Genomic DNA, 56,097 nt, shown 5'->3' with positions numbered 1-56,097 from the left:
ACCGCACCCGGGTGACGCGACGGCCGTCGGCCCTGCCCTGAGGCCTGAGCGGGCCGCGTCCCGCCCCGCTCCGGCGCCGACGCGGGCGTAGGGTCCGATGCCATGCAGCCCCCACCCCACCCGCCGTCATGACCGGCCGCCGCAGCGCCGGACTGCTCCTCTACCGCCGCCCGGGCCCGGCGCCCGAGGTGCTCGTCGGCCACATGGGCGGACCGTTCTGGGCGCGCCGCGACCAGGCGGCCTGGTCGATCCCGAAAGGTGAGTACGGCGACGACGAGGAGCCGTTGGCCGCGGCGGTGCGCGAGTTCGAGGAGGAGCTGGGACTGCCCGCCCCCGCCGGGCCCTACCTGCCGCTCGGTGAGGTGCGGCAGGCGGGCGGCAAGACCGTGACCGTCTGGGCCGTCGAGGCCGACCTCGATCCGGAGGCGGTGGTCCCGGGCACGTTCCGGACGGAGTGGCCGCGCGGGTCGGGCCGCGTCCAGGAGTTCCCGGAGCTGGACCGGGTGGCGTGGCTGCCGCTGGAGCGGGCCGGGGAGAAGCTCGTGGCGGGGCAGCGGGTGTTCCTGGAGAGGCTGGCCGCGCAGTGGTGACGGACGGCCTGGCTCAGGCGGGGTGTCGGACAGGCCCCGGCCTAGGCGGGGTCGCGGGTGTCCCCGGCGTGGGCGAGGGCGCTGGGCGTGAGGCGGCCGACGATCGCCGGGGCCTCCTGGACGAGGGCGTCGTCGGTGAGCGCCTCGACCATGAACAGGGCGAAGTCCACCCGGCGGGTCAGATCGCTGGCCAGTACCGGGTCGCCGACGTGCCGGCTCCACACGGGCAGACCCTGGCTCCCGCCCTCCTCGAGGGAGCTGCCGCGCACCACGGTCCACCGGGTGTCGCTGGCGAACACCCGGCGGCACGCCTCCACTTGGTCGTCGATCTCGACGGCGCGCACGAGCTTGCCGAGGAAAGCGGCGACCCGGACGCCCAGCGTGAACTTCCGTGAGTACCGGTCCTTGCCGTCGCGCGTGATGTGCCAGCCGCAGGAGAAGACCAGGCGCGCACCCGGCCGCGCGTGGTCGAGGACCGCCTGCGCCGTCCCCGACGCGTACTGCCGCACACCCCAGGGCACGAGGACCGTCAGGACCCCGTCGCATCCGGCGACCGCACGCCGGATCACCTCCGGGTCGTTCGTGGGCCCGGGGACGACGGTGATGCGGTCCTCCAGCGCGGCCAGCTTCGGCACGCTGCGCTCCCGGCACACGCCGACCACCTCGTAGCCGCGCTCCAGCGCGTGCCGGACCATGTACTGGCCGAGCTTTCCCGAAGCCCCGATGACGCAGACCTTCTTCACGTGATCCGTACCCATGGCCCAGCCCCTCGCCGGAATGCGTACCTTATGTTGTAAGGCAAGCTAGCCTTATGCTGTAAGGCGGTCAAGGGGAGCGATCGGGAGGTACGCATGCCTCAGCCGGGCAAGGGGCGGCGCGGGACTCGGGCGCGCACGCCGCTGAGCCGTGAGCGGGTGATCCGTGCGGCGGTGGCGATCGCCGACGAGAAGGGCTCGGCGGCGCTCACCATGCGGGCCGTCGCCGCACCGCTGGGCGTCGAGGCGATGTCGCTCTACCACCACGTCGCGGGGCGGGAGGACGTCCTCGACGGCATGGTGGACGTGGTGTTCGGCGAGATCGACCTGCCGCCGGACGGCATGGACTGGAAGAGCGCCATGCGCCACCGCGCGGAGTCCGCCCGCGCCGCGCTCCGGCGCCACCCCTGGGCCGTCGCCCTGATGGACTCCCGGTCCCGGCCCGGCCCCGCGACCCTGCGCCACCACGACGCCGTCATCGGCGCGTTGCGCGCCGGAGGGTTCTCCGTCGCCATGACGGCGCACGCCTTCTCCCTGATCGACAGCTACCTGTACGGCTTCGTGATCCAGGAGTTGAGCCTGCCGTTCAACGGCTCGGCGGAACTGGGCGAGGTCGCGGGCGCCATCCTCGACGAGATGCCCGCGGACGCCTACCCCCACCTCACCGAGCTGGCCACCGAGCACGCCCTCAAGCCCGGATACGACTACGCCGACGAGTTCACCTTCGGCCTCACCCTCATCCTGGACGCCTTGCACCCGGACGAGAGCGCGAGGGCCTAGTCTCTCGGGGATCATCCCGTCGGCCGGCTCTGACCGGCTCTGACCGGCTCCGGTCGGGGCGGCGGGCGGCGATAGTCTGCTTGGCATGATCAACTCATATGTGGATTCAGCGGGTTCTGCGGATGTCGACGTCGCGACAGCCGGGGCGAGCGCCGGTGCGGACGTGGTGCGCACCCTGTACGGCCGGCGGCTCTCCCGGATCGACAAGGGTGAGGGGGACTTCGCGACCGCCGCCGACGTGCAGGCGGAGCAGGCGATCCTCGACGTCATCCGCGCCGCGCGGCCCGACGACGCGGTGCTCGGCGAGGAGAGCGGGCGGCACGGCGCCGACGACACCGCGCGCCGATGGCTGGTCGACCCCCTGTGCGGCACATTGAACTACGCCGTCGGCAACATGCTCGTCGCCGTCAACGTGGCGCTGCGCGACGGGGCGGCAGCGGTGGCCGACCCGTTCAGCGCCGAGGTGTTCCGCACCGACGGCACGTCCGCCTGGGTGCGGCAGGACGGCGTCGACACCCCGCTGGCGCCGACGCCCGCCACGCGGTTGGTGGACGTCAACCTGGACCCGCCGTTCCCGAGCGCCCCCGGTTTCCGGGCCGTCGACCTGCTGGCCCACCCCGACTTCGGCGGGCGGTTCCGGCCGCGGGTCGTGTCCACGACGCTGGCGCTGGCGTGGGTCGCGGCGGGCAGGCGGGCCGCGTACGTCACCGACGGCGGCGACCTGTCGGGGAGCGTGCACTTCGCGGCCGGGATCGCCCTGTGCCGGGCCGCGGGCTGCGTCGTCACCGGGGTCGACGGCGGCCCGGTCGGACGGGGTGGCCGCGGCCTCGTGGCGGCGGCGGACGCCGAGACCCATGGGCTGCTGATGTCGATGATCCGCGGCTGAGGCGGACGCCGGACGCCTCAGCGCCGCCCGGCGATCGTCGCCTCGATGCCGGTGAGCGCGGCGAGCTGCTCCCGGGACAGCAGCGCGGCGAAGTGCCGGTGCACGGACGCCAGGTAGGCGGGGGTCGCCTCGTCGAGAGCCGCCTGCCCGGCGGAGGTCAACAGGACGTCGTCGCCGCGGCCGTCGCGCTCGCACGGTTCACGGGCGACGAGGCCGCGGCGCTCCATGCGGCCGAGGTGCCGTGACAGGCGGCTGTGCGCCCAGTGCAGATGGGCGGCGAGGAGGCTGACGCGGATGCAGGTGTCGGCGGACGCGAGCGCCGTCACGGCGGCCAGGACGTCGTAGTCGGCCATGGACAGGCCCGTGTCCTGCTCCAGGTCGCGGGCGACCTCCGCGTCGATGAGCAGGGGCAGCGCCCGGTAGGCGTGCCAGGCGGCGAGGGCGTCGGGTGCGGGCCGGTGACTCGGGGGCATGGGGCCAGTCTAACGAAGTTCGTGACATGTAACGGAGGCGTCCGCTAGCATCTCCGTTACACGTAACGAACATGACGGGAAGGCGGCACCCCATGCGCGGCACCGAACACCTCATCCGGACCAACGGCGTCGAACTGTGCGCGGAGACCTTCGGCGACCCCGCCGACGTGCCGCTCCTGCTCATCCACGGCGCGGGCCACTCGATGCAGGCCTGGGACGAGGAGTTCGTCCTGCGCCTCGTCGCCGGTGGCAGACATGTGATCCGCTACGACAGCCGCGACGCGGGCCGCTCCACCGGCTACCCCGCGGGCAAGCCGCCGTACGACCTGCGGGCCCTGGTCGCCGACGCCGCCGGGCTGCTCGACGGGTTCCGTCTGCCGTCGGCCGAGATCGTGGGCATGTCCCAGGGCGCCGCTGTCGCGCAGCTGCTCGCCCTCGACCACCCGGACCGGGTCGCCGCCCTCGCCCTCGCGTCCTCGACGCCCGGCGGGCCGGGGCACGACCAGTCCGACCTGCCGCCCATCTCCGAGGCGCTCCTCGCGGTCTTCGCCGAGGAGGCGGCGGAGCCGGACTGGGACGACCGGGCCGCCGTCGTCGAGTATCTCGTCGAGGGCGAGCGGCCCTTCGCGGCCCGGTCGCGCCCCTTCGACACCGACGCCGTGCGCGCCCAGGCGGAGCGGCTCGTCGACCACGCGCGCGACATCGCGGCGCAGGTCACGAACCCCTACCTGCTCGACGCCGGAGAGCCGTGGCGGGACCGCCTGGGCGCGATCACGGCGCCGACGCTCGTCCTGCACGGCACCGAGGACCCGCTGTTCCCGCTGGAGCACGGGCGTGCCCTTGCCGCCGAGATCCCGGGTGCCAGGTTCCTCGCCATGGAGCAGACCGGCCACGAGGTGTTCCCGCGCGCGGTGTGGGACGAGGTCGTTCCGGCGCTGCTCGCGAACGGGCGCTGACGCGATCGGGGTGGTCGTGCGGCTGCCGCGACCCGCGTGCCGCTCGTCGAGGAGGGCCCGGGCCTGTCCTCGACGAGCGGCACGCGGGCCGATCCCAGCTACCGTCCGCTGCCGCTCGGGCGGCCCGGCATCACTTCAGATGCCGGTTGAAGAACTGGCCCGCGGCGTCCCCCGCGAACTGCGGGACGCCGGTGTGCCCGCCCATGTTGGCGTTCAGGGTCTTCTCCCGGGAGCCGAAGGCGTCGAACAGGTCCAGTGCCGCCTGCCGGTCGTTGCCTTCGTCGTCCCACTGCAGCAGGACGTGCAGCGGAATGGTGACCCGGCGGGCCTCCTCGAACATGGCGCGGGGGATGAAACTCCCCGCGAACAGAACGGCGGCCGAGATGCGCGGCTCGACCACCGCGAGGCGGGTCCCGATGGAGATCACTCCGCCCGAGTACCCGACCGGGCCGCCGATCTCGGGCAGCGAGAGGAGGGCGTCGAGGGCGGCCTGCCATTCGGGGACCGCACGCTCGACCAGGGGGAGGATGAGCGCGTCGATGATCTCGTCACCGACCGGCTCGCCGGCCCCCATCGCCCGGCGCAGGTCGGCGACGGCCTGTTCGGCGGCGGGCCAACGGGGGCGGTCGCCGCTTCCGGGCAGCTCGATGGTGGCCGTGGCGTAGCCGTGGGCCGCGGAGTGCAGGGCCCGGGCCGCCAGCCGGGGGTACATCTTGCGCAGCCCGAGCGGAGGAGGGCTGAGCAGGATCAGCGGCGCCGGTGCGGATGCGGGTCCGGGTGTCCACAGGATGCCGGGGATCTCGCCGAGGGTGAATTCGCGTTCGAGGACGCCGTCGTCGAGGCGCTGCTCGGAGGTGAAGTGCACGGTCGTGCCTTTCGGGAGGCTCAGGAACGGCGCTCCCGGACGACCTGTCGCCCGACCGTGACCCCGGAGGGGAGCACCCATGTCGATTCTGCGTTCACGGGTACCACCTCCTCGTTCTCTCGCACGGCCTCCCGGAAGGTAGCAGCGGTCGCCGTGGCCCGCCAACGGGTTTTCGGCGGCGGCTGCGTGGCGAGCCAGGGCCCGCGACGCCCGGCGACAGCCCGATGCGCGACCGGCTGGATCAGAGCGGTCCGATACGGAGGTGCGCGTCGTAGGCTCGTGCGCCATGGGTGAACCCTCGTGCGTCCTGGGGAAGAGTCCGCGCGTCCTGGGCGGGCACCGCACGCACCGCCTGGGCCTGATGGCCCTGGTCGTGTTGATCGTCGGCGCGCTGCTGGGCGCGGGCATGGCACCGGAAGCCCCGCACAGGGCTGATGGGCGCGACGATTCAACTCGCGCGATGGACAAGGGAGATGGAGCCGCAGTCCGGAGAGTCGGCGACATTCCCCGCCTCACCGACGACCGCGGCCGCACCCTCACCCTGCGCGGCTGGAACGTCGAGGACAAGCAGCACACCGGCGAGGACGCCCTCAGCGCCATCACCGAACGGCACTTCGCCGATCTGCGCGCACGCGGCTTCAACTTCGCCCGCCTCCTTGTCTTCTGGGACGACCTGGAGCCGCGGCGCGGCCGGTACAGCGAGTCGTACCTGCGCAAGATCCGCCGGATCCTCGACTGGGCGCACCGGTACGGGATCCACGTCGTCATCGACGCCCACCAGGACGTGTTCGGGCCCGCGTTCGGCCACCGCGGCATCCCGGAGTGGGCGACCCGCACCGACGGCCTGCCCTTCACGCCGCACCCCGACGACTGGTTCTCCGAGTACTTCGAGCCCGCCGTCCAGCGCGCCTTCACCCACCTCTACGAGGACGCGGACCTGCGGCGCGCCCAGGAACGCATGTGGCGCCTCCTGGCCGACCGCTTCGGCACGCACCCAGCGGTCCTCGGCTACGACTTGATCAACGAGCCGATGGGGGAGCTGCGCGCAGGCGAGGACCTGGCGGGAGCCGCCCGCCGCATCGAGGCCACACACCTCACCCCCATGTACAACCGCCTCGCCGACGCGATCCGCACCCGGGACCGCTCGAACTGGCTGTTCGTCGAGCCGACCCCGATCGTCGGCGAAGGCGTGCCCACCGGCCTCGGCCGCGTCCACGACCAACGGGTCGTGTACGCCCCGCACTTCTACAACACCGCCATGGAGGCGGGCGCCGACTACGACCCCGCCGCGGGCTGGATCACGGCGTACGAGAACGCCGTCACCGCCTACCCGCGCGAACAGTCCATCCCGGTCGTCGTGGGGGAGTGGGGCCCGCTGAACAGCGGCCTGCCGAACATGCGCCGCTTCCACGACGAAGCGCTCGCCTCCTTCACCCGCTACTCGTCGGGGTGGGCGGCCTACGTCTGGTGCCGCGGCGGCGGCTACTGCGCCCTCGACCGCGAAGGACGCTTCCGTACGAACAAGGAGCGCACCGCCACGCCGTACGCCCCCGCGGTCGCGGGCGCCGTGCGGGCCGAGGGCCACGACGCGGAACGCGGCACGTACCGCCTCGCCTACCGGGCGGCCGAGCGGCCCGGCGTCAGCGTGCTGTCCCTGCCGCCGAGCACCACCGGCTGGCGGATCACCGTGTCGGGCCGCGCGGCGTGGGTCAGCGCGCGGAGCGTGCCGCCCGGGCGGGTGCGGCAGGTGTGGGTGGGGGCGCCCGGCGGTACCGACGTGGTCGTGACGGTACGGCCGGGCTGAGGCGTCACCGCCGGGAGCGGGCTCCCGGCGGTGACGCCTTCCCCTGCGCGGTGGCGCCCGCGCTCAGTGGCGGTGGTGGTCGCGCCGGACGTGGATCGACCCCGGCAGGTTCAACGACGACGAACGCCGTCCGTCGGAGTTGATGGTGTGGTGCCCGCGCCTCCCGCCCACCGTGATCGACCACTTGCGGCCGTTGATGTGCACGCGGACGCCCGGCAGCACCCGGAACGACTTGCGGAACGTGATGGACATGGTCGACTCCTCGAACTCCCCTGACCGGCCGGGGACTTGGCCCCGGGCCGGTGCATACCCCGTCCCGAACACCCTCGCGCACGCCCCCCGGACTGACGGGTTCCCTCCGGATCCCGTAGCCAGTCCGTGACAATCAGTACTGTCCGTCGACGGGGATCCAGCCGGACCAGGTCTCGGGCTGGTAGAACTTGCCGTTGCCGCCGTCGTAGCGCATGACGCGCAGGCGCACTTTCCCGTTCTCGCTGTAGTCCTTGTTGCAGGTCGCCCAGGTGTCCGCGCCGAGCTTGTTGATGCAGACCGCGGCGGGTCGGCCGTAGTCGGTGTAGACCCCGACGGCCGCGGACATGCCGTCCTTCTCCGTGTCGCGGGCCCAGACGATGTCACCGTTGTGCTGGAAGCAGCCCCGGGCGCCGTAGGCGGACGTCGTTCCGAGGCACGTGTCGGACGCGGCGGCGGCCTTCGGTCCTCCACCCGTGAACGGAACCGCGGCTTCGGGCGCCGGGGCGACCCCGTCGAGGATCTCCACGTTCGCCGGCATCTGCACTTCCTGGAGGCCGCCCGGCGGCTCCTCGGCCAGTGCCGGCGCCGCGGTGACGACCGAGGCGGCAAGCGCCGACGCACCTGCGAGAACGCTCAACCTCACACGCCAGTTCGCACCCATGATCCACTACCCCCGACCCCTGACCCCGGATGCGGGGTCACTGCTTCAATTGTGAACGAGCTGTGAGATTAATGGATCTTCGTGGGCGGGGGAAGGGGATTCTGATGTGCGAGAAGCCGCGCACGCGCGGGCGGGCGGTCAGGGCCGCGAGGTGACCTGCCGCCCCGCACTCACCGCATGACGGGCTCCCCGGCGGCCGGCTCGCCCTCGGTGCTCTCGGAGAACGACACGTCGAGGGCGCACTTCTCCGGGATCTCGGCCGCGGAGACCGCGCACTCCGTGACGTCCCGCCCCTCGATCCTCGGCCCGCCCGCCTGGGCCTTGCCCGTCTCGACGCGGCCCTTGAAGTCGTCCGCGGCGGCGGGCTTCCCAGGGGTGGAGGAACCGGTGCGCCGACCGGAGTCCGCGGCGTCCGACGAGGACGAACAGGCCGCCGCGCCGGCCGTGGCGCACAGGACGAGTGCGGCAGAGGCCGCGACGGTACGAACACGCATCAAGATCCCCCTACGCGGACGCTCAGGCATCCGGATCGTCAGTTGATCCACCATGCCACACCTGTGCGCAATCCCGGCCTGTGGGACAGGTGTTGAGGCATGGCCGTCGTGAGCCCGGCGTGCTCTCTGTGGCGGAGCGCACCAGAGCGGTAATACCTGAAAGGCCAGTGCGCCCTTATACTTCTCGGATGGGATCGACGATCATCAGACGCGCCGCCGGGCAGGACGCGGAGCGCCTCACAGCACTGGTCCAGGGGGCCGACGCCTACCGGGGGGCGTACGCCTCGATCATCTCCGACTACCACGTCACCCCCGACTACATCGCCCGGCACCAGGTCTTCGTGGCTGCCGACACGGACGGGCGGGTACTCGGCTTCTACGCCCTGGTCCTCGACCCCGCGGAGCTGGACTTGATCTTCGTGGCGGACGCGGCCCAGGGGAGGGGGATCGGCCGCCTCCTGGTGGCCCACATGACCGAGCAGGCGGCGAACGCCGGACTGAGCGACGTGCGTGTGGTCTCGCACCCGCCGGCCGAGAAGTTCTACCGACGCCTGGGCGCCGAGCGGGTGGGCACGGTGGCCCCGTCGCCGCCGAAGGTCGCCTGGGAGCGCCCGGAGCTGCGGTTCGTCATCGGTCGATGAGGGGCGGCTGTGGCTCCCGTGACCGCTTCGGCCGGGTGAACGTGCTGGTCGGGCGAGTTGTTAGGGTCCCGGCATGAAGCGGCTGAAGATCGAGATATCCGTCCCCGAGAGCCACGCGGAGGCCGTGATCGAGGCTCTCCACGCGGCCGGTGCGGGCCGCGTCGGCGAGTACGCGCGCTGTTCCAGCGTGTGGAAGGTGACCGGCAACTGGCAGGCGCTGCCCGGCTCGCGGCCGTACGACGGCGACGTGGGCGTCGTCCAGCACAGCGAGGAGTGCCGGATCGAATCGGTCTGCGAGCCGGACCGGGCCGCCGCCGTCCAGCAGGCGGTCCGCGAGGCCCATCCGTACGAGGAAGCGGTCATCCACTTCCTGCCCCTGTACGAGCCGTAGGCCGCCCTAGTCGGCGATCCGTGCCAGGAGCGCCGGCAGCGCCGTCCCGATCGGTTCGCGGACGACCTCGTCGGCCTGGTCGTCGTACGGAGTCGGCTCGGCGTTGACGATGATCAGGCGGGCGCCGTGCTCGGCGGCGCGGCCCGCGAGGGCTGCCGCGGGCTGCACCTGGAGGGTGGTGCCGACCGCGATGAACACGTCGCAGGCCTCGGCGATGGCCACGGCCTGGCCGAGGACCGCCGGGTCCAGACGCTCGCCGAACATCACCGTCGCGGACTTGAGGATCCCGCCGCACTCCAGACACGGCGGGTCGCTCTCGCCCGCCTCCACGCGGGCCAGCGCGTCCGTCATCGGGCCGCGCGCCCCGCACGCCGTGCACATCACCGTGCGGGCGGTGCCGTGCAGCTCCAGGACCTTGCGGTCGGGCATCCCCGCGAGCTGGTGCAGCCCGTCCACGTTCTGCGTGATGACGCGCACCGGCACCCCGGAGCGCTCCAGGGCGGTCACCGCGTGGTGCGCCACGTTGGGCTCCGCCTGGAGGGTCCGGTTGGCGCGCCGCATCTGCCATGAACGGCGCCTGATCTCCGGGTCGCCCATGTAGTACTCGTACGTCACGAGCTTCTCGGCCTCGGGGTCGCGCCGCCACAGGCCCTGAGGGCCGCGGTAGTCCGGGATGCCGGAGTCCGTGGAGATGCCGGCTCCGCTGAGAAGGGCGATGAGGGGCTTGCTCATGGCGTCGAGCCTAGGCCGGGGATCCCGGTCCGGGCCACGGGATTTGCGGGGGCGAGGGCGCGCCCCGGCGCACCGGGGCGATGTCCTCATCTGTGGGATACCTGGCGGGACCGCCATGGCGCCGCCCGTCGGCCGACGTGATCCTTGAGGTACCGAGAGGGACACAGTGGTCGCAGGAGAGGCGGGCGGAGACGTGGACGTGGACATGAGGGCGAGTGCCGTGGGGGCGGGCGTGGACGTGGTGGTTCCCGACACGCGGGTGGCTCGGGAGGCCACCGAGCTGATCCGTGACACCACCGGAGAGTTGATCTACCACCACTCGCGCCGGGTGTACTTCTTCGGCGCCCTGCAGGGCCGCAACCGCGGCCTGAGCTTCGACCCCGAGCTGCTGTACGTCGCCGCGATGTTCCACGACGTGGGCCTCGGCGAGGGCGCGCGCCACAGCGGCCGGCGGTTCGAGGTGGACGGCGCGGAGGAGGCGAAGCGGTTCCTGCGGGGGCACGGGCTGCCCGAGGACAGCGTCCGGCGGGTGTGGACGGCCATCGCCCTGCACACCACGCCCGGCATCCCCGAGTTCATGGAACCGGAGGTCGCCCTCGTCACGGCGGGCGTGGAGTACGACGTGCTCGGCATCGGGTACGACGACATCCCCGCCGCCGACCGCGCCGCGATCGTGGCCCTGCACCCCCGCCCGGACTTCAAACGGCGGATCCTGGACGCGTTCACCGAAGGCATCCGCACCAAGCCGGAGACGACGTTCGGCAACGTGAAGGCGGACGTCCTCGCGGCCCACGTCCCCGGGTTCGAGCGGGGCGACTTCGTGCGGACCATCCTGGACTCGCCATGGGCGGAGTAGCCCGCGAGGGGAGGCCCGGCAGTGTCGGGAGGGCGGGGAGCGCCAGGAAGCGCCGCCACGTCGTCGTCCTCATCGCCTTCGACGGCGTGCAGCTCCTCGACGTGAGCGGCCCCGCCGAGGTCCTCACCACGGCCAACTCCTACGGCGCCCGCTACGACCTGCACGTCGTCTCCCCGACCGGACACGACGTCCGTACCTCGTCGGGGGTGCGCGTCGGCGTCGACGGCTCCCCGGCCCAACTGCCGCGCCGCGTCGACACCTTGGTCGTCCCCGGCCGCCGCGACTGGCGGCGGGCGGTCGCCGACACCGACCTCGTCCACCTGACCGCCGCGCTCGCCGCCCGCGCCCCCCGGGTCACCTCCGTGTGCGCGGGGGCGTTCGTCCTGGCCGAGGCCGGACTCCTGGACGGCCGCCGCGCGGCCACGCACTGGGAGCTGGCCCGGGAGCTGGCCGCCGCCTACCCGCGGGTGCGGGTCGCGGCGGACCCGCTGTTCGTCAGGGACGGGCCCGTCGTGACCTCGGCCGGTGTGACGGCGGGCATCGACCTGGCCCTCGCCCTGGTCGAGGACGACCACGGCGCGCACCTCGCCCGCGACGTCGCCCGTCAACTCGTCGTCTTCATGGCCAGGCCCGGCGGCCAGTCGCAGTTCAGCAAGCGCCTGGCACCGGAGCCCTCCGAGAAGACGGTCGTGCGCCGCGTCATGGACACCGTCACCGCCGACCCCACGGACGACCACAGCCTCGACTCGCTGGCCCGGCAGGCGGGAGTGAGCGCCCGGCACCTGGGCCGTCTCTTCCGCGCCGAGACCGGCATGACGCCCGGGCAGTACGTCGAAGCCGTACGCCTCGAAGCAGCCCGGGCATTGCTGGAGGCGGGGCCCGACACCGTCGAAGAGGTCGCCCGGCGCGCCGGGTTCGGCTCGTCGGAGTCGCTGCGCCGGGTGTTCCAGCAGCACTTGGGGGTCGCGCCGACCGCGTACCGGGCCCGGTTCCGCACGACCGGGGGCGAGACGCGAACAGAAGTTCGCCCGGAACGGGGTGCGACAGCGTGATCCGGGGGTATGCGTGGATCATGCTCGTCGCTGTTCGCGGTGGCGGGCACCTGTCTCGGCGGCCCCACAACAGGAGGCGACCCATGAACGAGCACTACGCTCTCCACCAGCTTCTGCACCTCGTCGACCGCAGCGAGCAGCACGCCATACGTCCTGACGAGGCCGCCGAACTCCGCGCCGCGATACGCGCGCTCTACGCCCGCCCCGCCGCCGATCGCGACATCGTCCTGCACCGGCGCATGACCAAGGCGGTGGAGGCGGCCGTCGACGACTACCGCGAGCTGACCTGTCAGTGGACCGAGGCGGACGGCAGCACCCAGGAGATCGCCCGCAGGGCCACGGCTGCCGCGTTCGGCGCGGTCCGGGCCGTGGTGCCGATCGACGAAGAGCCCCGTAAGGCCGTTCCCGGCGGGCTGGGGGTCGTGGTGGCGGACGGCGTGGGCAAGAAGGTGCAGCGGGTGCCCGCTTAGAGGTCCTGACAGGGCAGTTGATCGTGGCGGCTGGCGGCTGGCGGCTGGCGGGCGGTGGATGTCGGCTCGTCCGCTCGCTTGTCGCCAGCCGTCACGATCGTTCGATCCGTCCGGCCACGGGTGCGGCGGCTGACCGGCCGTCCTGCTTCAGGCGTCGGCCCGTCGGGTCGTGGTCTCCCTGGCGACGAGGCGATGGCTGAGCACGGTCGTCGCCGGGGCGTCCGTGGCGCCGGTGCCCCCGTCGTGTGCCGCACCGGCGCGCGCGGCGGTGTCGATGATGTGCCGGGCGGCCAGGGAACCCATCTCGTACAGCGGCAGACTCACCGTGGTCAGGCCCACGAACTCCGCGACCCGCAGATCGTCCATGCCCGCCACGGAGATCTCCCGCGGCACGTCGATGCCCGCCTGGCGCAGGGCGCTCAGCGCGCCGACGGCGACCTCGTCGTTGGCCGCGAGGATGGCGTCGGGGAGGGGGCGGCGGGCGATGATCCGCAGGGTGGCGGCGTGCCCGGCCTGGTGGTTGAAGCCGCCGGGGTGGCAGTGCGCGCTCCCGGTGAGGCCGGCGTCGGCCATGCGGGACAGGAAGCCCTCGCGACGGTGCTCGCTGACCGTCATGCCGGGTGGCCCCTCGATGAACGCGATGTGCCGGTGCCCCAGTGAGACGAGGTGGTCGGTGATGTCGTGCGCCACGGCGCGGTTGTCCACGACCACGGACGGACAGCCCAGGTCGCGCACGGCCAGGGAGACCGCGTGCAGGCCTTCCTCCTGGGCGCGGCGCACGGCCTTGACCAGGTTCGGCGCCTGCGGGTCGTCGACGTGCCCGCTGCCCGCGAAGACGACGCCCGCGGCGCGGTAGTCCCGCATGGCCCGCAGTCGGCTGATCTCCGTGGTGGTGCGCCGGTCCACGTTGGACAGCATCGTCACGTAACCGGCGCGGGTCGCCATGTCGTCCACGCCGCGGGCGATGACGGAGAAGTACGGGTTGTCGATGTCGCTCACCAGGACGCCCACGAGGCGGCTGTGCGGCGAGACCATGGCGCGGGCGAGGGCGCTGGGCGAGTACTCCAGGCGCTCCGCGGCCTCCATGACCTTGGCGCGGGTCTTGGCCGAGATGGGATGGTTCGCCCCGCTGAGCACGCGCGACGCCGTGGAGACGGCCACGCCCGCCGCTCGGGCGACTTCCACCAGTGAACTCACACACCACCGTCCAGAGTTGTGCCGAGGCATTCGGGAAACGTTTGCCCTTCAGGATTCCAACATGGCACATGAGCTGGCGTGTTGGCAATCCGCAGGCCCAACGCCTCGCTTTTCACCGGGTGTTGTCTCTTGACGGACTGGAGGGGCGGGTGTCTAGCATCCCGGGGCAAGGCATACGTTTGCCTAACCGATGACCTCGGGGAACCGAGGCGGCACCAAGGGGGATGGTCATGCGCACCTGGACCCGGACCACGGCCTGGGCGGCCTGGACGCGTACGAAACGATGCACCGCCACCGCGGTCTTATGTGTCGCGGCCATGGCGGCGACCGCCTGCGGCAGCGGCACGGGCACCGAGACCCGCGCGGACGGGACGCTGTCGTTCACCGTGGCGGTCGTCGAGCCGGACATCACGATCGTGCCGTTCCTGGCGGCCGTGGACGCCGTCCGGCGCCAGGGGCACGACGTCGACGTAGTGGAGCTCGCGGCGCCCGAACTGGCCATCGAGGGACTCGCGTTGGGGGACTACGCGATCTCGGCCGAGGCGACGGGACCGGCGCTGAGCGCCATCGAGCAGGACGCCCCCATCAAGATCATCGCCGATGTCGTCGGCAACCAGTGGGCGCTCTACGGCCGCCCCGGCGTCACGTCCTGCGACGACCTCGACCAGCGCCCCTTCGGGATCTTCAGCGCGGGAGCGGTCGCGACCGCCATGGCCAAGGACTGGGTGCGCACGCACTGCGGCGCGGACCGGCGCCCCCGCTATCTGACGCTCGGCGGCTCGGACGTGCGCGCGCAGGCCCTCGCCGCGGGGGAGATCGACGCGACGCCGCTGGAGGTCGCCGACGCCGTCGCTCTGGGGTCCTCCCCGGAACCGGGCGCCGCCGGCCTCACCAAGCTCGCCGACTTCGCCAGGACCCTGCCCGACCTGCACCCGCAGACCGTCTACGCCAACGCGGACTTCCTCGCCGACCACCGCGAGGTGTCCCAGGCGTTCGTCACGGCCCTGGTGCGCGAGCACGCCCGGATCAACGCCCGCCCGGGGCACCTGGAACGGCTGGTGCGCCGCTACCTCCCCCAGGAGGACGAGGCCGACGTGGCCCGCGTCGCCGAGCGGTACCGCGCGGCGCGGCTCTTCGACGCCGGGGCCCTCACCCCGCGCAACGTGCAGGGAACCATCGACTTCTTCGCCCGCGCCGGTGTGATCGGGCGTGGCATGTCCGCACGCGACGCGGCCGACCTCAGCTTCCTCAGGGCCGCGTCATGACGGCCACGACCACGAAGGCGACCCCCCGCACGGGGCGCGGACGCGTCAGGACGCAGGCGGGCCCCCGCACCACGCGGCGGCCGGGACCGCTGCGGCGGTGCCTGGAGCGGAAACTGCCCTACCAGCTCCTGACGTTCGCGCTCTTCGCCACGGCCTGGGAGCTCTACGCCCGCGCCCGGGGCGGCCTGCTGCTCCCCGGCTTCACCGAGACGCTCCGCGCCACCGTCGCACTGCTCGGCGACGCGGAGCTGTGGCGCGCCCTGTACGTCAGCAACCAGGCCCTGGTGCTCGGCTTCGGCCTCGCCGTCGTCGTCGGTGTCCCGGTCGGCACCGCGCTCGGCCGGTTCCGGCTCCTGGAGCGGTACGCGGACGTCTACCTGAACATCCTGCTGGTGACCCCGGTGGCCGCGGTCATCCCGCTCCTGGTGATGTCGTTCGGCGTCGGCCTCGCCTCCCGGGTCGCGCTCGTCGCGGCCTTCGCGGTCGTCATGGTGATCGTGAACAGCCGTGCGGGCGTACGGCAGGTGGACCCGGCGCTGATCGAGATGGCCCGCTCGTTCGGTGCCGGCGAACGCTGGATCTGGCGGTGGGTGCTGCTGCCCGGCGCCCTGCCCGCGATCATGACGGGCCTGCGCCTCGGTCTCGGCCGCGCCGTCACCGGCATGGTCCTGGTCGAACTCCTCATGGTCTCCGACGGGTTGGGCGGGCTGATCCTCACCTACCGCGGCCTGCTCAAGGCGCCGCCGCTCTACGGCACCATCGCGATCATCCTCGCCGAGGCGCTGCTCCTGGTGACCGCGGCGCACTGGGCCGAACGCAGGCTGACCCGCTGGGCCCGCACCCCCAAGTCCCCTCCGTACCCGGCAAGGAGCACCCGATGATCACCGTCGACGGACTGACCAAGAGCTTCACCGTGCGGGACGGCACCTCTGTGCGGGCCCTGAGCGACGTGGGCCTCGACGTGGCCGAGAACGAGTTCCTGACCGTCCTCGGCCCCAGCGGCTGCGGCAAGACCACCCTGCTCAGGGCCATCGCCGGGCTCGTGCCCTGGGACGAGGGCGACATCCTCGTCGACGGCGTCCCGGTGCGCGGGCCCGGACCCGACCGGAGCATGGTCTTCCAGAACTTCGCGCTGCTGCCGTGGGCGACCGTCCTGGACAACGTCGCCTTCGGCCTGCGCGTGCGCGGCGTCGGCCGGGCCGAGCGCACCGAACGCGCCCGCGCGCTGCTCGCCACGGTGGGACTCGCGGACTGCGCGGCCAAGCTGCCCGGCGAGCTGTCCGGCGGCATGCAGCAGCGCGTCGGCATCGCCCGTGCTCTCGCCGTACGCCCCCGTGTGCTCCTCATGGACGAGCCGTTCGGGGCGGTGGACGAACAGACGCGGCGGCTCCTGCAGGAGGAACTCCTGTCCCTGTGGGAGGAGCAGCGGCTGACCGTCGTGTTCATCACCCACAGCATGGAGGAGGCCGTCCTCCTCGGTGACCGCGTCGCGCTGATGAGCGCCCGCCCGGGACGGATCGCCGAGATCGTGCCGGTGCGGCTGCCCCGGCCGCGGGCGCGCGACGTCGGAGGCGTGGCGCGCTCCGGGGAGTACGGCGAGCTCACGGGCTATCTGTGGGAGCGGCTGCGCGCGATGCACGCCGAGCACCGGCCGGAGAGGGCGGCCTCATGAACGCCCGGTCCGCATGGCGGCGCGTGCCCGCGGCGCCCGTCAGCCTCGGGGTCGGCGCCGTGGTCTGGGAGGTGGCCGGGCGGACGGCACAGGCGTCGTCGCTGCCGCCCCTGAGCCGGGTGCTCGACCGGCTCGTCGCACTGTGCCGTGAGGGCCTGATCTTCAGCAGCCTGGCCGACAGCCTGCTCAGTCTCGCCCTGGGCCTGGCCGTCTCCCTCACCGCCGGGCTCGTCGTCGGCACCGCCATGGGCTGCTCGCGCCGAGTCGACGCGGCCCTCGGCAGCTACGTCCACGCCCTGCTGAGTGCCCCCTCCCTCGTCTTCGCGCCGGTGTTCTTCTCGCTGCTCGGGGCGGGGCGGGCCTCGGTCGTGGCGGTGGTGGTGATGTACGCCGTCTTCATCGTCATCGTCACCACGGAGGCCGCCGTGCGGTCCGTGCCCGCGCATCTGGTGGAGATGGCGCGGTCGTACGGCGCGAGTGAACGCCAGGTGCTGCTGCGCGTGGCGCTGCCCGCCGCCGCACCCATGATCATGACCGGGGTGCGGCTCGGCGTCGGCCGCGCCGTCACCGGCATGATCAACGGCGAGATGTTCATCGCCGTGGTCGGCCTCGGCCACCTCGTGACCGAGGCGGGCGGCCGCTTCGACAGCGCGAGCGTGCTGGCCGTGCTCCTGGTCGTCGTCGCCGTCGCCCTGGGGGCCCTGGCCCTGGTCCAGGCCGTCGACCGCAAGATCACCCACTGGGTTCCCCGGACCGCGAGGAGCGAACGATGAAACTCGACGCCTACAGCCACATCCTGCCCCGGCGCTACTTCGCGCGGATGCGCGAACTCGCCGTCGACACCGCCGCCCTCAAACGCTGGCTGGAGCTTGACGCGCTGCACGACCTCGACGCACGCCTGCGGATGATGGACGAGTTCGGCGACGGCTACCAGCAGGTCCTCACGCTGTCGTCACCGCCGATCGAACGCCTCGCCGCCCCGCACGAGTCCCCGGCGCTCGCCCGCCTGGCCAACGAGTCACTGCACGAGCTGTGCGCACGGCACCCCGACCGCTTCCCGGCCTTCGTCGCGTCGCTGCCGCTCAACAACCCGGACGCGGCACTCGCCGAACTCGCCCACGCTCTCGACGACCTCGGTGCCCGGGGCGTGCAGCTCTTCACCAATGTCGGCGGCAAGCCGCTGGACGCCCCCGAGTTCCGGGGAATCCTCGCCGAGATGGCCCGGCGGGACCTGCCCGTCTGGCTGCACCCCGCCCGCGGCGCCGCCTTCGCCGACTACGCCACCGAGGACACCTCGCGGTACGAGATCTGGTGGGCGCTCGGCTGGCCGTACGAGACGAGTGCCGCCATGGCCCGGCTCGTCTTCTCCGGCCTGCTCGAACAGCACCCGACCATCAAGATCATCACCCATCATCTGGGCGCCATGATCCCCTTCCTCGAAGGGCGGATCGGACTCGGCTGGGGCGACCAGCTCGGCAGCCGCACCGCGGGCGGGGACCTCGCGCACCTGCGCGAAACGGCGCTGCCGCACCCGCCACTGGAGTACTTCCGCCGCTTCTACGCCGACACGGCCCTGTCGGGCTCCGCCAGCGGCATCCGGTGCGGCCTCGACTTCTTCGGGGCCGACCACGTCCTGTTCGGCACGGACTGCCCCTTCGACCCCGAGGGCGGCCCCGGCTTCATCCGCGGGACGATCCGCGCCCTGGACACGCTCGACCTCACGGACGCCGACCGCGCACGGATCTACCACGGCAACATCCTGCGCCTGATGCGGCTGCCCGATCCGGTGACCACGCGGCCCGGGCGGGTCAGGTCGTGAGCGCGGCCCGTGCCACTGCGACGGCCTGCTCGGCGTAGCCCCGGCCGAACAGCACGGCGTGCACCAGGAGAGGGAAGAGCTGGTGCACGCCGACGCGTTCGCGCCAGCCGTCGGCGAGCGGTGCCGCCTGCTGGTAGCCGTCCCGTACGTCGTCGAGGTGCGGGCAGCCGAACAGGTCGAGCATGGCGAGGTCGGTCTCCCGGTGGCCGCCGTGCGCGGCCGGGTCGATCAGCCAGGCCTGCCCGTCGGCGGACCACAGGACGTTGCCGTGCCACAGGTCGCCGTGCAGCCGGGCGGGCGGCTCGGCGGGCCCGGCGAGTTCGGGCAGCCGTGCGCAGACCCGCTCGACCAGGTCCGCCTCGGCCGGGCGCACGGTCCCGTCGTCGACGGCGCGCCGCAGGTAGGGGAGCACGCGGTGCTCGGCGTACCAGCGCGGCCAGTCGTCGCCGGTGACGTTCCGCAGGGGGGCGAGTCCGATGTACGCGTCCTCGGGGCCGTCGGGTGGCGGCGCGCCGAACGCGGGGGCGCCGCAGGCGTGCAGGGCCGCGAGGTCGCGGCCGAGGCGGACGGCCGCCCGGGCGGAGGGCGTGCCCGGCGGGACGCGGTCGGTCACCAGCCAGCGCCGGTCGTGCCCGCGCACGGCCGGGATCCGCACCGTGCCGGACGCGGCGAGCCAGCGCAGCCCGGCCGCCTCGGCCCGCACCGCGCCCGGCGCGTCGGCGCGCTTGACGACGACCGACTGCCCGCCGTCGAGGGCGACTTCGGTGAGCGCGCCGGAGAGCGGATGCTGTCCGGTCGCGGCGCGTCCGGTGAGGCGGGCGGCCGCGGCCGCCGGGCTCTCGGCCGGGTGGTCGGGCTCTGCCTGGGGTGTCACCTCGTCGAGTCCCTTTCGGTGCGGGCGAGTCGGGGCGGAGCGGGCCGGGGGCGGTGGCCGGGCCGTGGTTCCGTCGGCGTCCGGCCGCCGCGCCCTACGCGGCCGGGTGAGGCGCCGTCAGCGGGTCCAGCACGGTTTCCGGAGTGGCTGTCGAGCGGGTGCGACGGGCCGCCCAGACGGTGCGCTCGGTGCGTACGGCGAGGTCGTCGCGCCGCAGGATGCTGTACGGGCTCGCGGTGTCGAGCAGTTCGTCGAGTGCTGCGAGGTCCTCGGGGTCGAGCGCCGGTGCCGCGGCGCCGCGGACGCGCCGCAGACTGCCGTGGGCGTAGCGGCCGATGGCTGCGCTGCGGTCGCCCGGGACGTCGACGGTGAGGGTGCGCCGGTCCTCGACGGTGAACCCGGCGGCGGTGAGCATCGGTCCCCAGTCGGCGCCGCGGTGCGGGACGTGCTCGGCGTGGAAGCTGTCGGTCGCCCTGTGGCAGCGTTCCTCGAGACCGGGGCGGTGCTCGGGGGTGTCGGCGGGCAGGAAGCGGGGGAAGCCGTCCAGCTCAACGACGGCGAACAGGCCACCCGGGGCGAGCAGGTCATGAACACTGGCCAGGGCCCGGTCGGGGCGGGCCATGTGGTGCATCGAGGCCGAGGCCCACACCAGGTCCGGCGTTCCGAGGTCGGGCCAGTCGGCGGCGTCGAGGTCGGCCTGCACGGTGCGCACGCGCTCCTCCACCCCACGGGCGCAGGCCTTCTCGCGCAGGTGCTGCAGATGCCCGGCCGAGGTGTCGACGGCGGTGACGTGCGCCTCCGGGAAGCGCTCCAGGAGTGCGAAGGTGCCCGCCCCCGTGCCGCAGCCCAGATCCACGATCCGGCGCGGCGCGGTCCGCAGCGGCAGCCAGGCCGTGATGAACGCGATGTGTTCGGCGAGCACCTCGGCGTCCAGGTCGAGGATCTCCGCCTGGCCGTCGTCGTGCGCCTGGTGGTGGCCGCCTTCGCCGTGAGGGGCGTGCTGGTGGGTCTGGGTCATGGCGACACCGTAGGACGCTCATGCGTCCACGGCACGGCTTCTTGCCGTCTGCGCAAGGAAGTCGCCGCTCCTGCTGCCCGGCACGCAAGAACCCGCGTGTGCTCCGGCGCCGTCACTCGTCGGAGGTCCGAGCGGCGCCGTCGGCCTCGGCGGTGTCGCGCTGGTGGCCGCGGCGGGCGTCGCGGTCGAAGATGCCCATGATCTCGCACGGCCCGCCCTCGGCGCCGATCGCGTGCGGCATCATCGTGGGGAACTCGGCCGCCTGGTTGGTCTCGATGCGGAACCGGCGATTGCCGAGCAGGAGGACGGCGGTGCCGGACAGGACCACGAGCCATTCGCGGCCGGGGTGGGCGCGCATACGGGCGGGGTTGTCCGGCGGAGGGTCGGTCATCCGCTGACGCATCACGCTCATGCCGGGGTCGCCCTTGATGGGCCAGCGCATCAGACCGTGGGCGGCGTCGATCATCGGGCTGACGACGACGTCGTCGGCGGCGTTCTCCACGAGCTGGTCCAGGGTGGTGTCCAGGGCGCGGGCGAGGGTGACGAGCTGGTCCAGGGCGAGGCGGCGGCGTCCGTTCTCGATGCGGCTGAGCGAGGACTGGCTGAGGTTGGCGCGGGTGGCCAGTTCCTCCAGGGACCAGCCCTGGGCGACCCGCAGGGCGCGGATCCGTTTGCGTACGAGGCCGTCCAGCTGCCCATCTTCTTGCGTCATGGGCAACAGCGTATGCCTTGGCGGCAAGGCGGGCCTACTGTCGGCGGCAGGTGGCCCGGATCGGCGGGCCACGCGCGTTCACCCCCCTCACTGCGGCGGCCGGCCCTGCTCCGGCGCTGATCCCGCATGCCCTCGGAAGGAAGACATGAGTACGCACCAGCCTCCCCAGGCGGCGGCACCGGCGAGCGGAGCGGGCACGCCCGACGCGCGTCAGCTGCGCACGATCCTGGTCGCCGTCTCCGTCGCGCTGATGGCCGTCATCGCGTCGGTGTCCGGGCTGAACGTCGCCCAGACCCAGATGGCGGTGGAGTTCGGCGCCTCGCAGAACACCGTCCTGTGGATCATCAACATCTACACCCTGGCACTGGCCGCGCTGCTGCTGCCGCTCGGCGCCATCGGCGACCGGCTGGGCCGCAAGCCCATGCTGATCGCCGGGCTGACCGTCTTCGGCGCCGCGAGCGTCGTCGCGGGGCTGGCTCCGTCGGCCGGGGTGATGATCGCCGCGCGTGCGGCCGCGGGCGTGAGTGCCGCGATGATCATGCCGATCACGCTGGCCGTCATCACGAGCACGTTCCCCGCGGAGCAGCGCGGCAAGGCGATCGGCGTGTGGACCGGCGTGGCCGGGGGTGGCGGCATCCTGGGCATGTTCCTGTCCGCGCTCCTGGTCGATGTCGCCGACTGGCGCCTGCTGTTCGCCCTGCCCGTGGTCCTGGTCGTCGTCGCTCTGGTGATGACGCTGAAGGCCGTGCCCAACTCCCGCCGGGACGCGGCTCATTCCTTCGACACCACGGGCGCCTCGCTGTCCGCCGTCGCCGTGATCGGCCTGATCTTCGTTCTGCAGGAGGGCCCCGAGCGCGGCTGGAACGCCCCGGTGACGCTGACCGGTCTGGCCGTCGGTGTCCTGGCCGCTGTCGGATTCGTGGCCTGGGAGCTGCGCCGCCGCGACGCCGCGCTCCTTGACGTGCGCCTGTTCCGCGAGCGCGGCCTGGCCGGGGGCTCGATCACGCTCCTGGTGGTCTTCGGGGTCCAGGCGGGTGTCGCCGTGGTCCTCTTCCCGTTCTTCCAGGCCGTCCTCGGCTGGTCCGGGCTGCTGTCCACCGTGGCGATGATGCCCATGGCCGTCATGATGATGTCGGCGTCCGGCCTGGCCCCCAGGGTGGCCGCACGCGTCGGCGCCCGCGTCACCATGGCCGTGGGCGTCGCCCTGGCCATGCTCGGCCTGGTCCTGATGGCCGTGTTCGTCTCCGTCGACGGCGGATACCTCTCCGTCCTGGCCGGCCTGCTCGCCATGGGCGCCGGCATGGGCCTTTCGATGACCCCCTCGACCGAGGCCATCACCAGCTCCCTGCCCCGCGCCGAACAGGGCGTCGCCTCGGCGCTGAACGACGTCACCCGTGAGTTCGGCACCGCCCTCGGCGTGGCCCTGCTCGGCGCCCTGCTGTCGGCGGGCTACCGCGGCGCCATCGACGACAAGCTCGACGGCATCCCCCAGGAGGCCGCGGACGCCGCACGCGAAGGTGTCGCCAACGCCGTCGAGGCGGCACCCGGCGGCGGCGCGCACTCCCAGGACCTCGTCCACGCCGCGCAACAGTCGTTCGTCGACGGCTGGCGGCAGGCCATGTGGGCGGGCGTCGCCGTGATGGGCGTGCTGCTCGTCCACACCGTCCTGCGCGGCCCGAAGGACCCGTCCCCCGCGACCGTGGACGAGCCGGAGCCCGCGGTGGCCGACGTCGCGCGCTGACGGTGCGACAACTGTCGGCCCCGGCGGCCGGGTTGCGACAGGCGGATGCGGTCGGTGTCGCCGCCGCGCGCATCCCGGCCACTCACCGCATCGGAGCCGTCGGGAACAACCGGAACCGTCGGCGCTGCCCCTCTAGCGGCTGTCCCCGGCCGTGGCCGCCACCCGCGCGGTCGGCACCACGACCGGGGCGCCGTCGGACGGCGCGAAGAGGATCTCCGTGTCGATGCCGTACAACTCCCGGACCAGGTCCGCGTCGATGGTCTCGCGGGGCGGTCCCGACGCCACGACGCGGCCGTCGCGCATCGCGACGACGGTGTCGGCGTAGCGGGCCGCGGCGGCGAGGTCGTGCACGACCATGACGACGGTGCGGCCGCCCGCGGCGATGTCGCGCACCAGGTCGAGGACCTCCACGGCGTGGCCGATGTCGAGCGCGCTGGTCGGCTCGTCGAGCAGGACCACCGGGGTCTCCTGGGCCAGGACCATCGCGAGCCAGCAGCGTTGGCGCTGGCCGCCGGAGAGCTCGTCGAGGCGCCGCTCGGCGAGCGGGGTGGTGCCGGTGGCGTCGAGAGCCTTGGTCACGGCTTGTTCGTCCTCGCGGGACCACTGCCGGAACAGACCCTGGTGCGGGTGGCGGCCGTAGCGTACGAGACCCGCGACCGTGACGGCCTCGGGCGCTTGCGGGGACTGGGGGAGCAGGGCGATGCGGTGCGCCGCCTCGCGCTGGCGCAGCCGCCACACGTCCGCGCCGCCGGCGAGGACCCGCCCCGCATCCGGTGCGTGCAGCCGGGCCATCGTCCGCAACAGGGTCGACTTTCCGCAGCCGTTGGGGCCGACGACGGCCACCACCTGGCCGGAGCCGATCGTGAGGTCGACCTCGTCGACCACGGTGCGGCCGGCGTATCCGGCGGTGACTCGCTCGACGCGCAGTTCCACTGTGTGCCTCGCCCTTCCCGGGGGATGAGGCAACCCCTTGCCTCGCAACTGTAAGGTAAGGCTAACCTTAGTCTCTGCGCCGTGGGGTGGCGCGGCCGGATGGCCGCGCGCGCCTCGGCCCAGTCATGTCCCATTGAACACGGAGCCTTCGATGAACCTGCCCCGCAGATCCCTTCCCCTCGTGCCGCGCCGCGCGGCGCAGGCAGTCGCAGCCCTCGGGGCGGCCGCGCTGCTCCTGACCGGATGCGGTTCCGACTCCGGCTCGGACAAGAAGGACTCCAAGGGCGCCTCGGCGGGCGAGGCCTCCGGCACGCGCACGGTGAAGGACGCCACGGGCCGCACCGTCAAGGTCCCCGCGCACCCCAAGCGCATCGTCACCCTGACCCAGGAGGACCTGGACGCGGTGCTCGCGCTCGGCATCGAGCCGGTCGGCATCACCAACGGCCAGGGCCTCGACAAGCCCCCGGCGTACCTGGCCGACAAGGTCAAGGACGTCGACGTCGTCGGCAATCTGCTCCAGCCCGTGATGGACAAGGTCGTCGCCGCCAAGCCCGACCTCATCCTGGCCGGTGACATGCAGGACGAGCAGGTACTCAAGCAGCTCCGCGAGATCACCCCGGCCACCCTGGTCACGATGGCGCCCACCGATGAGTGGAAGCTCTCCTTCCGTGGCATCGGCAACGCCGTGAACAAGCTGGAGAAGGCCAACAAGGTCATCGCCGACCACGAGTCCGCCGCGAAGGCCGCGGGTGCGAAGCTCGGCGCCGACAAGGGTGCCGAGGTGTCCATCGTCCGCTGGAACCCGGACGGCCCCAGCTGGATGGAGAAGAAGCAGTTCGCCAGCGGCGTCGCCCTGGAGATGGGCCTGAAGCGGCCCAAGACGCAGAACAAGGACGGCAACGCCCACACCCCGTCGCTCAGCCTGGAGAAGATCGACCAGATCGACGGCGACTGGCTGTTCCTCTCGACCCTGACGTCCGACGGCGAGAAGGCCCTGAAGGACGTCCAGTCCAAGCCCGCGTACAAGGAGCTCGGCGCCGTCAAGAAGAAGCACGTCGTGACCGTGAACGGGTCGGTCTGGTCCACCCGCGGCGGACCGCTGGCCAGCGGTGTCGTGCTCAAGGACATCACCAAGGCGCTGTCCAAGTCCTGAAGGTCCTGAGGGCCCTGAGGATCCCGAGGGCCTTGAGGGTCCCGAGGACCTAGAGGGCTCTGTGAGGCCTGTGAGTCCTGGCGTGCCGTCGGTGGCCGGTACCTGACCGGTCCCGACGAGCCGTCATGTGGCCGTGGCCGCTCCCCGATGGAGCCCGGGGGGCGGCCACGCCAGCCACGCGGGAGTCAGCCGCCGGTAGCCTGCCCGTCGGCGCGGACGAAGTCCACCGCCGTCCACGCCATCGCCGTCGCCCCGTCGAGCAGTGCCCGTTCCCCCGTCGGGGAGATCGCCGCCTGCGCGAACTCCGGCTCGTGCGGGCCGCAGGCGCCGCCGCTGATGTCGAGCACGGGGTGGATGGACGGCACGACGTGGGACACGTTGCCCATGTCGGTGCAGGCGAACGGCGGGCGCTCCACCGGCTCAGGGCGTCCGAGCGCCCGTGCGTTGCGCGTCCAGAGCTCGATCAGGGCGGGGTCGCCCCGGAAGTCCAGATAGTCCGGCTCGGGTCGCTCCAGCGTGACCTCGCAGCCCGTCGCGAGCGCCCCGGCGCGGAAGCAGTCCTCCACGCGGGCGCGCAGTTCGGCGAGGTCCTCGGCGGCCAGCGCCCGCAGTTCGTACGAGGCCGTCGCGCGGACCGGGACCGCGTTGGGGCTCGTGCCCGCCTCCGTGGTGATGCCGTGCACCCGCCACTGCGGCGGCAGATGCTGGCGCAGCAGGCCGAGCGCGACCTGCGCGACGGTCAGGGCGTCGGCGGCGTTGCGGCCCTCGTGCGGATTGAGGCTGGGGTGCGCGGCGCGACCGGTGTACGTGACCGACAGCGTGCCGAGCGCGAACGACCGGAAGTCGGACATCTCGAACGGGCACGGGTGCACCATCATCGCCGCGTCCACCCCGTCGAACGCCCCGGCGTCGATCATCAGGGCCTTGCCCGCCCCGCGCTCCTCCGCCGGCGTCCCGAGCACCCGTATCCGCAGGCCGAGTTCGTCGGCGACCGGGGCGAGCGCGAGGGCCGCGCCGACCCCGGCGGCGGCGATCAGATTGTGGCCGCAGGCGTGGCCGAGGTCCGGCAGGGCGTCGTACTCGCAGACGATCGCCACCGTCCGCGGCCCCGGACCGAGCGTCGCGGAGAGCGCGGTCTCCAGGCCGTACGCGGGGGATTCGACCGCGAATCCGGCCGCCGTCAGGGCCTCGGCGCACCAGGCGGCGGCGCGGTGCTCGGTGAAGGCCGTCTCCGGGTGGCCGTGGATGCGGCGGCTCAGGGCGATCAGGTCGTCGCGGTGTCCTTCGACGCCTTGCCGCACGGCGGACTTGAGGTCGTCGGGGGCAGTGGTGGCGCCGTGCGTCGCTGCGGCTTCGCCGTGGGTGGGGTGCGGCATCGGTCCTCTTCGGGTGCGGAGGCGGACGGAACGGTTCGCGTCATCGCCCCCGAGAACATAGCTTAGGCTTACCTAACTTCGCGCTGGTGGTCCGGTGCGCTCGATCCCCGAGGAGTTGTACGCATGCATCCGCGTCCGGACGACGTGTTCCCGCTGCTGACGCCGCAGGCCGGCATCCACTACGCGCGGCAACTGGACCCCGGCGGCGCCGCGTTCCACACCGCGGACGTCATGGAGATCCACGGCGCCCTGGACGAGGACCGGCTCGAGCGTGCCGTGCGCCGGACCGTCGCGGAGGCCGACACGCTCCGCCTGCGCGTGACCGAGGTGGACGGCGAGCCGCGGCAGTGGGTGCGGGAGGCGGCGTACGCGACGGACCTGCCCGTGCACCGGCTCGACCTGCGCTCCGAGGACCGGCCCGAGGAAGCCGCCGACGCCTGGATCCGCGCCGACCTGGCCCGCCCCGCCGACGCCGGGGACGCGGCGGACGCGGCGGATGCCGGGGACGACCACGGCCTGATGACCCAGGCCCTCATCCGGATCGCCGACGACCGCACGTGGTGGTACCAGCGCGTGCACCACATCGCCGTCGACGCCTACGCCCTCCAGCTCATCGGCCGCCGCGTCGCCGAGCTGTACACCGCGTTCACGGCCGACCCCGAAGCATCCGCGCCCGCCTGCCGTTTCGCGCCCCTGCGGGAACTCGTCGAGGACGAGGCCCAGTACCTGGCGAGCGACCGCCTCGCCACCGACCGGGCCTTCTGGGCGGAGCGCATGGCGGACGCCCCCGCCCCCGTGACCCTCTCCGGCCGCCCCGCGACCGGCGCCACCGGAGAACTCCGCAAGGCGACGGCCGAACTGCCGGGCCTCGACCGCGTCTCCGCCGCCGCCACCGCGGCCAAGGCCACCTGGGCGGAGCTGGTCGTGGCCGCCGCGGCCGCCTACCTGCACCGGATCACCGGCGCCCCCGAGGTCGTGCTCGGCCTGCCCGTCACCAACCGCCGCGGCCCCGCCGCCCTGCGCACCCCCGCCATGACGGTCAACGTCCTGCCGCTGCGCCTGGCCGTCCGCCCCCAGGACAGCGTGGCCGAACTGCTGCGCCGCGTCGTCCTGGAGATCCGCGCCGTGCGCCGCCACCAGCGCTACCCGCAGGCGGACCTGCGCCGGGACCTCGGCCTCGGCTCCGCCGCCACGCCCCTCACCGGCCCCATGGTCAACGTCAAGCCGTTCGACGGCGACACCCTGGACTTCGCGGGCCTGCCCGGCACCGTGCGCAACCTCGCCGCGGGCCCCGTGGAGGACCTGGCGATCGGCGCGTGGCCCAGCCGCGACGGGGGCCTCACTCTCAGCCTCGACGCCGCCGCCGACCGCTACGACACCGACGAACTCGCCCGTCACCAGGCCGCGTTCCAGCACCTCCTGCGCGCCCTCACCGACCAGCTCCTCGCCGACCCGCACCGCCCCCTCGCCACCCTCGACCTGATGCCGGCCGACGAGGTGCGCCGCGTGACGTCGGGCCGGACCGAGGAGCCCGCCACGACGACCGTGCCCGCCGCGTTCGCCGCGCAGGCCGCCCGCACCCCCGACGCTGTCGCCGTGCGCTGCGGCGACCGGGCCCTCACCTTCGCCGGCCTCGACGCCGCCGCCAACCGGCTCTCCCACGAACTGGCCGCCCGCGGCGTCACCGCCGAGACGCCCGTCGCCCTCGCCCTGCCGCGCGGCACCGACATGGTCGTCGCCCTCCTCGCCGTCCTCAAGGCGGGCGGTGTCTGCCAGCCCCTGGACCTCGGCCACCCCGCCGCCCGCACCCGCGCCGTCCTCGCGGACGCCCGGCCCGTGTGCGTCCTCGGCACGACCGACACCCTCGCCGCACTGCCGCCGCACACCGTGCCCGAACTCGCCCTGGACGACGCCGAAGCGCGGGCCGCGCTCGCGGAGAGACCCGCCCTCGTCCCCGCGGCCGCGCCCGCCCCGGACAGCGCCGCCTACGTCATCCACACCTCCGGCTCCACCGGCCGCCCCAAGGGCGTCGTCGTCACCCACGCCTCCCTGGCCAACCTCCTCGCGGGCCACGGCACCGACCACATCGCCCCGGCCGTCGCCCGCACCGGCCGCGCCCGCCTGCGCGTCGCCCACAGCGCCTCGTTCGCCTTCGACGCGTCCTGGGACCCCGTCCTGTGGATGGTCCACGGCCACGAACTGCACCTGCTCGACGACGGGACGTACCGCGACCCCGCGGCCCTCACCGCCTACGTCGACACCCACCGCGTCGACTACCTCGACGTCACGCCCTCCTACGCGGAGGCACTGATCGCCGACGGCCTGCTCGACGAGGGCAGGCACCACCCCGCCGTCCTCGTCGTCGGCGGCGAGACCGTCCCGGAGCCGCTGTGGCGACGCCTGTCCGCCGTCCCCGGCACGCATCCGCTCAACCTGTACGGGCCGACGGAGACCACCGTCGACGCCTACTACTGGACCGGCGCCGAAGCCGACGGGCGGCCCGTGCGCGCCGCCCGCGCCTACGTCCTCGACTCCAGCCTGCGCCCCGCCCCCGACGGCGTGGCCGGTGAACTGTACGTCGCGGGCGCCTGCCTGGCCCGCGGCTACCTCGGCCGGCCCGACCTGACCGCCGAGCGCTTCGTGGCCGACCCGTTCGGCGCGCCGGGCGGCCGCATGTACCGCACCGGGGACCTGGTGCGGCGCCGGGCCGACGGCACCCTGGAGTTCCTGGGGCGCACCGACGACCAGGTGAAGATCCGCGGCTTCCGGATCGAACTCGGCGAGATCCAGAGCGTCCTGGCCGCGCACCCCGGCGTGGCGCAGGCCGCCGTCATCGCCAGGGACGGCGTCACGGGCAAGCGGCTGCTCGCGTACGCGGTGCCGCGTACCGGTACGGGGGCGGGCCCCCTTGTCGGTGCGGACTCCGTCACCGGAGTGGACCCCGTCGCCGGTGCGGGCTCCGTCGCCCGCGTCGACCCCACCGCCCTGCGCGACCACCTGGCCGCCGCCCTCCCCGAGCACATGGTCCCCACGACCGTGACCCTCCTCGACGCGCTGCCGCGCACCGCCAACGACAAGCTCGACCACCGCGCCCTGCCCGAGCCGGAGACCCCCGCCTCCGGCGCGCCCGACGTGGCCGCCACGGACGATCCGCACACCGAGGTCATCCGAGGGCTCTTCGCGGACCTCCTCGGCCTCGGCGAGCCGGTCGCCCCCGACGCCGGGTTCCTCGACCTCGGCGGCCACTCGCTGCTCGCGGCCCGGCTCGCCGCCCGCATCAAGGAGACCTTCCACGCCGACGTCTCCCTCGCCGACGTCTTCCGCACCCCCACGCCCGCCGGGCTCGCGGCGCTCGTCCGCGCCCAGGAGGCCGAGAGCGCGCCGGACGGTGACCAGGACCCCGCGCCCGCCGTCACCCCCGTCCCCCGCACCGGCGACCTCCCCCTCTCGCCCGCCCAGCAGCGGCTCTGGTTCCTGCACCGCCTGGAGGGCCCGAGCGCCACGTACAACATCCCGCTCGCCCTCAGCCTCGAAGGCCCCGTCGACCGGGACGCCCTCACGCTGGCCCTGCACGACCTGAGCGCGCGGCACGAGACGCTGCGGACCGTGTACCCGGTCACGGAGGGCGCCGCCGACGACCTGCCCTGCCAGCGGATCCTCGACCCGGACGACCCCGCTGCCCGAGCGGTCCTGCACCTCGCCGCGCCCGGCGACGACCTCGGCGGCGCCGTCCGGCACTGCTTCGACCTCGCCGCCGAACCCCCGCTGCGCGCGACGCTGTTCATCACGGGACCCGACCGGCACACGCTCCTGCTGCTCCTGCACCACATCGCCGGTGACGGCGCCTCCACCACGCCCCTCGCCCGGGACCTCGCCACGGCCTACGCCGCCCGACTCGCGGGCCACGCCCCGCAGTTCGCCCCGCTGCCCCTGCAGTACGCCGACCACGCCGCCCACCAGCAGCGCCTCCTCGGCCCCGCCCAGGCGCCGACGGCCCTCGCCGAACAACACCTGGCGTACTGGAAGCAGGCCCTCGCCGGACTGCCCGACCAGCTGGAACTGCCCGTCGACCGGCCCCGCCCCGCCGTCGCGTCGCACCGGGGCGACACCGTTCCCTTCCACCTCGACGAGGCCGCGCACACCGCCCTGGCCCGGCTCGCCCGCGCCACCGGCGCCAGCGTGTTCATGACCGTGCAGGCCGGCCTCGCCGCGCTCCTGACCCGGCACGGCTGCGGCACCGACATCCCCCTCGGCACGCCCGTCGCGGGCCGCGCCGACGACGCCACCGCCGACCTCGTCGGGTTCTTCACCAACACCGTCGTGCTGCGCGCCGACACCTCCGGCGACCCGACGTTCCGCGACCTGCTCGACCGGGTGCGCGCCACCACCCTCGGCGCCCACGAACACGACGCGCTGCCCTTCGACCACCTCGTCGACGCGCTCAACCCGGCCCGCTCCCTGGCCCGCCACCCCCTCTTCCAGACCATGCTCGCCTGGCAGTCCGTCCCCGACACCGCCTTCGCGCTCGCCCCCGGCCTCAGCGCCCGCATGACCGCCGTGCCGTCCGGCACCGCCAAGTTCGACCTCACCCTCAACGCCGGGGAACGGCCCGGCGGCGGCATCGGCGGATTCCTGGAATTCCGCACCGACCTCTTCGACCGCGCCACCGCCCAGGCACTCGCCGACCGCCTCGCCCGGCTGCTCACCGCCGCCGCCGACGCCCCCGACACCCCGCTCGCCCTGCTGCCCCTGCTCAGCCCCGAGGAGCTGCGCCGCGCCCTGGTCGACGGCAACGCCCAGGCCCTGCCCGCCGGCCCCGCCGAACCCGCCGCCCTCGCCGAGCGCTACGAGGAAGCCGCCCGCAGCCACCCCCACCGCATCGCCGTCAGCCACGACGGACAGCAGCTCACCTACGCCGAACTCTCCGCGCGTGCCCACCGCCTGGCCCGGCTGCTCGCCGCCCGCTCCATCGGCCCCGGTTCGATCGTGGCCCTCGCCCTGCCCCGCTCGGCCGAACTCGTCACCGGGCTCCTCGCGGTGTCCCTGTCCGGCGCCGCGTACCTGCCGCTCGACCCGGACTACCCGGCGGAGCGCCTCGCGTACATGCTCGCCGACGCCCGGCCGGCCGCCGTCGTCACCGACACGGCCACCGCGCCCCGGCTGCCCGCCCACGACCTGCCCGTCCTCACCGTCGACGGCGACACGACCGGCTCGTACGCGGACACACCGCTGCGCGACGAGGACCGCACCAGGCCCCTCGCCCCGGAGGACCCGGCGTACGTCATCTACACGTCAGGATCCACCGGCCGCCCCAAGGGCGTCGTGGTCTCGCACCACAACGTCACCCGGCTCCTGACCGCCACCGACCACTGGTTCGCCTTCGGCCCCGACGACGCCTGGACGCTGTTCCACTCGTACGCCTTCGACTTCTCCGTGTGGGAGCTGTGGGGCGCCCTCCTGTACGGCGGCAAGGTCGTCGTCGTACCGCACCTCACCAGCCGCGACCCGGGCGCCTTCCTGCGCCTGCTCGCCGAGGAACGGGTCACCGTCCTCAACCAGACGCCGTCCGCCTTCTACCAGCTGGCCGCCGCCGACCGCGACGCGCCCGGCACCGAACTCGCCCTGCGCTACGTCGTGTTCGGCGGCGAGGCGCTGGAGCTCGGGCGGCTCGCCGACTGGTACGACCGGCACGCCGAGGACGCGCCGACGCTGGTGAACATGTACGGCATCACCGAGACCACCGTGCACGTCACCCACTTCCCGCTCGACCGTGCCACGGCCGCCGCCGCCACCTCGTCCACCATCGGCGTCAACATCCCCGACCTGCGCGTGTACGTCCTGGACGACCGCCTCCAGCCGGTGCCGCCCGGCGTCACCGGGGAGATGTACGTCGCGGGCGAAGGCGTGGCCCTCGGCTACCTGGGACGGCCCGACCTGACGGCCACCCGGTTCGTGGCCGACCCCTACGCGCACCTCTTCGGGGCGCGCGGCAGCCGCATGTACCGCTCCGGCGACCTGGCCCGGCGCCGCGCCGACGGCACCCTGGAGTACTTCGGGCGCGCCGACCACCAGGTGAAGATCCGTGGCTTCCGGATCGAACTCGGCGAGATCGAGGCGGCCCTCGCCGCCCACCCGGACGTCGCGGACGCGGCCGTCGTCGTCCGCGAGGACACCCCCGGCGACAAGCGCCTCGTCGGCTACGCCGTGCCCGCCCCGGGAGCCTCCGGCACGGCGGCGGAGCTGCGCGAACACTGCGCCCGGCACCTGCCCGTCCACATGGTCCCCTCGGCCGTCGTGCTCCTGGACCGGCTGCCCCTGACCGGCAACGGCAAGCTCGACCGCAAGGCCCTGCCCGCGCCCGGCGCGCCCGCGGCCACCGGCGGCGGCCGGGCCCCGCGCACCCCGCGCGAGGAACAGCTCTGCGTGATCTTCGCCGACGTGCTCGGCCTCGAACGGGTCGGCGCCGAGGACAACTTCTTCGACCTCGGCGGGCACTCGCTGCTCGCCGTGCGCCTCGCCGCCCGCGTCCAGGCGGCGTTCGGCACCGACGTCTCCATCGGCACCGTGTTCCAGTCGCCCACCGTCGCCGCCCTCGACGCCGTGCTCGACGCCGACCGCGAGGACGACCCGCTGGACGTCCTGCTGCCGCTGCGCCCGGCCGGGGACCGCGCCCCGCTGTACTGCGTGCACCCCGCGGGCGGGCTCAGCTGGTGCTACGCGGGCCTCATCCGGCACCTGCCGCCGGACGTGCCCGTCTACGGCCTCCAGGCCCAGGGCGTCGGCCCCGCGACGGCCGCCGAACCGCTGCCCGCCACCCTGGAGGAACTCGCCGCGCACTACGCGTCCCGCGTCCGCGAGGTCCAGCCGAGCGGCCCCTACCGGCTCCTCGGCTGGTCCACCGGCGGCATCATCGCGCACGCGGTCGCGGCCGACCTCCAGGCCGCGGGCGAGGAGGTGCAGCTCCTCGCGATCCTCGACGCCTACCCGGCCGAGGGCTTCCGCGACCTGCCCGAGTCCGACCACGCCGAAGCCCTCGAATCGCTCCTGACGATGGGCGGTTACGGCCCCGACAGCCTGGAGGGCAAGGCGCTGACGACGGCCAACGTCGTCGACGTGCTCCACCGCGAGAACAGCCCCCTCGCCGCGCTCCCCACCGCCACCATCGAAGCCCTCGCCGACACCTACCTCAACACCAACGACCTGGTACGGCGCTATGACCACCGCCGGTTCGACGGCGACGTCCTGTTCTTCCGGGCCACCGTCGACACCATCGACGACGCCCTGACGCCCGACACCTGGACGCCCTATGTGAGCAGACGCATCGACAACACCGATGTCGCCTGCTCCCACAAGGACATGACCCTGCCCGAGCCGATCGCGCACATCGCCCGCGTGGTCGCCGACCGCCTCACCGAGCTGGAGAAGTGACCCCCATGACCGGCGACGCCCCTGCCAACCCCTTCGACGCGGACGGCCCCACGAGCGCCTTCGTCGTCCTCGTCAACGAACGGCACCAGCACTCCCTGTGGCCGCTGTTCGCGAGCGTCCCCGACGGCTGGACGGTCGTGTACGGCCCCTGCCCGCGCGCCGCCGCGCTGGAGTGGGTCACCGCGCGTGACGCCGGGGCGCTCGCCCGGTGAAGGACACCTCCACAGACTCGGTGAAGGATTCCGAGGTGCACCCCGAGAAGGACAGCTCCGGCCGCCCACGCCTGCTCTCGCCGCGAGCCGCCGTCGTGATCGTCTACGTGGCCGCGATGTGCATGAACGGCCTGGACTCCACGATCGTCAACCCGGCCCTGTTCACCATCGCCGAGGACTTCGGCCGTCCCGTCTCCGCCGCCAACGCCGTCGAGACGGCCTTCCTCGTCGCCCTCGCCCTGACCCTGCCCGTCGCCGGCTGGCTCGGCGACCGCTGCGGCACCAAGCGCGTGTTCCTCGGCTCGCTCGCGGTCTTCACCGCCGCCTCCGCGCTGTGCGGCCTCGCCCAGGACCTGCCGACGCTCATCGCGGCCCGCGCGGTGCAGGGCCTCGCGGGCGGCCTGCTCACCCCGGTCGGCATGACCCTGCTGTTCCGGACCTACGCCCCGCACGAACGCGGCAAGCTGGCCAAGGCGCTCATCGTCCCCACCGCCCTCATGCCCGCGCTCGGCCCGCCGCTCGGCGGCCTGCTCACCGAACACGCCTCCTGGCACTGGTTGTTCTTCGTGAACGTGCCCGTCGGCCTCGCCGCGCTCCTCATCGGCGTCCTCGGCCTGCGCGAGCACGTCGAGGGCACCGAAGGACCCTTCGACCGCACCGGCTTCTGGCTGGCGACGCCGGGCCTCGGCCTGCTGACGTACGCCCTCGGGTACGGGCCCGCGCACGGCTGGAGCAGCCCGCCGGTGGCCGCCGCCGGAGTCGTCGGCGCGGCCCTCCTCGTCGCCGCGGTCCGCCACCTGAGGCGCACCCCCGAACCTCTGCTGCGCCTCGGCCTGTTCACCGACCGCAACTACGGGACGGCCTCGGTGCTCGCGGTCCTCACCGCCGCCGGACTCATGGGCCTGCTCTTCGTCTTCCCGCTGCTCTACCAGGCCGCTCTGGGCGCCTCCGCGCTCGACGCCGGGCTCAGCGTGTTCCCCGAGGCGCTCGGCCTGATGCTGGCCTCCCAGCTCGTGGACCGGCTCCTGCCGCGCCTCGGCCCCCGCCGCCTCACCGTGCCCGCGCTGCTCCTCGCCACCGTCGTCTTCGCCCTCCTCGGCGTGCCCGGCGTCGCCGACGACGAGTGGGCCGTGCGCGTCCTGATGTTCCTGGTCGGCCTGGTCCTCGGCACCGCCGTACTCACCGTGCAGCTCGCCGGGTTCGAGTCGATCGCCCCGTCCGACATGGGCCAGGCCATGGGCCTCTTCCAGATCGTGCGGACCCTCGGCGGAGCCGTCGGCATCGCGCTGTGCGCCGCCGTGATCGGAGGCGGCGGTCACGGCGGCACCCCGGACGCCGGACCGTTCCGGGCGGCGGTGTGGGGGACGGCGGCGCTGGTCGCGGTGGGCGCGCTGGTGGCCCTGCGCCTCCCGGCCGACGCGCCGCAGCCGCCGCCCTTCGAGGACGAGTCGGAGGACGTGGAGCGGGCGGAGGGGGACGCGGTGGTGGCCTGAGTCGTCCTGGTCCGGGCATCGCCGCGTGGCGCGGGTGTGACATGTCGTCCCCGCGCCCGCGACGGTGCCCGGACCACCGCGGCAAGGCAGGGTCCGCGCGGTGGGTGTCCGTCGACCGTTCCTACACTCGGCCCCATGGAGATCACCGATATCGCCGCCCTCGCCCGCGACCTCGCCCCCACCGGCGTACTGCGCGCTTCCGTCAATCTCGGCAATCCCGTGCTCGCCCAGGGCACCCCGGACGCGCCCGGCGGCGTCACGGTCGACCTCGCCGGTGAAGTGGCCCGGCGCCTCGGCCTGCCCGTGGAGTTCCAGTGCTTCGACGCGGCCCGCAAGTCCTACGAGGCCATGGCCTCCGGCCGCGCCGACCTGTGCTTCCTCGCCGTCGAACCGGCCCGCGAGGCGGAGATCGCGTTCACCGCTCCGTACGTGCACATCGAGGGCGTGTACGCCGTCCCGGCCGGGTCCGCGCTGCGGACACCGGAGGACGTGGACAGCGCGGGCGTCCGCGTCGGCGTGAAGCAGGGCTCCGCCTACGACCTGTTCCTGACGCGCACCCTGCGCCACGCCACCGTGGTCCGGGGCAGCGACGGCGTCGACGCCTTCCACGCCGAGAAGCTGGAGGTCGCCGCGGGCATCCGGCAGCCGCTGACCGCGCACGTCGCCGGGCGGCCCGAACTGCGTCTGGTGGAGCCCGCGTTCATGACCATCCGGCAGGCCGTCGGGACGACCAGGGAACGGCGTCCGGAGACGGTGCGGTTCCTGCGCGAGACGGTGGCCGAGCTGACGGCGTCCGGGTTCGTCGCCGAGGCGCTCGGCCGGTCGGGTCAGGATCCGGCGCTGGCCGCCCCCGTGGCGTGACGGACCCGTCGTCCGCTCACCGCTCCGACAGGAGAGCCGCCAGGCCGGACGCGAGGCCGCCCCGCCAACAGGCGTAGTCGTGGCCGCCGTTGAACTCCGCGTACGACACGTCGTAGCCCCGCTCCTGGAGCACGTCCCGCAGCCTGCGGTTCTCCTCCAGGAGCATCCACTCCTGGAGGCCGACCTCCAGGCGGAGCCGCACCGGTCGGTGCGGGGCGGACGCGTACTGTCCGGTCAGCCACTCGGTGCCGCGCTCGTCGTCGGGCCACCAGAACGACCCCGACTGGGACAGCGCGAGGCCGAACCGGTCCGGGCGGTGGTGCGCGGCGAACGCCGCGGTGAGGCCGCCCGCGCTCTGGCCCGCCACGACCGTGCGCTCCGGCCGCTTGTCCGTGCCGTACCGTTCCTCCGCCCACGGCAGCAACTCGTCCGCCAGCCAGTCGACGAACGCCCCGCTGCACGACAGGTCCTCCATGCGGCGGCCCATCGTGTCGACGAGCAGGGCGACGGTCGGCGGCAGCGCGCCGTCGGCGTGCAGGTTGTCGAGCATGTCGCCGACGCTCAGCACGGGACCCCACATCTCGCCGTCGAGGAGCACCGCCACGGCATACGGGCCGCTCTCCGGGGTGTGACCGGGCGGCAGGTGCGCGGTGATCCGCCGCCCCCGCACCTCGGCGTCGACGCCGCGTCCCCGGTACACGCCGGGCCTGCGGCCGGTGTGCGGCTCGGCGGGGGCGTCCTGGAGGGACAGGACGGAGGCGGGGGAGCGGCCGTCGCGGGACGGCAGGACGGGGGAGGGGTTGAGGGGGTCGGGAACCGCCGCGTCCAGGACGGCCGTCCAGGACGCCCGGTCCGTGCGCAGGACGTCGGCGCGTGCGCCGCGGTGCGGCAGGAACTGGTAGGAGGCGCGGTGGTCGGCGCGCAGTCGGTGGCTGATCGCCCAGACCGAGGTGCCCTCCACCCGGTCCATCAGATGCGCGGTCAGATCGCCGGCGTGCCGGGCCCGGTCGGTGACGGTGTGCAGCAGCGCGAGGACGTCCGACACGGGCGCGGCGGGATCGTCGCGCCACACGAAGGTGACCAGGCGCTGCGCGGGATCGCCCTCGGGGTCGGGCTCGACGAGCGGGGTGCCAAGGGCCTCCGCGCGGAGCCAGAACTCCGCTTCCGCGCCGACGACCTGGGCGCGGACGGCCTGGCGCAGGGCGCGCAGGAGGGGGCTGCGGGTGTCGGTCACCTGGGGGTACCTCTCATGGGTGGAGCGGGGTGGGGGAAGGCGGGGTCGTGGTGTCGGGTGAGGGTGCCGTCTCAGACGCGGGTCGCCGCGGAGCGGCCGAGGAGGACCCAGAGCAGGAACGGTCCGCCCAGGACGGTCGTCACGATGCCCACGGGCAGTTCGGAGCCGGAGAACGCGATCCGCCCGAGCGTGTCGGCGGCGACCACGAGGACGGCCCCGGTGAGCATCGAGCCGATCAACGGCACCCGCAGCGGCCCGGCGAGCCGCGACGCGATCACCGGTGAGGCCAGCGCCACGAAGCCGACGGGACCGCAGACGCCGACGGCCAGACCGGCCAGCGCCACCGCGAGCAGCAGACAGACGACGCGGGTACGGGCGGGGGCCGAACCCAGGGACGCGGCGGTGTCGTCGTCGAACCGCAGCACCGCCAGATGCCGGGCGACGGCAAGCGCCACCGGGATCAGCACCGCGAGGCCGATGAGCACCGGCACGGCGACGGAGTAGCCCCGTCCGTTGAGGCTCCCGGAGGTCCACACGTACAGCGAACTGGCCGAGTTGAGAGAGCGCCGGGACAGCACGACCTGGGTGACGGCGGAGGCGAGGGCCGACATCGCGAGGCCCACGACCAGGACCCGGTAGCCGCGCTGGCCCACGCCGCCGGACACAGCGGTCACCACGATCACGGCGACCAGCGCGCCGAGCGGCCCCGCCCACCAGGCGCCGAACGAGCCGGACGCGCTGAGGGTGGCGGAGAGCAGCACGGCCGCGGTGGCGCCGTCGTTGACGCCGAGGAGTTCGGGGGTGGCGAGGCGGTTGCGGGCCAGGGTCTGGGTGAGGCAGCCCGCGAGGCCGAGCGCGGCGCCCGCGACGAGCCCGGCGACGATCCGGCCGAGCCGGAACTTCTGCACGAGCAGCACGTCGAAGCGGTCGCCCTGGCCGAGGACGGCGTGGAAGGTGCGGGAGATGCCCATGTCGCTCTGCCCGGCGTACGCGGACAGGACGACGGCGCAGGCGAGGAGGGCGGCGAGGCCGAGGGCGGCGACGGCGGGGCGGCGCGCCACGAGGAACGACATCGGGCCGGTGCGCAGGGCCATGAGGCCGTCGGTGCGTTCGGGGCGGAGGGGGCGGGTGGGGGTGGTGGGCTTCTTGGGGTTGCCACGCTGACCGGGGTTGCCACGCTGACCGGGGGTGCCGGGGGTGCCAGGGGTGTTGGGACGGTCCGGGTCCTTGGCGTCTGTGGTGCCGCCTTGCCCATCGGTGCGGCCCGTGCGGCCCGCGCGCGCGACGCGCGACGCCAACGCCCGCAGCGGCCCCCCGAGTCGCCTCCTGCCGCCCCCCGTCTCCTCCGCCGCCGGGTCCGTCATCCCCATTGTCGCGAGCTGCTTGGAGCGCACGATGCCGATGAGCACGGGCGCGCCGATGAGCGCGACGATGACGGACACGGGCGCCTCGAAGGGCCGGGACACCACGCGGGCGGCGATGTCGGCGGTGGTGAGGACACCGGCGCCGACGAGCCCCGCGAGGACCAGGCGCACCGCGAGCCGGGGTCCGGCCAGGGAGCGGGCCACGAACCCGGCGAGCAGGCCGAGGAAGGAGATGGGGCCCGCGAGCGCCACGGCCGCGGCGGTGAGCAGTGTCACGGCGACGGCGACGACGGTACGGGTGATCGAAGGGCGGTGGCCGAGGCCGCGGGCCAGGTCGTCGCCGAGGGCCAGCGCCGAGAGGGGCCGGACGACCAGCGCGGCGACGAGCAGTCCGACGCCGAGGACCGGGGCGAGGCGGGCGAGTTCGCCGTACCCCTCGACACCGGCGAGCGAGCCGAGCACCCAGAACCGGAAACGGTCGTACGTCTCGGCGGAGTTGACGACGATGACGCTGGTGAGCCCGCCGAAGGTGGCTCCGAGCGCCGACCCGGCGAGCACGAGCCGCATCGGGGAGCCGCCGCCGCGCCCGGCGATGAGCAGCACCAGGGCGCTGGCGACGACAGCGCCGACGAACGCGCAGACGAGGTAGGCGTATCCGGAGTCGAACCCGAGGAGCGCGATCCCGGCGACGACGCCCAGGGAGGCGCCCGCGTTCACCCCGAGCAGTCCCGTCTCGGCGAGGGGGTTGCGGGTGACGGCCTGCAGGAGGCACCCGGCCACGCCGAGCGCGGTGCCGACGAGGACGGCGGTGAGGGTGCGGGGCAGCCGCAGGTCGCCGATGACGAGGGCGAGCCGCGAGTCGTCACGGGCGCCGCCGCGGTTCAGGAGGTAGTCCAGGGCGCCGCTCGCGCCGACCTCACCGGCCCCGATGGACAGGGACAGGGCGCACAGCACCAGGAGGAGGACGGCGAGGCCCGCGAGCCAGAGGTGGATCCGGCGCCGCGGGCGGTCCGGACGGGCGCGGTCCGGGGCGGACGGCCGGTCGATGGTCGGGCCCGCCTTCTCGTGCGCGGCGTCCTGATTCTCGTGCGCGGCGTCCGGCCCCGTCTCCCGTACGACCCCCGCCACCGCCGACGGCGCGTCCCCGGCAGTGGCCGAAACGCGATCCTGTGCGGGTGTATCGGCCAACTGCCCCGGTGGGGGGTCCTCTTCGGCTGCGGGATGTGACGTACCCGTGTGCTGCGACTGCATGAAGTGAGGTTAGCCTAACCAAACAAGCCAACCGCGGCGGGGCGGCGTCCCGCGCTCGACTCATCTAAGGTTAGGCTTACCTAAGAACAACGGGGGGAGTTGATCATGCCCGTACCCATATCCGGCGACCGCACGGAACTGGCCGACCGGACCGCCCTGGTCACCGGGGCCGGACAAGGAATCGGCGCAGCCGTGGCCCGGCTGCTGGCCGCCGAGGGCGCCCACGTCCTGGCCACCGACCGCACCGCGGCCGGCCTGGAAGAGCTGGCCGCCGAGCCGGTGGGCGACCCGCCCCCGGGTGCCGCCACCCGTGCGGGCACCATCACCGCGCAGGTCATGGACGTCACGGACGCCGCGGCCGTCGAAGCCGCCGTGAACGCCGTCGAACGCGACCGCGGCCCGCTCGACATCCTGGTCAACGTGGCCGGAATCCTTCGCCCGGGTCCGGCGGTTCGCCTCAGCGACGAGGACTGGGCGGACACCTTCGCCGTGAACACCACCGGCGTCTTCCACACCTCCCGCGCCGTCGGGACCCGCATGGCAGCGCGCGGCGGCGGCAGCATCGTCACCGTCGGCTCCAACGCGGCCGGAGTGCCCCGCACCGGCATGGCCGCCTACGCCGCCTCCAAGGCCGCCGCGGCCATGTACACCAAGTGCCTCGGCCTCGAACTCGCCCGCAGCGGCGTGCGCTGCAACATCGTCGCCCCCGGCTCCACCGACACCGCGATGCAACGCGCCCTGTGGACCGACGAGGAGGCCCCGCAGCGGGTCGTCGACGGTGACCCCGCGACCTTCCGCACCGGCATCCCGCTGGGCCGCATCGCCGCGCCCCACGACATCGCGGAGGCGGTCCTCTTCCTCGCCTCCGACCGGGCGCGGCACATCACGATGCAAGAGCTCTACGTCGACGGCGGCGCCACCCTGCGCTGACGCGCCGCCGCCCCCTCGCACCCGCACGTCCGCCGCCATCGGCAGGACACAGGTACCCCTCACCCACCCCCCCCCGCACCCGCGGCCGTACCTCCCACCGGAGGCACGGGCCCGGGAGAAACGGAGCCCTCCGTGTCGACGGCACCCGATGTCGCCACACACGTCCCCGCCCTGGCCGACCCGGCCCATCCCGCCGTAGGAGCCGCCACCGCGCTCCTCGCCGACTACCGGCCGGGCGCCCGCTTCCTCGGTACCCCCACCCGCACCCTGCTCGGGCAGGGCGCGCACAGTGAAGTGCCGCACGACGAGAGACCGTTGGCGGCGCGGGTCGCCCAGACGCTCGGGCAGGCCCGCGCGGACGGGGCCGAGTCGCCCGTCGTCATCGGGGCGGTGCCGTTCGACCAGAGCGCCCCGGCCGCCCTCGCGGTGCCCGCGGCCCTGCGCACCGCGCCGCCGCTGGCCGCCGACCCGCTGATCGCGCTGCCCGCCGAGGCGCCCGCCCGCGCGGACTGGCGCATCCGCCAGGTCCCGGCCCCCGAGGTGTACGGCGCGTCCGTGGCCGCCGCCGTCGACCGCATGTGGCGCGGCGAGTTCAGCAAGGTCGTCCTCGCCCGCACCCTCGAACTCGAGTGCGCCGAGCCCCTCGACGTCCCCGCCATGCTCCAGCGCCTGGCCCGGCGCGACGCCGGCGGCTACACCTTCGCCCTGCCGACAGGACCGGCCCGCACGCTCATCGGCGCGAGCCCGGAGCTGCTCGTGTCCCGGCGCGGGCGGCGCGTCATCGCCAACCCCCTCGCCGGCTCCATACCGCGCAGCGACGACCTCGCCGAGGACGTGCGCCGGGCGGCCGCGCTCCTGCAGTCCGCCAAGGACCTGCACGAGCACGCCGTCGTCGTGGACGCCGTCCACCAGGCCCTCGCGCCCTTCTGCGCGGACATGACCGTCCCCGCGAAGCCCACCCTGATCCGTACCGCCGCCATGTGGCACCTGTCGACGACCGTCACCGGCACCCTCGCGGGCCCGGGCGCCTCCGCCCTCGAACTGGCCTGCGCACTGCACCCGACGCCCGCCGTCTGCGGCACGCCCACCGACACGGCGCGCGACGTCATCCGCGACAGCGAGCCCTTCGACCGCGGCTTCTTCACCGGCATGGTCGGCTGGGGCGACGCCGCGGGCGACGGCGAATGGGTCGTCACCATCCGCTGCGCGGAGGCCGAGCGCGACTCCCTGCGCCTGTTCGCGGGCGCGGGCGTCGTCGCCGCGTCCGAGCCGGAGGCCGAGACGGCCGAGACCGCCGCCAAGTTCCGTACCTTCCTCGCCGCCGTGGGGGCCGAGCTGTGACCGTCGCGTCCGACGCCGCACGGGAAGCCCAGGCGCCCACCTGGCCGCGGGAGTTCGCCGAGCGCTACCGCGCCGCGGGCTGGTGGCGCGGCGAGACCTTCGGGGGCGTGCTGCGGACACGGGCCGCCGCGCACCCCGACCGGATCGCCGTCGTCGACCCCGCCACCGACCGCCGCTGGACCTACGGCGAACTCGACACGCGCGCCGACCGGCTCGCCGCCGGACTGCTCGCCCGCGGCATCACGGCGGGCGACCGCGTGGTGGTGCAGCTGCCCAACATCGCCGAGTTCTTCGAAGTGGTCTTCGCGCTGTTCCGCGTCGGTGCGCTGCCGGTGTTCGCGCTGCCCGCGCACCGCGAGACGGAGATCGCCTACTTCTGCCGCTTCACCGAGGCCGCCGCCTACGTCATCGCCGCCGAACACGGAGGCTACGACTACCGGACGCTCGCCGCGAAGGTCCGCGCCGAGGTGCCCACGCTGCGGCACGTGTGGGTGGCCCAGGGCGAGGCGGGCGAGTTCGAGGCCCTCGCCGACGTGCCCGTCGACCCCGCCGAGTCGCTGGACCCGGCCGGACCCGCCCCGCACGACCTCGCGTTCCTCCAACTGTCGGGCGGCTCCACCGGCGTGCCCAAGCTCATCCCGCGCACCCACGACGACTACATCTACTCGCTGTGGGGCTCCAACGAGCTGTGCGGCGTCGACGAGCACAGCGTCTATCTGTGCGCGCTGCCCGCCGCCCACAACTTCCCGCTGTCCTCACCGGGAACCCTCGGCGCGCTCTACGCCGGCGCCCGCGTCGTGCTCTGCCCGCAGCCCGCGCCCGAGACCGCCTTCCCGCTGATCGAGCGCGAGGGCGTCACCCTCACCGGCCTCGTGCCGCCGCTCGCGCTGGTGTGGACGGAGGCCGCCGCGACCACGACCCACGACCTCACCAGCCTCGACGTCCTGCTCGTGGGCGGCGCCAAGTTCAGCGAGGAGGCGGCCCGGCGGGTGCGGCCCGCGCTCGGCTGCACCCTCCAGCAGGTCTTCGGGATGGCCGAGGGGCTCGTCAACTACACGCGCCTGGACGACCCCGAGGAGACCGTCGTCACCACGCAGGGCCGTCCCATCTCCCCGGACGACGAGATCCGGATCGTCGACGACGAGGACAACGACCTGCCCGTCGGCGCCACCGGCCATCTGCTGACCCGCGGGCCCTACACCATCCGCGGCTACTGGAACGCGCCCGAGCACAACGCGCGTTCCTTCACCGCCGACGGGTTCTACCGCACCGGCGACATCGTCCGGCTCACCGAGACGGGTCACCTGGTCGTCGAGGGCCGCGCCAAGGACCAGATCAACCGGGGCGGCGAGAAGATCGCCGCCGAGGAGATCGAGAACCATCTCCTCGCCCACCCCGCCGTCCACGACGCCAACGTCGTCGGCGAACCCGACCCGTACCTCGGCGAACGCACCTGCGCCTACGTGATCCTGAAGGCGGGCGCCGAGCCCCTCAAGCCCGTCGCCGTCAAACGCTTCGTGCGCGAGCGCGGCCTCGCGGCGTACAAGGTGCCCGACCGCGTGGAGTTCGTGGACGCGTTCCCGCAGACCGGAGTCGGGAAGATCTCCAAGAAGGACCTCAGGGCGGGTGCCGCGGACACCGGCCCCACCGACCCCGCCGGGCCCCGCCCCGGCACCCTCTGACCAGCCGAAACGGAAAACCCAGCATCATGGCCCTGCCCGCCATCACCCCCTACCCCCTGCCGACCGCCGCCGAGCTGCCGGCCAACCGCGTCGACTGGAAGGTCGACCCGGACCGCGCCGTGCTCCTCGTGCACGACCTGCAGAACTACTTCCTGTCCGCGTACGACACCGAGGCCGCGCCCGTCCCCGGACTCCTGGCCAACGTACGCGGCCTCAAGGAGCGCGCGGCCACCCTCGGCGTGCCCGTGCTGTACACCGCCCAGCCCGGCGGGCAGACCCCCGAGCAGCGCGGCCTCCAGCAGGACTTCTGGGGCTCGGGGCTCCCGGACGACCCGCAGGCCGCCGCCATCGCCGACGCCGTCGCGCCCGCACCCGGGGACAAGGTCCTCACGAAGTGGAAGTACAGCGGGTTCGTCCGCACCGACCTGGAGGACCAGCTGCGCGCCCTCGGCCGCGACCAGCTGGTCATCACGGGGATCTACGCCCACATCGGCGTCCTGATGACGGCCTGCGACGCGTGGATGCGGGACATCCAGGCGTTCGTCGTCGCCGACGCCGTCGCGGACTTCTCCGCCGACGACCACGCGATGGCGCTGCGCTGGGCCGCCGGGCGCTGCGCCGTGGTGACCACCACCGACTCCGTCCTCGAAGGGATCTGACCGCCGTGACCCCGACCCTGACCCTGGACCAGCTCCGCCGGGACATCGCCGACGTGCTCGGAGAGGAGCCCGCCGACATCCCCCTCGACGAGAACCTCGTCGACTACGGTCTCGACTCGGTGCGCCTGATGACGCTGGTCGGGCGCTGGCGCGAGACGTACGGCGTGGACGTGGCGCTCACCGACCTCGCCGAGCGGCCCGCCATCGAGGAGTGGGCGGCGCTGCTCAAACTCTCCGCCTGACGCCGGGGAAGATCCGCTTCCCCGTACGCTTGCGCGGCGGGCGCGCCACGCCAAGTGCCCGCCGCCGCACGGGGGTTGCTAGCGTGCGGACATGAAGGCGTTTCCTGAAAATCTACGAAATGAAACCCTCTCACGCGGTCTCGCGGCCTACGGCATCACACCCACCGCCCTGACCTACGCGCCCGTCGGCTTCGGCGACCACCACTGGAACGTCACCGGCGGCGACGGGCGCGAGTGGTTCGTCACCGTCTCCGACCTGGAGCACAAGGCGCACTGCGGCGCGGACGCCACGACGGCGGGCGTCGGGCTGCGCCGGGCCATGGACACGGCGCTGACACTGCGCGCACACGACGGCCTGGACTTCGTCGTCGCCCCCGTCGAGGCCACGGACGGCGGCTCGGTGGTGCCGCTGGGGGAGCGGTACGCCCTCACGGTCTTCCCCCATGTCACGGGCCGCACCGGCGAGTTCGGCGACCGGCTCGACGACGCGGACCGCGACCGCGTCCTCGGCGTGCTCGCACGACTGCACGGCGCCACGCCCCCCGCCACCACGCCGGCCACCACCCTGGAGCCCGCCGGACTCACCGGCGTCCACGCGGCCCTTGACGACCTCACCGGCACCTGGTCCGGCGGCCCGTACGCCGAACCGGCCCGCCGGCTGCTCGCCGCCCACGCCACCACCCTGCGCGCCCGCACGGCCGAGTTCGACGCGCTCGCCGACCGGGTGCGCCGCGGCGGCGCCCCTCTCGTGGTCACACATGGCGAGCCGCACCCCGGCAACCTCATCCAAGGCGCGGACGGTTACCTGCTCGTGGACTGGGACACGGTCGGACTCGCCCTGCCCGAACGGGACTTGTCGCTCCTCGCGGACGATCCGGTGGCGCTGGCCCACTACGCCCGGCTGACCGGCCGGACCCCTGATGCGGCCGCGCTCGCGCTCTACCGGCTGCGGTGGAGCCTGCTGGACGTGGCCGAGTTCACCGAGTGGTTCAGGGGGCCGCACGAGGAGACCGACGACACGCGGGTGGCCTGGGACGGCTTCGCGGGGACGCTGGAGCAGTTGGCCGATCGGAGCCGCGACGCCGTGATCGATTCGAACTGAACGGACAATAATGATGAATTGCCATAAACTGGGGCGAGGGTGGGCGTCACTGGATGTAGTGACGACGTCTATGTGAGGAGGCACCGATGCTTGCTCAGCACACACCGCTTCTTGTCGCTCCGACGGACACCGCGGCGCTCAGTACGGCCATGGTGGAGCCTGAGGCGGTCCTGAGCGACGCGCCGACGTACGCGCCCGAGGCAGCGGGATTCCTGCTGCTCCTCGCGCTCGTATCGCCGAAGGAGCCGAAGGAGCCGAAGGGCAAGTGAGTCCTGATCGGTCGCAGACGGCGTACGCCGCGTCCGCGGCTGACCTGGCTGTCCGTGCCCTCGATGCCCTCCGGGGCATCGAGGGCACCGCCATGGTCGCCGAGCACGTCGAGCGGGCGGACGACCCCAAGGCGGCCCTGGCCGCCATCCGGGTCGTCGGCGCCGACGCCTTCGCCCCCTACGTGCTGGCCGACGCCGCCTTCCACCCCCAGGACGCGGCCGCCGTCACCCAGTCCTTCGCCCTCTTCCCACCCCCGGTGACCACCCCCGACCCGCCGCCCGCGGGGGCCGCCGAGCCCTGGCTCGTCGCCTGGCGCGACTGGGCCATGGCCACGCTGCTCGCCCGCCTCACCGGCACGGAGGCGGACGGCGTCCTGGCGCCACGGCCGACGGGCGCCCCCGTCCTCACGGACGACACCGTGCTCACGAGCCCCGAGCGGCCGTCGGCCCCCGACGACAGCACCCCCTCCGACACCGACTGGCAGCGCTGGTCCGTCCGCATGGGCCAGCTCTCCCCGCTCGCCCTGCCCGGACTCGAAGGCCCCGTGCACACCGCGGCCCGCGCCGCCCCGCTCGCCCTCGCGCGCGGCGCCACCCGCGCCGTGCTCCGCCGCGACTTCCCCACCGCCGCGCGCATCACGCGCTGGCTCGCCCTGCTCGCCGCCGAGGGCGCCCGCATCCCGCTCGACCCCGTGCCCCTGCTCGAACACCTGCGTCTGCACGGCGGCGGCCCGCGGCTCGCGCTCGACGTCGCCATCGCCCGACGCCTGCTCGCCCTGGAGACCGCATGACGGCGTCCGTGACGCGGACCGCGCACCAAGTGAGCGCGCGGGCCCTGACCTGGCTGCACACCCACCGCGAGCTGGGCGCCCTGCCCGCCGACACCACCGCCGACCTCGGCGACCCCGACAGCGTCTACAAACCCCTCGGCGAGAGCGCTCTCGCCGCCTCGCTCGTCCTGCGCGAGTCCGCCGCAGGCGGCACCGAGCTGCGCCTCGCCCGCGAGCTGATGGACTTCTGCTGGCGGCAGTTCGGCGACGGCGACATGCTGTACGAACGGCTCCTGCGGTACTCGATGATGACCGACCCGCTGGAGACGTACGCCCCCTTCGCCCGCTGCGGCATCCGCCACGAACCCCTGGAACGGCTCCTCGCCCACACCAGCGCACTGCGCTCGGTGCGCGGCGCCGAGGTCCTGCCCAACCGCAGGCTCGCCGTCGCCAACGCGGCCCGCGTCGCGGGCCTCGACCGGGGTGCGCACGCCTACGACTGGCCGGGCCTGGCCCGCGCCACCTGGCTCGGCGCCACCCCCGAGCCCTGGCTCATCGACTGGATGACCGGCTACTGCGTCACCCACACCGTCTTCCACCTCACCGACTGGGGCGGCCACCCCGCGGGACTGCCCGACGACCTCACCGCGTACGTGGCCACCTGGCTGCCCGTGTGGATCGACATCTGGGCCGAGATCGAGCAGTGGGACCTGGTCGCCGAGCTGATGATCGTCGGCTGCTGCCTGCCCGAGCCGTACTGCGCGCCCGCCGACTGGGAGCGGCTCGCCCGCGTCCAGCACGCCGACGGCCTGGTGCCCCGCGACGGCGACCCGGTCACCGACGACCCCGGCCGCCGCTTCGAGGACCACCAGCACACCGCCGTCGTCGCCGCCATCGCCGGCACCCTCGCGGTCTCCCGCACCCTGGGCGGGGCGGCGGAGCAGCGGTGAGCCCGGGGGAGCCCGCCTGGTCGGTGAACCTGCTCGCCGCCCTGCGCGCCGCCGCGCCCGACGCCAGCGCGGTGGCCCTGGCCGTCCGCCGCGGCCCCGACCACGCCGTCCTCGCCACCGGCTCCACCGCGCTGCGCGGCGGCGCGGCCGCCGACCCCGACACCCGCTTCGAGATCGGCTCCCTCACCAAGACGTTCACCGCCCTGCTCCTGGCCGAGATGGTCGCCCGCGGCGAGGTCGCCTACGACGACCCCATCACCCGCTTCCTGCCCCGCGCCGCCGCCCCGCACCTGCGCGGCGCCCCCATCACCCTGCTGCACCTCGCCACCCACACCTCCGGCCTGCCCCGCCTTCCCCCTGGCCTGCTGCGCAGCGGGGCGACCCACTGGTTCAGCAACCCCTACGCCGCCTTCTCCGCCACCGACCTGCGCGCCGCCCTCGCCCGCACCCGGCCGCGCGCCGCCCCCGGCACCCGCGTGCGCTACTCCAACCTCGGCGTCGGCCTGCTCGGCGCCCTCCTCACCCACGCGGCCCACGGCCCCGGCGCCCCCTTCGCGCCCCTGCTCGCCGCCCGCGTCCTCGACCCGCTCGGCCTGACCCGCACCAGCTGCGCCGCCGACCAGCCGCAGGCCACCGGCCACTGGCACGGCAGGGAGCGCCCCACCTGGCAGATCCCCGCCCTGCCCGCCGCCGGAGCGGGCCGTTCCAGCGCCCGCGACCTGCTGACCTGCCTGGACGCCCTGCTCGACCCGGCCGCGGCACCCGCCGCCGTCCCCGCCACGCTGCGCACCGCGCTCGCCGACGTCACGACACCCCGCATCGCCCTGCCACGCACCGGCCGGCGTATCGCCCTCATCTGGAACATCCGGCCCCGCCCGACCCACGACCTCTACCACCACTCCGGCGGCACCCGCGGCTTCACCGCCTTCGCGGGCTTCAGCCCGCACCGGCACGTCGCGCTCGTCGCGCTCGCCAACACCGGCCCCGCCCTGACCGGGACGTTCATCCAGCGGGCGTACCTGGAGCTGTGGGCGCTCGCCCAGACCGCGCAGCCGCGCCGGGACAGTTAGGCGCGAGGGCGCGGCACGGGAGTCAGCCAGTCGGCCGACGGCGTGTTCTTGCCGGTCACCGCGTCCTGATACGCGTCCCGCAGCGCCGCCGTGACGGGCCCCGGGGCGGGCAGCGCCGTGGGGCGGTCGTCCAGGGACGCGACCGGGACGACACCGATCGCGGTGCCGGTGACGAACAGTTCGTCGGCGGTGTACGCCTCGGCGTGGGCGAGCGGCCGCTCGCGGACGGGGATCCCGGCCGCGCGCGCGAGGTCGATGACCGTGGCGCGCGTGATGCCGGGCAGGATGCCGTCCTGCACCGGAGGGGTGTGCAGGACGCCGGACCGTACGACGAAGACGTTCGCGGCCGAGCCCTCGGAGAGATGACCGGCCGACGTCAGCATCAGCGCGTCGTCGTAGCCCGCGCCGAGCGCCGCCAGCTTCGCGAGCGAGGAGTTCAGATACGCGCCCGTCGCCTTCGCGAGGGGCGGGATGGTGTCCTGGTGATTGCGCCGCCACGCGCTCGTCATCAGCCGCCAGGACCGCGCCGGCTGGTCCTCCCACGCCCACGCCGCGAGCGTGACCCGTACGACGGACAGGTCCAGGGCCACCCCCATATGGCCGTAGCCGAGATACACCAGCGGGCGGACATAGCGCGGGCCCGCCCCGCCCGCGGCGATCAGTTCCGTCGTCGCGGTGGCCAGTTCGTCCTCGGAGAAGGGGATCTCCATCCGGTACACCCGGGCGGAGCGGACGAGCCGCGCGAGATGGTCCCGCAGCCGGAAGACCGCGAGGGTGCCGTCCACCGTCGGGTGCGCGCGAATCCCCTCGTACACTGCCCAGCCGTAGTGCAGCGACTGGGTCAGGACGTGCACCGTGGCCTCGTCCCAGGCGACGAGACGGCCGTCCATCCAGATGTGTTCGGCGGGGGAGAGGGCGCTCATCGGATGCTCCTCGGCATGGGGTGCCCTTCGTCGTCGGGGTGCTGCGGGCGGGCTCGTCACGGGGCGTGGCGCGGAAGGGGGCGCAGGGTCGGCGCGGGCAGGCCGTGGCGGCGGGCGAGGCGCTCCAGGGCCCGCGTCGTCTCCACGTCCAGGGTGATCCCGGACCGTGCCGCCGCCCGCTCGCTGCGCCGCTCCGGGTCACCGGGGGAGAGCACCGCAGAGCCGCCGGCGGGCGGGGCCGCGCGGGTCGTGTCGAGCAGGTCGCGCAGCCGCCCGTCGAAGGCGTCGCGGCCGCCGAAGAACGCCGGGTCCAGGCAGAGCAGGAAGTGCGCGACGCGGCGCCCGCCCCCGGGCCCCGCCTGCTCGATGTGGTCGAGCTCCCAGTCCAGTGGGGCGTCGGCGAGCCCGGCGGTCATCAGGGCCACGACCATGCCGAGGCCCTGCCCCTTGTAGCCGGGGCCGAGCGGGGACAGGGCCGCCGCCCGGTCCGGGTCGAGGGTGGCGTGCCCCTGGCCGTCGGTGGCCCAGCCCGGGTCCAGGGGACGGCCGCGGCGGCCCCGCTCCCGTACCGTCCCCAGACACACCTGACTGGTCGCCATGTCGAGGACGAACTCGTGCTCGCCCGCCCCGGCCGCGACACTCACCGGATTGGTGCCGAGCAGCGGATCGCGCCCGTGGAACGGCGCGACGCGCGCCGACGCCGACGTCATCGCCCAACCCGCCATCCCCGCCCGGGACATGACGCGGCTGTGGATCGAGGCGGCCGCGAAGTGGTTGGAGTTGCGCACCACGACGGCCCCGACCCCGAACCGCGCGGCGCGCCGCACGGCCTCCCGCGCGCCCGCCGTCCCCGCCACCACGCCGAGCGCCGCGTCCGCGTCGAGCAGCGCCGAAGGGCCGCTCTCTTGCACGACGGCGATCCGCGGCGCCGGATTGGCGATCCGCCGCGCGAGGTCGTCCAGGTAGCCGGGCAGCAGCCGCAGGCCGTGCGTGCCGATCCCGCGCGCCGACGTCTCCACGAGGGCGTCGGCGACGAGCGCGCAGGCCTCCTCGTCCACGCCGTGCGCGCCGAGGGCACCCACCGCGACGGCGCGCGCGGCGTCCGCGTCGACGAGGTACGCCGAGGCGCCCGGGGCCCGCGCGCCCGACACGGGCCCGGACGTGCCGTGCTTCTCCTTCTCCGGCAGTGACACGGTCGCACCCCTCCTCACAGGACGTACGGCAGTTGGCCCGACACCTTCACGCTCGACCAGTCGAACTCGATCCGGTCGAGCACATCGAGTTCGGCGAGGACCTGGTGCAAGCCGCTGTAGTCCCGCAACAGCGCCGTGCGCCCCGCCGACCGGCAGTCCTGGAGCATGTCCGCGCCGCCCTCGACCCCGACGAAGCGCATGATCGCCTCCCAGGCGCGGTAGTCGTTCGCCGCGTAGGCCCGCAGCGCCCGGCACAGCGCGTCGAGCAGGAACCGCTGCTGCTCGTCGGTGAGTTGGGGGTAGAGGACCTTCAGGAGCTCGCCGCTGATCGAGCCGTGGCAGACCTCGTCGTGCCGGTGCAGCCGCGACAGCGTCACGTTCATGGGCTGCACCCCGTCGGCCTTGGCGACCAGTTCGAGGTACGCGCCGATGGACAGCTCGGTGGTGGTGGAGAACGCGAGCGTGAGCAGGCTGCGCTGCCAGCGCTCCACCGCCCGCTCGGTCAGTTCACGGTGCGTCACGGACGCGTAGGGCAACGGGAGTTGCTTCTCCTGGTACCCCTCGCCGCGCCGGGCCCGGGTCACGTCGCTCGCCATCCGGTGCATCAGGATGTGGTACTGCTCGTCGACCATGGCCTGCATCAGCGAGACCTCCAGGGCCTCGCCCCACAGGCCGGGGAACTCGCCGCGCAGGATCAGTCCGAAGGCCGGGTTGACCACGTGCGTCTCGGAGTACTCCGTGTTGCGGTTCAGGGCGATCATCGCCCAGGTGAGGATGGCCGACCGCTGCTCGGGCGCCAGCGCGGTGTACGTGGGGTGGTCGGCGAAGGGGACGATCTCCTCGGGGTAGTCGGGCAGCGCGGGGTCGAACAGGTCGAGCAGGTCCGTGTCGTCGCGCTTGACGGTGGCCCGCCGCTTCCAGTTGGCGGCGAGGCGGTGGATGACCGGGTTGTCGACGGCGCCGAACAGCACGGAGCCGAAGGCGTCCTCCTCGGAGTTGCTGACAAAGCGCTCGTCCATCGTTCAGGTTCCTCTCGGGCTCTCGTGGGGTTCTGTCACCGGGTGCCGGGGCTCCGCCGCCACCGGAAGGGGGGATCCCGCGCGCGGCGGGGGACGGACGGGCCGCGGTCCCGGGCGTGCGGACGTGCGCATCGTCCGCTGCGCGAGGGCCACCCCCGCCAGGACCGTGGCGACCCCCGCGCACTGCACGGGCGTCAGCGTCTGGCCGAGGAACAGAAACGCGGCCCCCGCACCCGCCACCACCTCCAGCGTCGCGAACAGGCTCGCCGCCGACGGCGCCAGGAACCGCTGGGCCGCGATGCCGCTGACGTACGCCACGAGCGTCGCGACGAACGCGGCCCACAGCACGACCACCCAGACGGGCGCCGACACCGACTCGTGGCGGACCGTGTCGCCGAGCATGCCGTAGGGGAAGCCCGTGACCGGCGAGACGATGTTCAGGGCGAGCGCGCCGACCGCGATGCCGAGGGCGGTCACGGTCACCGGATCGTGCTTGACCAGCGCCCGCCCCGCGACGAGGAAGCGCACCGAGAGCGCCGCCGCCGTCCCCAGTGCCGCGAGCACGCCCACCACGTCGAGCCGGAGGCGCGACCACACCTCGCCCACGAGCAGCAGCCCCACGAGCACCACGGCCGTGCCCGTCCACACGAGCCGGGGCTGCGGCACCCGCCGCACGCACCGCAGCCAGCCGACGACGATGACCGGCGCAAGGAACTGCAGCACCACGAAGACGCCGACCGGGATGCGGGCGACGGCGACACCGCACAGGGTCTGGAGTGTCGCGAAGGAGAAGACGCCGAGCACCGCGATGACACCGTAGGCCTCCCGTGCCGCGGCGACCAGCGCTCGCGGCCGGGTCAGCGCGACGAACGCGAGCAGCAGCACCGCCGCGACCGACAGGCGGGCCTGGGCGATCTCCATCGCCGTCAGGCCCGCCGAGTCGAGGACCTTGGTGGCCGGGCCGACCGTGCCGAAGGTGCAGGCGGACACGGCCGCGAGCGCGACACCCGTCGCGGAGCCCGCCGGGGAGGCGTTCAGCGCGGGCCCCCTTGTCGCACGGGCACGGGCGGCGCGTCCTGCGGGAAGAACCGCCGGTCGTGGTCCGCGGACGGCACGAGGTCGGACCACCACTGCGCGTCCGGGTCCCAGCGGGCGTGGAAGGGGCGGCCCACCAGGTCGGGGTCGCGGGCCTGGAGGAAGCGCAGCGAGAACGCCCGCTCACCGCCCGGGAGCCGCGTCGGCCCGTCCACGGTCACCTTGCCCTCGGTCGTCGACATGACAGGACCGCGCGCGGTGCGCCCGAGCCCCGAGAGCTGGGTCGTCGCGTCCCGGTGGATCTCGTACGCGCGCTGGATCGGCAGGCCGAAGTAGCGGCGCGCCCCGGTGTCCCGCTCGACGAACAGGTAGTACGGGTGGATGCCGAGGGCGAGTTGGGCGCGCCAGGAGTCCGCCCACACGCCGGGGTCGTCGTTGACGTGCCGGACGACGGGCGCCTGCGAGCGCAGTTCGGCGCCCGCCCCGCGCAGGGCGGCGACGGCGAGCCGCGTCAGGTCCGGCTCCAGCTCGCGCGGGTGCGAGACGTGCACCATCACGGCGACGTGCCGCCCCGCCCGCACGATGCGCTCCAGGAGCCGCAGCAGCGGCGCCGCGTCCGGGTCGCTCACGAGCCGCGCCGGGTGGAAGGACAGCGCCTTGGTGCCGATGCGCACCGTCGTGATGTGCTCCAGGCCCGGCCGAAGGAGCGCGTCCACGTACGGCTCCAGGAGGTCGGTGCGCATCACCAGCGGATCCCCGCCGGTGAACAGGACGTCGCTGACCTCGGGATGGTGGCGCAGATAGTCGGTGACGCGGCGCGGCCCGTCGTCGGCGATGCGCAGCCCCGGGTCGCCCACGAACTGCGCCCAGCGGAAGCAGTACGAGCAGTAGGAGTGGCAGGTCTGGCCGTGCCGCGGGAAGACGAGCGCCGTCTGGGCGTACTTGTGCTGGACGCCCTCGACCTCGCCGCCCTCGTCGAGGCGCGGGATGTTCATGGTGAGCTGCTCGCCGGGGTGCGGGTTGAGGTCGCGGCGGACGGCGGCCACGGTGGCCCGCAGCTCCGCCGGGTCCCCGAGGGCGCGCTCCACGGCCCGGAAGTGCGCCGGGTCGATCATGTCGCGGTGCGGGAAGAGCAGCCGGTACAGCGGGTCGTCGGGGGCGCTCTTCCAGTCCACCAGATGATCGATGACATGGCCGCTCACCTTGAACGGGAGCACCTGGCCGACCACGTCGACATCGTGCGCGAGCCCGGCGTCCGCGCACCGGTCGCGCACCAGGGCGGCCAGCCTGCGGCCCGACACCGTGCGGGTTCCCCGGCCGCTCATGCGGCGATCCAGTAGCGGGTGAGGTGGCGTTCGGCGTCCTCGTACGCGGAACGGGCGTGCAGCATCCGCTGGTTGTCCCAGATGAGCAGACACCCGTCGGGCACCAGGATCCGCGTGCGGTACTGGTCGAACAGCTCGCCGACGCGGCGGGCCAGGGCCGCGCCCGCACGCCCGAGCGGCAGCAGCTCGGGCTCCGGGGCGGCGTCGAGGGCGGCGTCGTAGTCGGCGGCGGTCAGCAGGTTGTAGCTGAACCGGAGCACCGGGCGGCCGTCGTCCTCCTCGTACAGCATCGGCACGGTGACGGTGCCGTCCCCCGGTCCCGGGAAGGCGAGCCGGGGCCCGGTCAGGAGGGCGTGCTCGGCCGGGCCGAGCAGCTTCTCCAGGAGCCGTCCGTCGAGCAGGTCCGTGTGGCCGCCGCCGCAGCGGGCCTGGCGGTGGCAGTACAGGGCGAGGTGGCGCGGGCTCGGGTCCCAGCCCGGGGCCTCGGTGTGGGCGCGGATCGTGTTGCGGCTCTGCGAGTAGGCGCGGCCGTCGTTGCCGGGCCGGTGCACGACCTCGTGCTCGACGGTGCCCGTGTACTGCGGCACGAACCGGCCGATGTCCTGCAGGAGTTCGATGGCGTGCCGCTGTCCGGAGAGTCCGTGCACGACGGTGTGTCCGTCGGCCTCCAGAACGGCCCGCACGCTCTCGGCGCGTGGCATGGGCATGTGGTTTCCCCCGTGGTGTCCTCCGCCGACCGCCGCTGGGCGATCGCTCGTCTCTGGGTCAAGTGGGTGCTGGGTGCCGGTGGTCAGTCGGTCCAGCCAGGCGCCGCGCGGACGTCCGCGGGACGCCGGTGGTGCGACGCAGCCTCGCAAAGGGGTCCGGGGGCCGTATTGAAGAAAACCGACCTCGCCGGGGGATGGCTCGATCCGGTATGCGACGGCCGGTGTCCGGGGAACGCGCTCGGTCGGGTGCCCGTCAGTCCGGCAGGACCAGGCTCGTCGGCCTGCGCTCGCCCCGGTCCACCTCCGCGGGGCCGCTGTGGGCGAGGGCCCGGGTGCGGGCGAACCGCGACAGGGTCCAGCCCGTCATGCCCTTGAACTCCCGGCTCAGATGGCCCTGGTCGGAGTAGCCCGCGAGGGAGGCGGCCGCCGCTCCGTTGTGCCCCTGGGACAGCAGGCCGACGGCGCTGCGCAGGCGCAGGACGCGCGCGGCGGCCTTCGGGAGCAGACCGAGCTGCTGCTCGAAGCGCCGCTCCAAGTGCCGCTCGCTCCAGCCGCATTCGCGGGCGAGGGTGTGCACGGGGATCCGGCCCGCGGTGCGGTTGAGCCGCTGCCAGGCCCA

Annotated in this window: 53 protein-coding genes (1 of these 53 cut by a window edge); 31 read left to right on the top strand and 22 right to left on the bottom strand. The window is 73.9% G+C overall.

What is annotated here, in order from left to right; translation table 11 throughout:
• Positions 1-128 precede the first annotated feature (128 nt).
• Complete coding sequence (locus AB6L24_RS01550) at positions 129-590, top strand: NUDIX domain-containing protein (protein WP_405651107.1); 462 nt, start codon at positions 129-131, stop codon at positions 588-590.
• A 41-nt stretch (positions 591-631) separates the two neighbouring features.
• On the opposite strand, the gene AB6L24_RS01545 is transcribed toward AB6L24_RS01550, so the two are convergent.
• Positions 632-1,348, bottom strand: coding sequence for an NAD(P)-dependent oxidoreductase (locus AB6L24_RS01545; RefSeq protein ID WP_405651105.1), 717 nt, complete (start codon positions 1,346-1,348; stop codon positions 632-634).
• 93 nt (positions 1,349-1,441) lie between these two features.
• Between AB6L24_RS01545 and AB6L24_RS01540 the strand changes: the two genes are divergently transcribed.
• Entirely contained in the window at positions 1,442-2,125 is a 684-nt protein-coding gene (locus tag AB6L24_RS01540; RefSeq protein WP_405651103.1) for a TetR/AcrR family transcriptional regulator, read from the top strand.
• Between the two features lie 85 nt (positions 2,126-2,210).
• Complete coding sequence (locus AB6L24_RS01535) at positions 2,211-3,011, top strand: inositol monophosphatase family protein (protein ID WP_405651101.1); 801 nt, start codon at positions 2,211-2,213, stop codon at positions 3,009-3,011.
• A gap of 17 nt (positions 3,012-3,028) precedes the next feature.
• Here the strand turns inward: AB6L24_RS01535 and AB6L24_RS01530 are convergent, their stop codons facing one another.
• On the bottom strand, positions 3,029-3,484 hold the full coding sequence (locus AB6L24_RS01530) for a MarR family winged helix-turn-helix transcriptional regulator (RefSeq protein ID WP_405651098.1): 456 nt from the start codon (positions 3,482-3,484) through the stop codon (positions 3,029-3,031).
• Positions 3,485-3,576: 92 nt separating this feature from the next.
• On the opposite strand from AB6L24_RS01530, the gene AB6L24_RS01525 reads away from it, so the two are divergent.
• A complete protein-coding gene (locus tag AB6L24_RS01525; RefSeq protein WP_405651096.1) occupies positions 3,577-4,440 on the top strand; it encodes an alpha/beta fold hydrolase in 864 nt (287 codons plus the stop codon).
• Between the two features lie 130 nt (positions 4,441-4,570).
• Here the strand turns inward: AB6L24_RS01525 and AB6L24_RS01520 are convergent, their stop codons facing one another.
• Positions 4,571-5,305 carry an alpha/beta hydrolase gene (locus tag AB6L24_RS01520; protein WP_405651094.1) on the bottom strand — a complete coding sequence of 245 codons (735 nt, stop codon included), beginning with the start codon at positions 5,303-5,305 and terminating at the stop codon, positions 4,571-4,573.
• Positions 5,306-5,765: 460 nt separating this feature from the next.
• On the opposite strand from AB6L24_RS01520, the gene AB6L24_RS01515 reads away from it, so the two are divergent.
• On the top strand, positions 5,766-7,109 hold the full coding sequence (locus tag AB6L24_RS01515; protein WP_405656993.1) for a glycoside hydrolase family 5 protein: 1,344 nt from the start codon (positions 5,766-5,768) through the stop codon (positions 7,107-7,109).
• 63 nt (positions 7,110-7,172) lie between these two features.
• Here the strand turns inward: AB6L24_RS01515 and AB6L24_RS01510 are convergent, their stop codons facing one another.
• The 3 genes from AB6L24_RS01510 to AB6L24_RS01500 all read right to left on the bottom strand — a co-directional run bounded on the left by AB6L24_RS01510 (position 7,173) and on the right by AB6L24_RS01500 (position 8,516).
• Positions 7,173-7,361: a DUF4236 domain-containing protein gene (locus tag AB6L24_RS01510; RefSeq protein ID WP_033263707.1), complete on the bottom strand. Its 189-nt coding sequence runs from the start codon at positions 7,359-7,361 to the stop codon at positions 7,173-7,175.
• A gap of 133 nt (positions 7,362-7,494) precedes the next feature.
• Positions 7,495-8,022 carry a hypothetical protein gene (locus tag AB6L24_RS01505; protein WP_405651092.1) on the bottom strand — a complete coding sequence of 176 codons (528 nt, stop codon included), beginning with the start codon at positions 8,020-8,022 and terminating at the stop codon, positions 7,495-7,497.
• Between the two features lie 170 nt (positions 8,023-8,192).
• Positions 8,193-8,516, bottom strand: coding sequence for a hypothetical protein (locus AB6L24_RS01500; RefSeq protein ID WP_405651090.1), 324 nt, complete (start codon positions 8,514-8,516; stop codon positions 8,193-8,195).
• Positions 8,517-8,704: 188 nt separating this feature from the next.
• Here AB6L24_RS01500 and AB6L24_RS01495 point away from each other — a divergent pair, with 188 nt between their 5' ends.
• Complete coding sequence (locus tag AB6L24_RS01495) at positions 8,705-9,157, top strand: GNAT family N-acetyltransferase (protein WP_405651088.1); 453 nt, start codon at positions 8,705-8,707, stop codon at positions 9,155-9,157.
• 73 nt (positions 9,158-9,230) lie between these two features.
• On the top strand, positions 9,231-9,548 hold the full coding sequence (locus AB6L24_RS01490) for a hypothetical protein (protein WP_405651086.1): 318 nt from the start codon (positions 9,231-9,233) through the stop codon (positions 9,546-9,548).
• 6 nt (positions 9,549-9,554) lie between these two features.
• Here the strand turns inward: AB6L24_RS01490 and AB6L24_RS01485 are convergent, their stop codons facing one another.
• Positions 9,555-10,280, bottom strand: coding sequence for a Sir2 family NAD-dependent protein deacetylase (locus AB6L24_RS01485; RefSeq protein WP_405651084.1), 726 nt, complete (start codon positions 10,278-10,280; stop codon positions 9,555-9,557).
• Positions 10,281-10,485: 205 nt separating this feature from the next.
• Between AB6L24_RS01485 and AB6L24_RS01480 the strand changes: the two genes are divergently transcribed.
• The 3 genes from AB6L24_RS01480 (at position 10,486) to AB6L24_RS01470 (ending at position 12,658) form a co-directional block, all read left to right on the top strand.
• Complete coding sequence (locus tag AB6L24_RS01480; RefSeq protein WP_405651081.1) at positions 10,486-11,136, top strand: HD domain-containing protein; 651 nt, start codon at positions 10,486-10,488, stop codon at positions 11,134-11,136.
• Positions 11,124-12,188: a GlxA family transcriptional regulator gene (locus AB6L24_RS01475; protein ID WP_405651079.1), complete on the top strand. Its 1,065-nt coding sequence runs from the start codon at positions 11,124-11,126 to the stop codon at positions 12,186-12,188. Before AB6L24_RS01480 ends, AB6L24_RS01475 begins: the two co-directional genes overlap by 13 nt.
• A gap of 83 nt (positions 12,189-12,271) precedes the next feature.
• Positions 12,272-12,658, top strand: a complete 387-nt coding sequence (locus AB6L24_RS01470) for a hypothetical protein (protein WP_405651077.1) — start codon at positions 12,272-12,274, stop codon at positions 12,656-12,658.
• Positions 12,659-12,805: 147 nt separating this feature from the next.
• Here AB6L24_RS01470 and AB6L24_RS01465 read toward each other — a convergent pair whose 3' ends face one another.
• Entirely contained in the window at positions 12,806-13,843 is a 1,038-nt protein-coding gene (locus AB6L24_RS01465) for a LacI family DNA-binding transcriptional regulator (protein ID WP_405651075.1), read from the bottom strand.
• Between the two features lie 242 nt (positions 13,844-14,085).
• Between AB6L24_RS01465 and AB6L24_RS01460 the strand changes: the two genes are divergently transcribed.
• Genes AB6L24_RS01460 through AB6L24_RS01440 form a run of 5 tightly spaced genes read left to right on the top strand, consistent with a single transcriptional unit; the run spans position 14,086 to position 18,611 of the window.
• Complete coding sequence (locus AB6L24_RS01460; protein ID WP_405651073.1) at positions 14,086-15,120, top strand: ABC transporter substrate-binding protein; 1,035 nt, start codon at positions 14,086-14,088, stop codon at positions 15,118-15,120.
• Positions 15,117-16,001 carry an ABC transporter permease gene (locus AB6L24_RS01455; RefSeq protein WP_405651071.1) on the top strand — a complete coding sequence of 295 codons (885 nt, stop codon included), beginning with the start codon at positions 15,117-15,119 and terminating at the stop codon, positions 15,999-16,001. The genes AB6L24_RS01460 and AB6L24_RS01455 overlap by 4 nt, the downstream gene beginning before the upstream one ends.
• Entirely contained in the window at positions 15,998-16,792 is a 795-nt protein-coding gene (locus AB6L24_RS01450; protein WP_405651069.1) for an ABC transporter ATP-binding protein, read from the top strand. The genes AB6L24_RS01455 and AB6L24_RS01450 overlap by 4 nt, the downstream gene beginning before the upstream one ends.
• Positions 16,789-17,565, top strand: a complete 777-nt coding sequence (locus tag AB6L24_RS01445) for an ABC transporter permease (RefSeq protein ID WP_405651067.1) — start codon at positions 16,789-16,791, stop codon at positions 17,563-17,565. Before AB6L24_RS01450 ends, AB6L24_RS01445 begins: the two co-directional genes overlap by 4 nt.
• On the top strand, positions 17,562-18,611 hold the full coding sequence (locus AB6L24_RS01440) for an amidohydrolase family protein (protein WP_405651065.1): 1,050 nt from the start codon (positions 17,562-17,564) through the stop codon (positions 18,609-18,611). The genes AB6L24_RS01445 and AB6L24_RS01440 overlap by 4 nt, the downstream gene beginning before the upstream one ends.
• On the opposite strand, the gene AB6L24_RS01435 is transcribed toward AB6L24_RS01440, so the two are convergent.
• From AB6L24_RS01435 to AB6L24_RS01425, 3 genes are all read right to left on the bottom strand, one after another.
• Positions 18,601-19,485, bottom strand: a complete 885-nt coding sequence (locus AB6L24_RS01435) for a fructosamine kinase family protein (protein ID WP_405651063.1) — start codon at positions 19,483-19,485, stop codon at positions 18,601-18,603. The genes AB6L24_RS01440 and AB6L24_RS01435 overlap by 11 nt on opposite strands.
• 94 nt (positions 19,486-19,579) lie before the next feature.
• Positions 19,580-20,503, bottom strand: a complete 924-nt coding sequence (locus tag AB6L24_RS01430) for a class I SAM-dependent methyltransferase (RefSeq protein WP_405651061.1) — start codon at positions 20,501-20,503, stop codon at positions 19,580-19,582.
• Between the two features lie 112 nt (positions 20,504-20,615).
• Positions 20,616-21,215: a helix-turn-helix domain-containing protein gene (locus AB6L24_RS01425; protein ID WP_405651059.1), complete on the bottom strand. Its 600-nt coding sequence runs from the start codon at positions 21,213-21,215 to the stop codon at positions 20,616-20,618.
• Positions 21,216-21,360: 145 nt separating this feature from the next.
• Here AB6L24_RS01425 and AB6L24_RS01420 point away from each other — a divergent pair, with 145 nt between their 5' ends.
• Positions 21,361-22,956 (top strand): MFS transporter, encoded by a 1,596-nt coding sequence (locus AB6L24_RS01420; protein ID WP_405651057.1) that lies wholly within the window; start codon positions 21,361-21,363, stop codon positions 22,954-22,956.
• Positions 22,957-23,088: 132 nt separating this feature from the next.
• Here AB6L24_RS01420 and AB6L24_RS01415 read toward each other — a convergent pair whose 3' ends face one another.
• Positions 23,089-23,889 (bottom strand): ABC transporter ATP-binding protein, encoded by an 801-nt coding sequence (locus tag AB6L24_RS01415; protein WP_405651055.1) that lies wholly within the window; start codon positions 23,887-23,889, stop codon positions 23,089-23,091.
• 151 nt (positions 23,890-24,040) lie between these two features.
• On the opposite strand from AB6L24_RS01415, the gene AB6L24_RS01410 reads away from it, so the two are divergent.
• On the top strand, positions 24,041-25,042 hold the full coding sequence (locus tag AB6L24_RS01410; RefSeq protein WP_405651053.1) for an ABC transporter substrate-binding protein: 1,002 nt from the start codon (positions 24,041-24,043) through the stop codon (positions 25,040-25,042).
• A 185-nt stretch (positions 25,043-25,227) separates the two neighbouring features.
• Here AB6L24_RS01410 and AB6L24_RS01405 read toward each other — a convergent pair whose 3' ends face one another.
• Entirely contained in the window at positions 25,228-26,418 is a 1,191-nt protein-coding gene (locus AB6L24_RS01405) for a M20 family metallopeptidase (RefSeq protein ID WP_405651051.1), read from the bottom strand.
• Positions 26,419-26,541: 123 nt separating this feature from the next.
• Between AB6L24_RS01405 and AB6L24_RS01400 the strand changes: the two genes are divergently transcribed.
• The 4 genes from AB6L24_RS01400 (at position 26,542) to AB6L24_RS01385 (ending at position 36,412) form a co-directional block, all read left to right on the top strand.
• Positions 26,542-33,846: an amino acid adenylation domain-containing protein gene (locus AB6L24_RS01400; protein WP_405651048.1), complete on the top strand. Its 7,305-nt coding sequence runs from the start codon at positions 26,542-26,544 to the stop codon at positions 33,844-33,846.
• A 5-nt stretch (positions 33,847-33,851) separates the two neighbouring features.
• A complete protein-coding gene (locus AB6L24_RS01395; RefSeq protein ID WP_405651046.1) occupies positions 33,852-34,058 on the top strand; it encodes an MbtH family protein in 207 nt (68 codons plus the stop codon).
• 35 nt (positions 34,059-34,093) lie between these two features.
• Positions 34,094-35,551, top strand: a complete 1,458-nt coding sequence (locus AB6L24_RS01390; protein WP_405651044.1) for an MDR family MFS transporter — start codon at positions 34,094-34,096, stop codon at positions 35,549-35,551.
• A gap of 135 nt (positions 35,552-35,686) precedes the next feature.
• Positions 35,687-36,412: a transporter substrate-binding domain-containing protein gene (locus AB6L24_RS01385; RefSeq protein WP_405651042.1), complete on the top strand. Its 726-nt coding sequence runs from the start codon at positions 35,687-35,689 to the stop codon at positions 36,410-36,412.
• 16 nt (positions 36,413-36,428) lie between these two features.
• On the opposite strand, the gene fes is transcribed toward AB6L24_RS01385, so the two are convergent.
• Both fes and fhuB read right to left on the bottom strand, forming a co-directional pair.
• Entirely contained in the window at positions 36,429-37,646 is a 1,218-nt protein-coding gene (fes, locus tag AB6L24_RS01380) for an enterochelin esterase (RefSeq protein WP_405651040.1), read from the bottom strand.
• A 71-nt stretch (positions 37,647-37,717) separates the two neighbouring features.
• Entirely contained in the window at positions 37,718-40,261 is a 2,544-nt protein-coding gene (gene fhuB / locus AB6L24_RS01375) for a Fe(3+)-hydroxamate ABC transporter permease FhuB (RefSeq protein WP_405651038.1), read from the bottom strand.
• 105 nt (positions 40,262-40,366) lie between these two features.
• Here fhuB and dhbA point away from each other — a divergent pair, with 105 nt between their 5' ends.
• The 10 genes from dhbA (at position 40,367) to AB6L24_RS01325 (ending at position 49,276) form a co-directional block, all read left to right on the top strand.
• Positions 40,367-41,191, top strand: a complete 825-nt coding sequence (gene dhbA, locus AB6L24_RS01370) for a 2,3-dihydro-2,3-dihydroxybenzoate dehydrogenase (RefSeq protein ID WP_405651036.1) — start codon at positions 40,367-40,369, stop codon at positions 41,189-41,191.
• A 132-nt stretch (positions 41,192-41,323) separates the two neighbouring features.
• Entirely contained in the window at positions 41,324-42,532 is a 1,209-nt protein-coding gene (gene dhbC, locus AB6L24_RS01365; protein WP_405651034.1) for an isochorismate synthase DhbC, read from the top strand.
• Positions 42,529-44,214, top strand: coding sequence for a (2,3-dihydroxybenzoyl)adenylate synthase (locus AB6L24_RS01360; RefSeq protein WP_405651033.1), 1,686 nt, complete (start codon positions 42,529-42,531; stop codon positions 44,212-44,214). The genes dhbC and AB6L24_RS01360 overlap by 4 nt, the downstream gene beginning before the upstream one ends.
• A 26-nt stretch (positions 44,215-44,240) precedes the next feature.
• Positions 44,241-44,873: an isochorismatase family protein gene (locus AB6L24_RS01355; RefSeq protein ID WP_405651031.1), complete on the top strand. Its 633-nt coding sequence runs from the start codon at positions 44,241-44,243 to the stop codon at positions 44,871-44,873.
• The gene (locus AB6L24_RS01350; protein ID WP_380850925.1) at positions 44,870-45,115 is read left to right on the top strand and encodes a phosphopantetheine-binding protein; all 246 of its coding nucleotides are present in this window, start codon (positions 44,870-44,872) and stop codon (positions 45,113-45,115) included. The genes AB6L24_RS01355 and AB6L24_RS01350 overlap by 4 nt, the downstream gene beginning before the upstream one ends.
• Before the next feature lie 91 nt (positions 45,116-45,206).
• Entirely contained in the window at positions 45,207-46,217 is a 1,011-nt protein-coding gene (locus AB6L24_RS01345) for a phosphotransferase family protein (RefSeq protein ID WP_405651029.1), read from the top strand.
• A gap of 86 nt (positions 46,218-46,303) precedes the next feature.
• Entirely contained in the window at positions 46,304-46,486 is a 183-nt protein-coding gene (locus AB6L24_RS01340; protein ID WP_405651027.1) for a hypothetical protein, read from the top strand.
• Positions 46,483-47,277 carry a hypothetical protein gene (locus tag AB6L24_RS01335; RefSeq protein WP_405651025.1) on the top strand — a complete coding sequence of 265 codons (795 nt, stop codon included), beginning with the start codon at positions 46,483-46,485 and terminating at the stop codon, positions 47,275-47,277. The genes AB6L24_RS01340 and AB6L24_RS01335 overlap by 4 nt, the downstream gene beginning before the upstream one ends.
• Complete coding sequence (locus AB6L24_RS01330) at positions 47,274-48,206, top strand: DUF6895 family protein (protein ID WP_405651023.1); 933 nt, start codon at positions 47,274-47,276, stop codon at positions 48,204-48,206. Before AB6L24_RS01335 ends, AB6L24_RS01330 begins: the two co-directional genes overlap by 4 nt.
• On the top strand, positions 48,203-49,276 hold the full coding sequence (locus AB6L24_RS01325) for a serine hydrolase domain-containing protein (protein ID WP_405651021.1): 1,074 nt from the start codon (positions 48,203-48,205) through the stop codon (positions 49,274-49,276). Before AB6L24_RS01330 ends, AB6L24_RS01325 begins: the two co-directional genes overlap by 4 nt.
• On the opposite strand, the gene AB6L24_RS01320 is transcribed toward AB6L24_RS01325, so the two are convergent.
• From AB6L24_RS01320 to AB6L24_RS01290, 7 genes are all read right to left on the bottom strand, one after another.
• On the bottom strand, positions 49,273-50,199 hold the full coding sequence (locus AB6L24_RS01320) for a branched-chain amino acid transaminase (protein ID WP_405651019.1): 927 nt from the start codon (positions 50,197-50,199) through the stop codon (positions 49,273-49,275). The two genes, AB6L24_RS01325 and AB6L24_RS01320, sit on opposite strands and share 4 nt — an antisense overlap.
• Before the next feature lie 56 nt (positions 50,200-50,255).
• On the bottom strand, positions 50,256-51,392 hold the full coding sequence (locus tag AB6L24_RS01315) for an Ldh family oxidoreductase (RefSeq protein ID WP_405651017.1): 1,137 nt from the start codon (positions 51,390-51,392) through the stop codon (positions 50,256-50,258).
• Between the two features lie 14 nt (positions 51,393-51,406).
• Positions 51,407-52,411, bottom strand: a complete 1,005-nt coding sequence (locus tag AB6L24_RS01310; RefSeq protein WP_405651015.1) for a diiron oxygenase — start codon at positions 52,409-52,411, stop codon at positions 51,407-51,409.
• Positions 52,412-52,414: 3 nt separating this feature from the next.
• A complete protein-coding gene (locus AB6L24_RS01305) occupies positions 52,415-53,539 on the bottom strand; it encodes an EamA family transporter (RefSeq protein WP_405651012.1) in 1,125 nt (374 codons plus the stop codon).
• Positions 53,446-54,771, bottom strand: coding sequence for a KamA family radical SAM protein (locus AB6L24_RS01300; protein ID WP_405651010.1), 1,326 nt, complete (start codon positions 54,769-54,771; stop codon positions 53,446-53,448). Before AB6L24_RS01300 ends, AB6L24_RS01305 begins: the two co-directional genes overlap by 94 nt.
• The gene (locus tag AB6L24_RS01295) at positions 54,768-55,478 is read right to left on the bottom strand and encodes a TauD/TfdA family dioxygenase (protein WP_405651008.1); all 711 of its coding nucleotides are present in this window, start codon (positions 55,476-55,478) and stop codon (positions 54,768-54,770) included. Before AB6L24_RS01295 ends, AB6L24_RS01300 begins: the two co-directional genes overlap by 4 nt.
• A gap of 253 nt (positions 55,479-55,731) precedes the next feature.
• Positions 55,732-56,097 carry the final stretch of a helix-turn-helix transcriptional regulator gene (locus tag AB6L24_RS01290; protein WP_405651006.1) on the bottom strand. It continues 519 nt past the right edge of the window, so 366 of the gene's 885 nt are visible here — the last part of the coding sequence; the start codon falls outside the window, past its right edge; its stop codon occupies positions 55,732-55,734.

This window comes from Streptomyces sp. RK9 (assembly GCF_045070545.1).
In the GTDB taxonomy this organism is placed as follows: Bacteria; Actinomycetota; Actinomycetes; order Streptomycetales; family Streptomycetaceae; genus Streptomyces; species Streptomyces alboflavus.
Note: the sequence above shows the minus strand (reverse complement) of the source record. Positions and strands in the feature narration are given on the sequence as shown.

Bases quoted from the DNA above. Each gene is read 5' to 3' on its own strand.
- AB6L24_RS01550 (WP_405651107.1), top strand. From the start codon at position 129: ATGACCGGCCGCCGCAGCGCCGGACTGCTCCTCTACCGCCGCCCGGGC.
- AB6L24_RS01545 (WP_405651105.1), bottom strand. From the start codon at position 1,348: ATGGGTACGGATCACGTGAAGAAGGTCTGCGTCATCGGGGCTTCGGGA.
- AB6L24_RS01540 (WP_405651103.1), top strand. From the start codon at position 1,442: ATGCCTCAGCCGGGCAAGGGGCGGCGCGGGACTCGGGCGCGCACGCCG.
- AB6L24_RS01535 (WP_405651101.1), top strand. From the start codon at position 2,211: ATGATCAACTCATATGTGGATTCAGCGGGTTCTGCGGATGTCGACGTC.
- AB6L24_RS01530 (WP_405651098.1), bottom strand. From the start codon at position 3,484: ATGCCCCCGAGTCACCGGCCCGCACCCGACGCCCTCGCCGCCTGGCAC.
- AB6L24_RS01525 (WP_405651096.1), top strand. From the start codon at position 3,577: ATGCGCGGCACCGAACACCTCATCCGGACCAACGGCGTCGAACTGTGC.
- AB6L24_RS01515 (WP_405656993.1), top strand. From the start codon at position 5,766: ATGGACAAGGGAGATGGAGCCGCAGTCCGGAGAGTCGGCGACATTCCC.
- AB6L24_RS01510 (WP_033263707.1), bottom strand. From the start codon at position 7,361: ATGTCCATCACGTTCCGCAAGTCGTTCCGGGTGCTGCCGGGCGTCCGC.
- AB6L24_RS01505 (WP_405651092.1), bottom strand. From the start codon at position 8,022: ATGGGTGCGAACTGGCGTGTGAGGTTGAGCGTTCTCGCAGGTGCGTCG.
- AB6L24_RS01500 (WP_405651090.1), bottom strand. From the start codon at position 8,516: ATGCGTGTTCGTACCGTCGCGGCCTCTGCCGCACTCGTCCTGTGCGCC.
- AB6L24_RS01495 (WP_405651088.1), top strand. From the start codon at position 8,705: ATGGGATCGACGATCATCAGACGCGCCGCCGGGCAGGACGCGGAGCGC.
- AB6L24_RS01490 (WP_405651086.1), top strand. From the start codon at position 9,231: ATGAAGCGGCTGAAGATCGAGATATCCGTCCCCGAGAGCCACGCGGAG.
- AB6L24_RS01485 (WP_405651084.1), bottom strand. From the start codon at position 10,280: ATGAGCAAGCCCCTCATCGCCCTTCTCAGCGGAGCCGGCATCTCCACG.
- AB6L24_RS01480 (WP_405651081.1), top strand. From the start codon at position 10,486: ATGAGGGCGAGTGCCGTGGGGGCGGGCGTGGACGTGGTGGTTCCCGAC.
- AB6L24_RS01475 (WP_405651079.1), top strand. From the start codon at position 11,124: ATGGGCGGAGTAGCCCGCGAGGGGAGGCCCGGCAGTGTCGGGAGGGCG.
- AB6L24_RS01470 (WP_405651077.1), top strand. From the start codon at position 12,272: ATGAACGAGCACTACGCTCTCCACCAGCTTCTGCACCTCGTCGACCGC.
- AB6L24_RS01460 (WP_405651073.1), top strand. From the start codon at position 14,086: ATGCGCACCTGGACCCGGACCACGGCCTGGGCGGCCTGGACGCGTACG.
- AB6L24_RS01455 (WP_405651071.1), top strand. From the start codon at position 15,117: ATGACGGCCACGACCACGAAGGCGACCCCCCGCACGGGGCGCGGACGC.
- AB6L24_RS01450 (WP_405651069.1), top strand. From the start codon at position 15,998: ATGATCACCGTCGACGGACTGACCAAGAGCTTCACCGTGCGGGACGGC.
- AB6L24_RS01445 (WP_405651067.1), top strand. From the start codon at position 16,789: ATGAACGCCCGGTCCGCATGGCGGCGCGTGCCCGCGGCGCCCGTCAGC.
- AB6L24_RS01440 (WP_405651065.1), top strand. From the start codon at position 17,562: ATGAAACTCGACGCCTACAGCCACATCCTGCCCCGGCGCTACTTCGCG.
- AB6L24_RS01430 (WP_405651061.1), bottom strand. From the start codon at position 20,503: ATGACCCAGACCCACCAGCACGCCCCTCACGGCGAAGGCGGCCACCAC.
- AB6L24_RS01425 (WP_405651059.1), bottom strand. From the start codon at position 21,215: ATGACGCAAGAAGATGGGCAGCTGGACGGCCTCGTACGCAAACGGATC.
- AB6L24_RS01420 (WP_405651057.1), top strand. From the start codon at position 21,361: ATGAGTACGCACCAGCCTCCCCAGGCGGCGGCACCGGCGAGCGGAGCG.
- AB6L24_RS01410 (WP_405651053.1), top strand. From the start codon at position 24,041: ATGAACCTGCCCCGCAGATCCCTTCCCCTCGTGCCGCGCCGCGCGGCG.
- AB6L24_RS01405 (WP_405651051.1), bottom strand. From the start codon at position 26,418: ATGCCGCACCCCACCCACGGCGAAGCCGCAGCGACGCACGGCGCCACC.
- AB6L24_RS01400 (WP_405651048.1), top strand. From the start codon at position 26,542: ATGCATCCGCGTCCGGACGACGTGTTCCCGCTGCTGACGCCGCAGGCC.
- AB6L24_RS01395 (WP_405651046.1), top strand. From the start codon at position 33,852: ATGACCGGCGACGCCCCTGCCAACCCCTTCGACGCGGACGGCCCCACG.
- AB6L24_RS01385 (WP_405651042.1), top strand. From the start codon at position 35,687: ATGGAGATCACCGATATCGCCGCCCTCGCCCGCGACCTCGCCCCCACC.
- fhuB (WP_405651038.1), bottom strand. From the start codon at position 40,261: ATGCAGTCGCAGCACACGGGTACGTCACATCCCGCAGCCGAAGAGGAC.
- dhbA (WP_405651036.1), top strand. From the start codon at position 40,367: ATGCCCGTACCCATATCCGGCGACCGCACGGAACTGGCCGACCGGACC.
- AB6L24_RS01355 (WP_405651031.1), top strand. From the start codon at position 44,241: ATGGCCCTGCCCGCCATCACCCCCTACCCCCTGCCGACCGCCGCCGAG.
- AB6L24_RS01345 (WP_405651029.1), top strand. From the start codon at position 45,207: ATGAAGGCGTTTCCTGAAAATCTACGAAATGAAACCCTCTCACGCGGT.
- AB6L24_RS01340 (WP_405651027.1), top strand. From the start codon at position 46,304: ATGCTTGCTCAGCACACACCGCTTCTTGTCGCTCCGACGGACACCGCG.
- AB6L24_RS01330 (WP_405651023.1), top strand. From the start codon at position 47,274: ATGACGGCGTCCGTGACGCGGACCGCGCACCAAGTGAGCGCGCGGGCC.
- AB6L24_RS01320 (WP_405651019.1), bottom strand. From the start codon at position 50,199: ATGAGCGCCCTCTCCCCCGCCGAACACATCTGGATGGACGGCCGTCTC.
- AB6L24_RS01310 (WP_405651015.1), bottom strand. From the start codon at position 52,411: ATGGACGAGCGCTTTGTCAGCAACTCCGAGGAGGACGCCTTCGGCTCC.
- AB6L24_RS01300 (WP_405651010.1), bottom strand. From the start codon at position 54,771: ATGAGCGGCCGGGGAACCCGCACGGTGTCGGGCCGCAGGCTGGCCGCC.
- AB6L24_RS01295 (WP_405651008.1), bottom strand. From the start codon at position 55,478: ATGCCCATGCCACGCGCCGAGAGCGTGCGGGCCGTTCTGGAGGCCGAC.